Annotated in this window: 55 protein-coding genes (2 of these 55 only partly in view); 45 read left to right on the forward strand and 10 right to left on the reverse strand. The window is 64.1% G+C overall.

The features are described 5' to 3' along the window. Positions 1-35 carry the 3' portion of an acyl-CoA dehydrogenase family protein gene (locus AB7A72_RS11940; RefSeq protein ID WP_369460098.1) on the forward strand. 1,198 nt of this gene lie to the left of the window's left edge, so 35 of the gene's 1,233 nt are visible here — the last part of the coding sequence; its start codon lies off the left edge, out of view; the stop codon is at positions 33-35. 1 nt (position 36) lies between these two features. On the opposite strand, the gene AB7A72_RS11945 is transcribed toward AB7A72_RS11940, so the two are convergent. Continuing rightward, complete coding sequence (locus tag AB7A72_RS11945) at positions 37-1,581, reverse strand: MFS transporter (RefSeq protein ID WP_369460099.1); 1,545 nt, start codon at positions 1,579-1,581, stop codon at positions 37-39. 2 nt (positions 1,582-1,583) lie between these two features. After that, positions 1,584-2,120 (reverse strand): GNAT family N-acetyltransferase, encoded by a 537-nt coding sequence (locus AB7A72_RS11950; RefSeq protein WP_369460100.1) that lies wholly within the window; start codon positions 2,118-2,120, stop codon positions 1,584-1,586. 83 nt (positions 2,121-2,203) lie between these two features. Here AB7A72_RS11950 and AB7A72_RS11955 point away from each other — a divergent pair, with 83 nt between their 5' ends. Further along, positions 2,204-3,076 (forward strand): LysR family transcriptional regulator, encoded by an 873-nt coding sequence (locus AB7A72_RS11955; protein ID WP_369460101.1) that lies wholly within the window; start codon positions 2,204-2,206, stop codon positions 3,074-3,076. Here AB7A72_RS11955 and AB7A72_RS11960 read toward each other — a convergent pair. Beyond that, positions 3,073-4,494 carry a short-chain fatty acyl-CoA regulator family protein gene (locus tag AB7A72_RS11960; RefSeq protein WP_369460102.1) on the reverse strand — a complete coding sequence of 474 codons (1,422 nt, stop codon included), beginning with the start codon at positions 4,492-4,494 and terminating at the stop codon, positions 3,073-3,075. The two genes, AB7A72_RS11955 and AB7A72_RS11960, sit on opposite strands and share 4 nt — an antisense overlap. A 162-nt stretch (positions 4,495-4,656) precedes the next feature. On the opposite strand from AB7A72_RS11960, the gene AB7A72_RS11965 reads away from it, so the two are divergent. The 12 genes from AB7A72_RS11965 (at position 4,657) to AB7A72_RS12020 (ending at position 20,344) form a co-directional block, all read left to right on the forward strand. Beyond that, a complete protein-coding gene (locus AB7A72_RS11965) occupies positions 4,657-5,055 on the forward strand; it encodes an acyl-CoA thioesterase (protein ID WP_369460103.1) in 399 nt (132 codons plus the stop codon). Further along, a complete protein-coding gene (prpC, locus tag AB7A72_RS11970; RefSeq protein ID WP_369460104.1) occupies positions 5,052-6,230 on the forward strand; it encodes a bifunctional 2-methylcitrate synthase/citrate synthase in 1,179 nt (392 codons plus the stop codon). The genes AB7A72_RS11965 and prpC overlap by 4 nt, the downstream gene beginning before the upstream one ends. 87 nt (positions 6,231-6,317) lie before the next feature. Further along, the gene (gene acnD, locus AB7A72_RS11975; protein WP_369460105.1) at positions 6,318-8,957 is read left to right on the forward strand and encodes a Fe/S-dependent 2-methylisocitrate dehydratase AcnD; all 2,640 of its coding nucleotides are present in this window, start codon (positions 6,318-6,320) and stop codon (positions 8,955-8,957) included. 25 nt (positions 8,958-8,982) lie between these two features. Beyond that, complete coding sequence (prpF, locus tag AB7A72_RS11980; protein ID WP_369460106.1) at positions 8,983-10,182, forward strand: 2-methylaconitate cis-trans isomerase PrpF; 1,200 nt, start codon at positions 8,983-8,985, stop codon at positions 10,180-10,182. A gap of 15 nt (positions 10,183-10,197) precedes the next feature. Beyond that, positions 10,198-11,058, forward strand: a complete 861-nt coding sequence (locus AB7A72_RS11985; RefSeq protein ID WP_369460107.1) for an isocitrate lyase/PEP mutase family protein — start codon at positions 10,198-10,200, stop codon at positions 11,056-11,058. 130 nt (positions 11,059-11,188) lie between these two features. After that, positions 11,189-11,878, forward strand: a complete 690-nt coding sequence (locus AB7A72_RS11990; RefSeq protein ID WP_133856590.1) for a response regulator — start codon at positions 11,189-11,191, stop codon at positions 11,876-11,878. 70 nt (positions 11,879-11,948) lie between these two features. Continuing rightward, a complete protein-coding gene (locus tag AB7A72_RS11995) occupies positions 11,949-12,809 on the forward strand; it encodes a hypothetical protein (protein ID WP_369460108.1) in 861 nt (286 codons plus the stop codon). A 13-nt stretch (positions 12,810-12,822) separates the two neighbouring features. Next, positions 12,823-13,887, forward strand: coding sequence for a PAS domain-containing sensor histidine kinase (locus tag AB7A72_RS12000; protein ID WP_239812427.1), 1,065 nt, complete (start codon positions 12,823-12,825; stop codon positions 13,885-13,887). Between the two features lie 132 nt (positions 13,888-14,019). Continuing rightward, positions 14,020-14,616: a GbsR/MarR family transcriptional regulator gene (locus AB7A72_RS12005; protein ID WP_312835487.1), complete on the forward strand. Its 597-nt coding sequence runs from the start codon at positions 14,020-14,022 to the stop codon at positions 14,614-14,616. A gap of 10 nt (positions 14,617-14,626) precedes the next feature. After that, on the forward strand, positions 14,627-16,069 hold the full coding sequence (locus AB7A72_RS12010) for an efflux transporter outer membrane subunit (protein ID WP_369460109.1): 1,443 nt from the start codon (positions 14,627-14,629) through the stop codon (positions 16,067-16,069). 22 nt (positions 16,070-16,091) lie between these two features. Continuing rightward, positions 16,092-17,264: an efflux RND transporter periplasmic adaptor subunit gene (locus AB7A72_RS12015; protein ID WP_369460110.1), complete on the forward strand. Its 1,173-nt coding sequence runs from the start codon at positions 16,092-16,094 to the stop codon at positions 17,262-17,264. Further along, the gene (locus tag AB7A72_RS12020) at positions 17,261-20,344 is read left to right on the forward strand and encodes an efflux RND transporter permease subunit (protein ID WP_369460111.1); all 3,084 of its coding nucleotides are present in this window, start codon (positions 17,261-17,263) and stop codon (positions 20,342-20,344) included. The genes AB7A72_RS12015 and AB7A72_RS12020 overlap by 4 nt, the downstream gene beginning before the upstream one ends. Positions 20,345-20,510: 166 nt before the next feature. Here the strand turns inward: AB7A72_RS12020 and AB7A72_RS12025 are convergent, their stop codons facing one another. Together AB7A72_RS12025 and AB7A72_RS12030 are read right to left on the reverse strand one after the other, a co-directional pair. After that, the gene (locus AB7A72_RS12025) at positions 20,511-20,705 is read right to left on the reverse strand and encodes a hypothetical protein (protein WP_369460112.1); all 195 of its coding nucleotides are present in this window, start codon (positions 20,703-20,705) and stop codon (positions 20,511-20,513) included. Positions 20,706-20,886: 181 nt separating this feature from the next. Continuing rightward, entirely contained in the window at positions 20,887-21,141 is a 255-nt protein-coding gene (locus AB7A72_RS12030) for a hypothetical protein (protein ID WP_369460113.1), read from the reverse strand. 233 nt (positions 21,142-21,374) lie between these two features. On the opposite strand from AB7A72_RS12030, the gene AB7A72_RS12035 reads away from it, so the two are divergent. Further along, on the forward strand, positions 21,375-21,677 hold the full coding sequence (locus AB7A72_RS12035; RefSeq protein ID WP_239812420.1) for a DUF883 family protein: 303 nt from the start codon (positions 21,375-21,377) through the stop codon (positions 21,675-21,677). A 169-nt stretch (positions 21,678-21,846) separates the two neighbouring features. Here the strand turns inward: AB7A72_RS12035 and AB7A72_RS12040 are convergent, their stop codons facing one another. Next, positions 21,847-22,380 (reverse strand): hypothetical protein, encoded by a 534-nt coding sequence (locus tag AB7A72_RS12040; RefSeq protein ID WP_369460114.1) that lies wholly within the window; start codon positions 22,378-22,380, stop codon positions 21,847-21,849. A gap of 261 nt (positions 22,381-22,641) precedes the next feature. Here AB7A72_RS12040 and AB7A72_RS12045 point away from each other — a divergent pair, with 261 nt between their 5' ends. The 8 genes from AB7A72_RS12045 (at position 22,642) to AB7A72_RS12080 (ending at position 30,004) form a co-directional block, all read left to right on the forward strand. Further along, entirely contained in the window at positions 22,642-23,760 is a 1,119-nt protein-coding gene (locus AB7A72_RS12045; RefSeq protein ID WP_312461919.1) for a 4-oxalomesaconate tautomerase, read from the forward strand. A 69-nt stretch (positions 23,761-23,829) separates the two neighbouring features. After that, positions 23,830-24,858, forward strand: a complete 1,029-nt coding sequence (locus AB7A72_RS12050; protein ID WP_239812417.1) for an amidohydrolase family protein — start codon at positions 23,830-23,832, stop codon at positions 24,856-24,858. A gap of 29 nt (positions 24,859-24,887) precedes the next feature. Further along, the gene (ligK, locus tag AB7A72_RS12055) at positions 24,888-25,571 is read left to right on the forward strand and encodes a 4-carboxy-4-hydroxy-2-oxoadipate aldolase/oxaloacetate decarboxylase (protein WP_239812416.1); all 684 of its coding nucleotides are present in this window, start codon (positions 24,888-24,890) and stop codon (positions 25,569-25,571) included. Positions 25,572-25,581: 10 nt separating this feature from the next. Continuing rightward, a complete protein-coding gene (locus AB7A72_RS12060) occupies positions 25,582-26,502 on the forward strand; it encodes an amidohydrolase family protein (RefSeq protein WP_369460115.1) in 921 nt (306 codons plus the stop codon). 76 nt (positions 26,503-26,578) lie between these two features. Continuing rightward, positions 26,579-27,016, forward strand: a complete 438-nt coding sequence (gene ligA, locus AB7A72_RS12065; protein ID WP_369460116.1) for a protocatechuate 4,5-dioxygenase subunit alpha — start codon at positions 26,579-26,581, stop codon at positions 27,014-27,016. 1 nt (position 27,017) lies between these two features. Beyond that, on the forward strand, positions 27,018-27,884 hold the full coding sequence (locus tag AB7A72_RS12070; RefSeq protein WP_312835478.1) for a class III extradiol dioxygenase subunit beta: 867 nt from the start codon (positions 27,018-27,020) through the stop codon (positions 27,882-27,884). A 77-nt stretch (positions 27,885-27,961) separates the two neighbouring features. Further along, positions 27,962-28,918 (forward strand): Gfo/Idh/MocA family oxidoreductase, encoded by a 957-nt coding sequence (locus AB7A72_RS12075; RefSeq protein WP_312835477.1) that lies wholly within the window; start codon positions 27,962-27,964, stop codon positions 28,916-28,918. 69 nt (positions 28,919-28,987) lie between these two features. Beyond that, positions 28,988-30,004 (forward strand): aldo/keto reductase, encoded by a 1,017-nt coding sequence (locus tag AB7A72_RS12080; protein WP_369460117.1) that lies wholly within the window; start codon positions 28,988-28,990, stop codon positions 30,002-30,004. Between the two features lie 105 nt (positions 30,005-30,109). Here the strand turns inward: AB7A72_RS12080 and AB7A72_RS12085 are convergent, their stop codons facing one another. The 4 genes from AB7A72_RS12085 to AB7A72_RS12100 are packed head-to-tail and all read right to left on the reverse strand — an operon-like array spanning position 30,110 to position 33,717. After that, positions 30,110-30,826, reverse strand: a complete 717-nt coding sequence (locus AB7A72_RS12085) for an SDR family NAD(P)-dependent oxidoreductase (RefSeq protein ID WP_369460118.1) — start codon at positions 30,824-30,826, stop codon at positions 30,110-30,112. Between the two features lie 9 nt (positions 30,827-30,835). Next, positions 30,836-31,915 carry a 2,3-butanediol dehydrogenase gene (locus AB7A72_RS12090; protein WP_369460136.1) on the reverse strand — a complete coding sequence of 360 codons (1,080 nt, stop codon included), beginning with the start codon at positions 31,913-31,915 and terminating at the stop codon, positions 30,836-30,838. Continuing rightward, entirely contained in the window at positions 31,915-33,159 is a 1,245-nt protein-coding gene (locus AB7A72_RS12095) for an MFS transporter (RefSeq protein WP_369460119.1), read from the reverse strand. The genes AB7A72_RS12090 and AB7A72_RS12095 overlap by 1 nt, the downstream gene beginning before the upstream one ends. Before the next feature lie 24 nt (positions 33,160-33,183). After that, entirely contained in the window at positions 33,184-33,717 is a 534-nt protein-coding gene (locus AB7A72_RS12100; RefSeq protein WP_239812408.1) for a 2,4'-dihydroxyacetophenone dioxygenase family protein, read from the reverse strand. A 391-nt stretch (positions 33,718-34,108) separates the two neighbouring features. On the opposite strand from AB7A72_RS12100, the gene AB7A72_RS12105 reads away from it, so the two are divergent. The 22 genes from AB7A72_RS12105 to AB7A72_RS12210 form a co-directional block, all read left to right on the forward strand. Next, complete coding sequence (locus tag AB7A72_RS12105) at positions 34,109-35,044, forward strand: LysR family transcriptional regulator (protein WP_369460120.1); 936 nt, start codon at positions 34,109-34,111, stop codon at positions 35,042-35,044. Positions 35,045-35,247: 203 nt separating this feature from the next. After that, positions 35,248-36,027, forward strand: a complete 780-nt coding sequence (surE, locus tag AB7A72_RS12110; protein WP_312461927.1) for a 5'/3'-nucleotidase SurE — start codon at positions 35,248-35,250, stop codon at positions 36,025-36,027. After that, positions 36,024-36,824 carry a protein-L-isoaspartate(D-aspartate) O-methyltransferase gene (locus tag AB7A72_RS12115; protein WP_394681916.1) on the forward strand — a complete coding sequence of 267 codons (801 nt, stop codon included), beginning with the start codon at positions 36,024-36,026 and terminating at the stop codon, positions 36,822-36,824. The genes surE and AB7A72_RS12115 overlap by 4 nt, the downstream gene beginning before the upstream one ends. Positions 36,825-36,835: 11 nt before the next feature. After that, on the forward strand, positions 36,836-37,681 hold the full coding sequence (locus AB7A72_RS12120; protein WP_369460121.1) for a peptidoglycan DD-metalloendopeptidase family protein: 846 nt from the start codon (positions 36,836-36,838) through the stop codon (positions 37,679-37,681). Further along, positions 37,681-38,748, forward strand: coding sequence for an RluA family pseudouridine synthase (locus AB7A72_RS12125; RefSeq protein ID WP_407064975.1), 1,068 nt, complete (start codon positions 37,681-37,683; stop codon positions 38,746-38,748). The genes AB7A72_RS12120 and AB7A72_RS12125 overlap by 1 nt, the downstream gene beginning before the upstream one ends. A 198-nt stretch (positions 38,749-38,946) precedes the next feature. Further along, positions 38,947-39,825, forward strand: a complete 879-nt coding sequence (scpB, locus tag AB7A72_RS12130; protein WP_239812404.1) for an SMC-Scp complex subunit ScpB — start codon at positions 38,947-38,949, stop codon at positions 39,823-39,825. Beyond that, entirely contained in the window at positions 39,815-41,272 is a 1,458-nt protein-coding gene (locus AB7A72_RS12135; protein WP_369460122.1) for a pseudouridine synthase, read from the forward strand. Before scpB ends, AB7A72_RS12135 begins: the two co-directional genes overlap by 11 nt. Before the next feature lie 79 nt (positions 41,273-41,351). Continuing rightward, positions 41,352-41,777 (forward strand): nucleoside-diphosphate kinase, encoded by a 426-nt coding sequence (gene ndk / locus AB7A72_RS12140; protein ID WP_021027513.1) that lies wholly within the window; start codon positions 41,352-41,354, stop codon positions 41,775-41,777. 59 nt (positions 41,778-41,836) lie between these two features. Beyond that, positions 41,837-42,958, forward strand: coding sequence for a 23S rRNA (adenine(2503)-C(2))-methyltransferase RlmN (rlmN, locus tag AB7A72_RS12145; RefSeq protein WP_239812402.1), 1,122 nt, complete (start codon positions 41,837-41,839; stop codon positions 42,956-42,958). A 97-nt stretch (positions 42,959-43,055) separates the two neighbouring features. After that, a complete protein-coding gene (gene pilW, locus AB7A72_RS12150; protein ID WP_312416033.1) occupies positions 43,056-43,817 on the forward strand; it encodes a type IV pilus biogenesis/stability protein PilW in 762 nt (253 codons plus the stop codon). Beyond that, on the forward strand, positions 43,814-44,731 hold the full coding sequence (locus tag AB7A72_RS12155; protein ID WP_369460123.1) for a helix-turn-helix domain-containing protein: 918 nt from the start codon (positions 43,814-43,816) through the stop codon (positions 44,729-44,731). The genes pilW and AB7A72_RS12155 overlap by 4 nt, the downstream gene beginning before the upstream one ends. A gap of 33 nt (positions 44,732-44,764) precedes the next feature. Further along, entirely contained in the window at positions 44,765-46,009 is a 1,245-nt protein-coding gene (ispG, locus tag AB7A72_RS12160; protein WP_312416116.1) for a flavodoxin-dependent (E)-4-hydroxy-3-methylbut-2-enyl-diphosphate synthase, read from the forward strand. Between the two features lie 61 nt (positions 46,010-46,070). Continuing rightward, positions 46,071-47,375: a histidine--tRNA ligase gene (gene hisS / locus AB7A72_RS12165; RefSeq protein ID WP_312461931.1), complete on the forward strand. Its 1,305-nt coding sequence runs from the start codon at positions 46,071-46,073 to the stop codon at positions 47,373-47,375. A 50-nt stretch (positions 47,376-47,425) separates the two neighbouring features. Then, a complete protein-coding gene (locus AB7A72_RS12170) occupies positions 47,426-48,070 on the forward strand; it encodes a YfgM family protein (RefSeq protein ID WP_312416042.1) in 645 nt (214 codons plus the stop codon). Positions 48,071-48,092: 22 nt separating this feature from the next. After that, positions 48,093-49,244 carry an outer membrane protein assembly factor BamB gene (bamB, locus tag AB7A72_RS12175; protein WP_312416044.1) on the forward strand — a complete coding sequence of 384 codons (1,152 nt, stop codon included), beginning with the start codon at positions 48,093-48,095 and terminating at the stop codon, positions 49,242-49,244. Between the two features lie 21 nt (positions 49,245-49,265). Next, positions 49,266-50,606 carry a ribosome biogenesis GTPase Der gene (der, locus tag AB7A72_RS12180; RefSeq protein WP_239812396.1) on the forward strand — a complete coding sequence of 447 codons (1,341 nt, stop codon included), beginning with the start codon at positions 49,266-49,268 and terminating at the stop codon, positions 50,604-50,606. Between the two features lie 128 nt (positions 50,607-50,734). Next, positions 50,735-50,986: an RNA chaperone Hfq gene (hfq, locus tag AB7A72_RS12185; RefSeq protein ID WP_369460124.1), complete on the forward strand. Its 252-nt coding sequence runs from the start codon at positions 50,735-50,737 to the stop codon at positions 50,984-50,986. Positions 50,987-51,083: 97 nt separating this feature from the next. Then, positions 51,084-52,241: a GTPase HflX gene (hflX, locus tag AB7A72_RS12190; protein WP_239812718.1), complete on the forward strand. Its 1,158-nt coding sequence runs from the start codon at positions 51,084-51,086 to the stop codon at positions 52,239-52,241. Positions 52,242-52,298: 57 nt separating this feature from the next. Then, complete coding sequence (gene hflK / locus AB7A72_RS12195; RefSeq protein ID WP_239812395.1) at positions 52,299-53,663, forward strand: FtsH protease activity modulator HflK; 1,365 nt, start codon at positions 52,299-52,301, stop codon at positions 53,661-53,663. Positions 53,664-53,672: 9 nt separating this feature from the next. Then, complete coding sequence (gene hflC, locus AB7A72_RS12200) at positions 53,673-54,557, forward strand: protease modulator HflC (protein ID WP_230776001.1); 885 nt, start codon at positions 53,673-53,675, stop codon at positions 54,555-54,557. 189 nt (positions 54,558-54,746) lie between these two features. Then, on the forward strand, positions 54,747-55,895 hold the full coding sequence (locus AB7A72_RS12205; protein ID WP_369460125.1) for an ATP phosphoribosyltransferase regulatory subunit: 1,149 nt from the start codon (positions 54,747-54,749) through the stop codon (positions 55,893-55,895). A 29-nt stretch (positions 55,896-55,924) separates the two neighbouring features. Beyond that, positions 55,925-56,550: the beginning of an adenylosuccinate synthase gene (locus AB7A72_RS12210; protein WP_239812393.1), read on the forward strand. 748 nt of this gene lie beyond the right edge of the window; the window shows 626 of its 1,374 coding nt (coding positions 1-626); its start codon is at positions 55,925-55,927; the stop codon falls past the right edge of the window.

Below are 56,550 nucleotides of genomic sequence, written 5' to 3' on the forward strand. Positions count from 1 at the left end.
ATGGCGAGCCGCTGCCCGACAAGGACTTTTTCTAAGTCAGTGCCCTTCGCTGGCCACCGCGCCGCTGCGGTGCCCCACGGTGGCCTGTTGCTGACCACGGCTGCGCAGCAGCGCCACCGACAGCGCTGCGGCCAACACCAGCACCACGGCAGTGGCCATCACCGCCATAAAGCCCTGGTCAAACGCTGCGTGGGCCAGGCCCAGCAGCTGGGCCGCTGCCTCGGGCGGCAACTTTTCTGCAGCCAGCAACGCGGCGTCGATGCCATCGCTGGCGCCGGTGGCCTGCAGCTGGGCCGGCAGCACCAGGCTGCTGGTATAGCGCCAGGACAGCACGCTGCCCAACAGCGCCACGCCCAGCACGCCGCCAAACTCGTAGGATACCTCTTCGACCGAGGCGGCCATGCCCGCGTGCTCGGGCGGCGCACTGTTCATCACCGCATTGGAGGCGGCGGTGATGGTGGCGCCCACGCCCAGGCCCAGGACGGCCAGCACGGCGATTTTCTGCAGACTGTGGGCGCCCGTGTTGAGGCTCATCGTCAATGCACACAGTGCCACTGCGCTGACCAACAGCCCCGCCAGAATCAGCCGGTGCGTGCCCAGGCGCGACAGCGCCCAGCCGGCGATGGGGCCGGCCACAAAGGCCGCCACCGGGATCGGCAAGATCGCCAGCCCCGCTTGCAGCGGGCTCAGCCCCAGCACCAGCTGCAGGCGCTGGCTGAACACCAGCTCCACGCCCACCAAGGCGACGGCTGCCACCACGGCGGCAATCACACCGCCCGAGAACGTGGGAATGCGGAACAGGCGCAGCTCGATCAGCGGCTGGGCCCGGCGGAGCTGGCGGCGGATAAAGACGGCCAGCACCACGGCGCTGAGGATGCCCATCAGCGCGGCAAAGCCCAGTGACGGCGCAGGCTTGGCCAGCTCCTTGATGCTGAGCACCAGGCTGACCATGGCGACCATCGCCTGCAGCGAGCTGGTGTAGTCCCAGCCAGCCAGGCTGGCCTTGTGCTGGAGGCGGTCTGCGGGAATCAGCCACACGGTCAGCACCAGCGCCAGCGCCACGATGGGCACATTGACCAAAAACACCGAGCCCCACCAGAAGTACTCCAGCAGCACGCCGCCGACGACAGGGCCCAGCGCCGCGCCGCCCGAGGCGACCGAGGCCCAGATGCCAATGGCCACCGAGCGCTCGCGCTGGTCGGGAAAGCTCATGCGGATGATGGCCAGGGTCGCGGGCATCATGATGGCCGCGCCCACGCCCAGCAGCGCGCGGGCGGCTATCAACATGGCTGCATTGGGGGAATAGGCGGCTGCCAGCGAGGCGATGCCAAAGACCACCAGGCCGAGCATGAACATGCGCCGGTAGCCCAGGCGGTCGCCTAGGGCGCCGGTGCTCAGCAGCAGGCCGGCGACGACCAGCGCATAGGCGTTGACGATCCACAGCTTCATCGAGGTGGACGCGGCCAGGTCATGGGTGAGTGTGGGCAGCGCGGTGTAGAGCACCGTCATGTCGACGACGATCAGCAGCAGGGCCATGGATACGATGGCCAGCACCAGCCATCTTCTGGAATGCAGTGCCATGGTCAGACTCCCAGTTCTTTCATCATCGTGACGGACACGGGCTGGCAGCCCAGGCGCTCGAACAGCCGGTGCGCGCCCTGGTTGCCGATGCCGCTTTCCAGAAACAGGCGTTGCAGACCTTCAGCCTGCAGCTGCGCGCAGACCCAGCCAAACAGTGCCTGGCCCAGACCCTGGCCGCGTGCGGCGGGGCTGACCACCAGGTCATCCAGGGTGGCAAACGGGGTGGGCGCGCGCTGCTCCTCGTCGAGCGAGACAAAGGCGATGCCGACCAGCGCGCCGCCCTGGTGGGCGGTGGCGATGCGCTGCATCGCGTTGGCCTTAGGCGCGGCGAGGGTGGCCTCAATCTGCAGGGCCATGCTGTCGGCCAGCTGGGGGCTCCATTGGCCCGGTGCGATGGCGCGCGGAGACTGCAGCTCGCCATGGGAGATGTAATGGGGACTGAGCTGGCCCATGAACAGCGCCAGGATCGCTGGCGACTGTGCGGGGTCGTGGCACCAGGCCATCGTCAGGGCGGGTGCTTGTTGGTTGATCGATTGCATAGCCTGGATATTGCGCCATAAAAATAGATTGATAAAGTTGGAATCCATCAATAAAACAGATGGATGCGTTACAGTGCCAGGCTATGGAATGGACCATTGAACAATTGCGGCAGTTTGTGGCCACCGCCGACAGCGGCTCTTTCTCAGCCGCTGCACGCAGCCTGGGCAAGGCGCAATCTGCTGTCAGCACCGCGGTGGGCATGCTGGAGGTCGACCTGGGCGTGGTGCTGTTTGACCGCTCGCACCGCAATGCCCAACTGACCGATGCGGGCCGGGTGCTGCTGCTGGAGGCGCGCGAGCTGCTGCGCCAGGCCGAGCAGCTGGACCAGCGCGCGCAGGCGCTCAGCGGCGGGGCCGATGCCGAGCTGGCACTGGCGATTGACGAGGCGCTGCCCTATACCGCCGTGGCGACCATGCTGCGCGAGATGGCGCAGCGGTTTCCGAGCCTGGAGTTGCTGCTGCTCAACGGCACCGCCACCGAGGTGGCCGACTATGTGGCCCAGGGGCGCGCCGGCATCGCCATCCACATCGACCGGGGGCCCGTGCTGCACCATTTTGAGCAGCGCCACCTGGGCACCGTGGCCCAGGGCGTGTTTGTGGCCGCCGACCACCCACTGGCCGATGGCCAGGCCGTGAGCCTGCAGGCGCTGGCCCAGCACCGGCAGTTGCTGATGCACACCGAGGACGTGCATGAGCGCGCCTACAGCCCGCGCGTGTGGCGCTCGGACAGCTTCTACAACATCGCAGACATGGTGGCCGACAACCTGGGATGGGCGGTGCTGCCGGTCAATATTGCGCACTACGAGGGCAACCGCCAGGCGCTGCGTGAAGTGCCTTGCCCGGCGCTGGCGCTGCCCCGGCTGTCGGTGCGCATGCTCTGGCGCCAGGGCGCGCAGCGCAGCCCGACGGCGAAGTATGTGGAAGCGCGCTTTGGCCAGCTGTTGGCGGCCATTTAGTGCGAGCCGTAGGGCGTGGAGTAGCTGGTGTTTTCATCGACATCCAGCCCCTTGCCCACATACGGAAAAGCCCGCTGCGGGCACTGCGTGCGCTCGCAGACCTTGCAGCCCATGCCGATGGGGGTGGCGGCTTCCGGGTCTTCCAGCGCGATGCCCTTGGCATAGACCAGCTGCGGTGCATGGCGCAGGTCGCAGCCCAGGCCGATGGAAAAGGTTTTGCGGGGGGCGCCATAGCCGCGCTGCCCGCCGGAGACGCTGCGGGCGATCCACAGATAGCGCCGGCCATCGGGCATCGCGGCCAGCTGCGCGAGTACCTGGCCGGGCTGGCCAAAGGCCTCGTAGACATTCCACAGCGGGCAGGTGCCACCGGTGCGGCTGAAATGGAAATGCGTGGCCGACTGGCGCTTGGAGATATTGCCGGCCCGGTCCACGCGCACAAAGAAAAAGGGCACGCCGGGGTTGTCGGGCCGCTGCAAGGTGCTGAGCCGGTGGCAGACGGTTTCAAAGCCGACGGCAAAGCGCTGGCCCAGCAGGTCGATGTCGTAGCGCAGCGCCTGGGCGGCCTGCAAAAACGGGCCATAGGGCAGCAGCAGCGCACCGGCAAAGTAGTTGGCCAGGCCCAGGCGCGCCAGCCGCTGCGCGGAAGGGTCGTCGGCCAGCGCGGGCACGCGGATGAGGCTGTCGAGTTGGGGGCCGATCTCCAGCAGCGCCAGCTGCGTGGCCAACTGAAAGGCTTGCTGCGCCGGCGCCAGCGTGGGTGACAGCTGCAGCAGGCGCGAGGCCGGGTCAAACTGCCGCTTGCTGGCGCCTGCGCTTTGCACCTGCTGCACCTGAACCTGGTGCTCGCGCTCCAGGCGCTGCACCAGCCAGTCCACCAGGGGACCGCCCTGGGCCTGCGCCTGCATCGCCAGGTCTTCGGCTGCGCGGTCCACCGCATCGAAATAGTTCTGGTGCGAGAAGAAGAAATCGCGCACCACCTCGAATGGCATCGCGGCCGGCCCTTTGGCATGGGCACGTTCATCGCTGCGGTCGTCACCCAACTGCAGCGACAGCGCTTCGAGCCGCTCCATGGTGTCCAGATGGCGGCGGTACAGCGCCACCACCGCCGCGCCCAGCGCCGGCATTTGCGCGGCCACTTCTTGCAGCTCGGGCAGGGCGATGGCCTCGGGTGCATCGGCCAGGGCTTCGCGCAGCCCCGCAACCAGGCGTGCCTCCTCGTCTTCGGAAAACTGCTGGATGTCCACCCCCAGGCTGCGGTGCAGCTTGAGCAGCACCGACACCGTCAAGGGCCGCTGGTTTTGCTCCAGCTGGTTGAGGTAGCTGGGCGACAGGCCCAGCGCGTGGGCCAGCGCAATCTGCGACAGGTTGCGCTCGGCACGCAGCTTGCGCAGCTTCACGCCCATGAAGGTTTTTTTCATAGCCAGATCTCTTGTTTCATCCGGGGTAGTAGTCGCGGCGAGGGTTTGCCAATTTTGCGGATTCTATCAATTCGCAAAATTCGCAAAATGGCTATTTTCATTCGCAGAAATTCGCCATTTCAGTGCTATCCACGGCATGGCATTTTGCGTAAATTGCGAAGCATGACACAACCCATCGGCATTGTTGAACTGCAGGAACTGGTACTGCCGGCGCTGGCCAACCACCACGGCACGCTGTTTGCGGGCCAGGGTCTGCAGTTGATGGCCAAGGCCGCGTTTCTGGCGGCCCGCAGCCTCGCGCAACGTGAGGTGGTGATGGCGGCCGTCAGCCGGGTGGACTTTGTGGCACCGGCACAGGTAGGCCATGGCCTGACCTTGCGTGCCTGGGTCAGCCGGGTGGGGCGCAGCTCGATGACGGTCTGCGTCACCGGCCTGGCGGACCTGCCCGGTACACCACCAGAGGAAATTCTCAAAGGTTTGTTTGAAATGGTGGCCGTCGATGCCAAAGGCCGGCCCGTCTCTGTTGATTGCGCATATTTGAACCAGGAAACCCCGCTATGACCACCACGACCACCGAGGCCACTGCGCCCAGCACGCCTGCGACCTTCAAACCCAAGAAATCGGTAGCGCTCGCCGGCGTGACAGCGGGCAACACCGCCTTGTGCACCGTGGGCCGCAGCGGCAATGACCTTCACTACCGGGGCTATGACATTCTGGACATGGCCCAGGTCTGCGAGTTTGAGGAAATTGCCCACCTGCTGGTACACGGCAAGCTGCCCAACCGCGCAGAACTGCGGGCCTACAAGGACAAGCTCAAGGCGCTGCGCGGCCTGCCCGCCAGCGTCAAGCAGGCGCTGGAGCAGCTGCCGGCGGCCAGCCACCCGATGGATGTGATGCGCACGGGCGTATCGGTGCTGGGCTGCACTCTGCCCGAGAAGGACGACCACAACCTGCCCGGCGCCCGCGACATTGCCGACCGCCTGATGGCCTCGCTGGGCTCGATGCTGCTGTACTGGTACCACTTCAGCACTTCGGGCAAATGCATTGATGTGGAGACCGATGACGACTCCATCGGCGCGCATTTTCTGCACCTGTTGCATGGCAAGAAGCCCAGCGCGCTGTGGGAGCGGGCCATGCACACCTCGCTCAATCTGTATGCCGAGCATGAGTTCAACGCCTCGACTTTCACCGCCCGTGTGGTGGCCGGTACCGGCAGCGACATGTATTCGGCCATCACCGGCGCGATTGGCGCGCTGCGCGGCCCCAAGCACGGCGGCGCCAACGAGGTGGCCTTCGAGATCCAGAAGCGCTACGACAGCGCCGATGCTGCCGAGGCCGATATCCGCCGCCGGGTGGAGAACAAGGAGGTGGTGATCGGCTTTGGCCACCCCGTCTACACCGTCAGCGACCCGCGCAACGTCGTCATCAAGGGCGTCGCCAAGGAGCTGTCGCTGGAGGCCGGATCCACGAAGATGTATGACATTGCCGAGCGCCTGGAGACGGTGATGTGGGAGGTCAAGAAGATGTTCCCCAACCTCGACTGGTTCAGCGCTGTGAGCTACCACATGATGGGCGTGCCCACTGCGATGTTCACGCCGCTGTTTGTGATTGCGCGCACCAGCGGCTGGGCTGCGCATGTGATTGAGCAGCGCGTGGACAACAAGATCATCCGCCCCAGCGCGCATTACACGGGGCCGGAAGACCAGGTGTTCCAGCCCATCGACCAGCGCGGATGATCAACTGCCGGCTGATCCGACTTCTCCCGATCCCTATAGAAATAGCGACACCGTGCGGGTCGCCTGCCCGCCGGTTTGCACTGCCCCATGAACACCGATTACAGACAAGCACTGGCCGGCACCGGCCTGGATTATTTTGATGCGCAGGCGGCAGTCGATGCGCTGGCGCCCGGCGCCTGGGCCCGCCTGCCGTACACGGCGCGGGTGCATGCCGAAAACCTGGTGCGCCGCGCCGACCCGGCCCAGTTGCCGGACTACCTGCGCCAGCTGATCGAGCGCAGGCGCGATACCGACTTTCCCTGGTTCCCCGTGCGCGTGGTCTGCCATGACATCCTGGGCCAGACCGCCTTGGTGGACCTGGCGGGCCTGCGCGATGCGATTGCCCAGGCGGGCGGTGACCCGGCCGCCGTCAACCCGGTGGTGCCGGTGCAGCTGATCGTGGACCATTCGCTGGCCGTGGAATGCGGCGGGTTTGACCCCGAGGCCTTTGAGAAGAACCGCGCGATCGAGGACCGCCGCAACGAGGACCGCTTCCATTTCATCGAATGGAGCAAGAAGGCCTTTGCGAACGTGGACGTGATCCCGGCGGGCAACGGCATCATGCACCAGATCAATCTGGAGAAGATGTCGCCGGTGGTCTATGTGCAGGATGGCGTCGCCTTTCCCGACACCTGCGTGGGCACGGACAGCCATACCCCGCATGTGGATGCGCTGGGCGTGATTGCGGTGGGCGTGGGCGGCCTGGAGGCCGAGAACGTGATGCTGGGACGGGCCTCGTGGATGCGCTTGCCCGACATTGTCGGCGTGGCCTTGAGCGGCCGGCCCCAGCCGGGCATCACCGCGACCGACATCGTGCTGGCGCTGACGGAGTTTTTGCGCCAGCAAAAGGTGGTGGGCGCTTATGTGGAGTTTTATGGCGAGGGTGCGCGCAGCCTCTCGATTGGCGACCGCGCCACCATTGCCAATATGTGCCCGGAGTACGGCGCCACTGCCGCGCTGTTTGCGGTGGATGAGCAGACCTTGGCCTACCTGCGGCTGACGGGCCGCGATGAAAAGCAGGTGCAGCTGGTCGAGACCTATGCCAAGACCGCCGGCTTCTGGGCCGACAGCCTGGCCCAGGTGAGCTATGAACGGGTGCTGCAGTTTGACCTGTCGACCGTGGTGCGCAATATGGCCGGCCCCTCCAACCCGCACCGCCGCCTGCCGACCTCGCAGCTGGCCGAGCGCGGCATTGCCGGCGCCGAGCCCCTGGCGCTGGCGCGCGCGCAGGAGGCGCAGGGCCTGCTGCCCGATGGCGCCGTCATCATCGCCGCCATCACCAGCTGCACCAACACCAGCAATCCGCGCAATGTGATGGCCGCGGCGCTGCTGGCGCGCAATGCCCGGCGCCTGGGCCTGGTGCGCAAGCCCTGGGTGAAGACCTCGCTCGCGCCCGGCTCCAAGGCGGTGGAGCTGTATCTGCAAGAGGCTGGGCTGCTGGAGGACCTGGAGGCGCTGGGTTTTGGCATCGTCGCCTTTGCCTGCACCACCTGCAATGGCATGAGCGGCGCGCTCGATCCCCGGATTCAGCAGGAGATCATCGATCGCGACCTGTATGCCACAGCCGTGCTCTCGGGCAACCGCAATTTCGATGGCCGCATCCACCCCTATGCCAAGCAGGCGTTTCTGGCCTCGCCCCCGCTGGTGGTGGCCTATGCGATTGCGGGCACGGTGCGTTTTGATATCGAGAAGGATGTGCTGGGCATCGTCGATGGGCGGGAAATCCGTCTGCAAGACCTTTGGCCCAGCGATGCGGAGATCGATGCCGTCGTGGCCCAGGCTGTGAGGCCAGCGCAGTACCGCGCGGTCTACGAGCCGATGTTTGCGCTGCGCGTGGACGATGGCGAGCAGGCCGAGGCGCAGTATGCTTGGCGCCCCCAGTCCACCTATATCCGCCGGCCGCCGTATTGGGACACCGAAGGTGTGGGCGCGCTGGCCGCACACCCGCGCAGCCTGCAGGGCATGCGGCCGCTGGCGCTGCTGCCGGACAACATCACCACCGACCACCTCTCGCCATCCAACGCGATTCTGGCCAGCTCGGCCGCTGGGGAGTACCTGGCCAAGATGGGCCTGCCCGAGGAGGACTTCAACTCCTACGCCACCCACCGGGGCGACCACCTGACGGCGATGCGCGCCACCTTTGCCAACCCCCAGCTTGTCAACGAGATGGCCGTGGTTGATGGCCAGGTGCAAAAGGGTTCGCTGGCCCGCATCGAGCCCGAGGGCCGGGTGGTGCGCATGTGGGAGGCGATGGAGACCTATCTGGCGCGCCGCCAGCCGCTGATCATCATTGCCGGCGACGACTACGGCCAGGGCTCTAGCCGCGACTGGGCCGCCAAGGGCGTGCGCCTGGCCGGGGTGGAGACGGTGGTGGCCGAGGGCTTTGAGCGCATCCACCGCACCAACCTGATCGGTATGGGCGTGCTGCCTTTGGAGTTCAGGCCCGGCACCACGCGCAAGACGCTGCAACTGGATGGCACGGAGACCTATGATGTGGAAGGTGAACGCACACCGCTGGCCACGCTGAGCCTGGTGGTCCGGCGCCGCAATGGCCAGACTGACCGCGTGTCGGTGACCTGCCGCCTCGATACTGGCGAGGAGGTGTCTGTCTACGAGGCAGGCGGAGTGCTGCAGCGCTTTGCGCAGGATTTTCTGGCATCCCGCGCTGCGCAAGCCGCCCCGGTGTGAATGCCCAGTTTTTTTCTGAACGACCATGACAACCCTGACCGCCCATCCTCCCCAGATCAAGATCCCCGCCATCTATATGCGCGGTGGCACCAGCAAGGGGGTGTTCTTCCATGTGCCGGATTTGCCGCTGCCCGCGCAGCAGCCCGGCGCGGCGCGCGATGCCATCCTGCTGCGCACCCTGGGCAGCCCCGATCCCTATGGCAAGCAGATCGATGGCATGGGCAATGCGTCGTCCAGCACCAGCAAGGCGGTGCTGCTGGCCAGGAGCACGCAGCCCGACCATGATGTGGACTACCTCTTTGGCCAGGTCGCTATCGACAAGCCCTTTGTGGACTGGACTGGCAACTGCGGCAACCTGTCGGCCGCCGTCGGCCCTTGCGCCATCGCGATGGGCCTGGTCGACCCGGCCCGCATCCCGCAGGACGGCATTTGCACGGTGCGCATCTGGCAAGCCAATATTGGCAAGACCATCATTGCACAGGTGCCCATCCACAACGGACAGGTGCAGGAGACCGGCGACTTTGCGCTGGACGGCGTGGGCTTTCCGGCCGCCGAGGTGCAGCTGGCCTTTATCGACCCCGCCGACGAGGGCGAGGATGGTGGTGCGATGTTCCCCACTGGCCAGCTGGTGGACCAGCTCGATGTGCCCGGGGTAGGCAGTTTTGCCGCCACCTTGATCAATGCGGGCATTCCGACGATCTTTCTGAGCGCGCACGACCTGGGCTACAGCGGCCGGGAGCTGCAGGGCGATATCAACGGCGATGCCCAGGCCTTGGCGCGGCTGGAGACCATTCGTGCCTATGGTGCGCTGAAGATGGGCCTGATCCAGGACCTGAGCGAGGCCGCCAGCCGCCAGCACACACCGAAGCTTGCCTTTGTGGCGCCGCCGGCCAGCTACACGGCATCGAGCGGCAAGGCGGTGGAGGCCCAGGATGTGGACTTGCTGGTGCGTGCGCTGTCGATGGGCCAGCTGCACCACGCGATGATGGGCACGGCAGCGGTGGCGATTGGCACCGCAGCGGCGGTGCCGGGCACCCTGGTCAACCTGGCTGCTGGCGGGGGCGAGCGCAGCGCGGTGCGCTTTGGCCACCCCTCCGGCAGCTTGCGGGTGGGGGCGGAGGCACGCTTGCAGGATGGCCAGTGGGTGGTGGCCAAGGCGCTGATGAGCCGCAGCGCACGCATTCTGATGGAAGGCACCGTGCGGGTGCCAGGTGATTGTTTTTGAACGGGGGACTGTGGAATGGATACCAAGCAATGGCTGAAAGACATGGTGGCGGCCCGCCGGGGCGTGCTGGTGCCGGGGGCCTTCAATGCGCTGTCGGCCAAGGTGATCGAGGACCTGGGCTTTGAGGCCATCTATGTGACCGGGGCGGGCGTGACCAATATGTGGTTTGGCATGCCAGACCAGGGCTTTATGGGGCTGGCCGAGATCGCCGACCACACGGCGCGCATCCGCGACACGGTCAGCCTGCCCTTGCTGGTCGATGCCGATACCGGCTTTGGCAATGCGCTCAACGTCTACCACACGGTGCGCACCCTGGAGCGCGCCGGTGCGGATTGCATCCAGCTGGAGGACCAGGTGGCGCCCAAGCGCTGCGGACATTTCAACGGCAAGGAGGTGATCTCCACCGACGAGGCGGTGAGCAAGATCAAGGCCGCCGTCGATGCCCGGCGCGATCCGAACCTGCTGGTCATGGCGCGCACCGATGCGGCGGCCACCCATGGCTTTGAGGCGGCCGTGGAGCGTGCCCAGCGCTTTGCCGAAGCCGGTGCCGACATTCTGTTTGTGGAGGCCGTTACCACGGCCGAAGAAATCCGCGCGCTGCCAACCCGGCTGGCCACCCCGCAGCTGATGAACATGGTGATTGGCGGCAAGACCCCCATTTTTGATGCCGAGCAGCTGGGCGGGCTGGGCTACGGCATCGTGCTCTATGCCAATGCGGCGCTGCAGGGCGCTGTGGCCGGCATGCAGAAAACCTTGACCGTGCTGCGCGACGAGAAGGCGGTGCAGGAGTCCAGCGGTTTGGTGGCGACTTTTGCCGAGCGCCAGCGCCTAGTGGGCAAGCCCGCCTGGGATGCGCTGGAGAAGCGCTTTACCTGATAGCTCCATGCTGGCCGCTGCCATGCGGTGGTCGTGAGACTGTCATGGCGCTGAAATTCACCATTTTCAGTGAGGGGCAAGGGCCTGGGCTTGCGGAATAATTGCAGCACTTGGAATATGAACGGAACCCATGCCCACCCAGATGCTCACCGCCGATCTCGCACTGCCCGCACCCGTACTGGTGGTGGAGGACAACCCGCTGGTGCGCAACCGGCTGCAGGGTTTGCTGCAGCAGCTGGGCTATAGCAGCGATGCGCTGGTGATGGCCGGCTCGCTGGCCGAGGCGCGCGCTTACCTGGCGGGCGAGGCGCACACGGTATCGCTGGTGCTGGTCGACCTGGGCCTGCCCGATGGCAGCGGTGTGGAGCTGATCGAAGAGCTGCATGCCCAGGCGCCCAACCTGCCGATGCTGGTGGTATCGGCCTGGAGCACGCAGGAGATGATCTGGGCCGCGTTGCGCGCCGGCGCCGTGGGCTATGTGCTCAAGGAGCGCGACGACATGGAGATGGCCATGGCCTTGCGCAGCGTGCTGCGCGGCGGCGCGCCCATCGACCCCTTTATTGCGCGGCGCATCATTGAGGAGCTGCCGCTGCAAGCCCCGCCTGCCGTGCAGGCGGCGGATGACCCGGGCTTGAGCGCGCGTGAGCACACCATCCTGCACCTGGTGGTCGAAGGCCTGAGCAACCGCGAGATTGCCGAGCGGCTGTTCCTGTCGCGCTACACGGTGGAGTCGCACATCAAGAATGTCTACCGCAAGCTGTCGGTGTCCTCGCGCACCCAGGCGGCGCAGGAAGCGCGCCGGCGCCGCCTGGTGGATTGAGCCGCGCAGCGCGCAGCCCTGTCTCGCTGTCCCCGTAATCGCCCACCCATCCGATCTGGAGTGACTGACCGTGCCCCACACTTATTTTGATCCGCCTTTGCTGATTCGAGACGGCATGGGCACGTGGGTCGATACGCAGACGACGCCTTATGTCTGCAATATCGATGGCATGCCCCAATTCAACGAAGCACTTCCTGCAGGCGTCAAGGAGCTGCAGCCTGTGGCCGGCAGTCCGGTGGCCGGCACTCCGATGGCCGGCACCCCGGTGGCCGACACTCCGGTGGCCGGGACGCTTGAGCCTTCCTGGGGGCGCGGTTACCAGGTCAGTGGCACGCATAGCCAGCCGCCGACAAAATTTGGTGAGGAGACCAAGCTGGAGTTGCTCGCCACCGAGGTGGTGTACGAGCCGCTGTGGGCCACGCGGGACGCAGCAGCTGCCTTTGGCATCACGTTGATCGAGCCGGGGCAGGGGCTGCGCATGCAAAGCCCGATCCGCCATCTGGAGAACACCCCGTTCGAGTACGGCATGTTTGCCGGTCAGCAGTGCCCCTATCTGGACGAGGCGCACCGCAACCAGCTGCAGCCCACGGTGTGTACCGATCTGGAGCACCATGATTTTCCGCATGTGTTCTCTTCGGTGGATCCCCAGCTTCCGCTGGTGATTTCGGTCGGGCGCTATTGGCCGCAGCGGGCTAAAATCTTTCTCGCCGATCTTTGGGTGCCGCAAGGCATGGCCCTGTACATTCCGCCCAGGCCCAAAAATCCCCATGCGGCCTATATCGATCTGCACGGCAATCGCAATTCCGCGCTGGCCTGTTGGCGGGGTGGCACGCAAACCAGCGTGCAGACCCTGACCTTGCTGCCCAAGGACAGTGGCTACTTCTACTGGTTCTGGAATGCATTGCCGACGGTTCACCCTTTGTTGAAGTAACGCTGACACCTCTATGCTCGATACGCAGCCCCGTCTACGCACCCTGGAGCCAGACACCCACAACGGTCTCTACCAGACGCTGCTGGAGTCCACCTTGGCGATTCCGTTCCGCATCGATTGGGCGAGCAAAAAGTACACCTATGTGGGGCCGCAGATCGAGGCGCTGCTGGGCTGGACCCCGGACAGCTGGCAGACGGTGAACGACTGGGCCGAGCGCATCCACCCCGACGAGCGCGACACCACGGTCAACCGCTGCGTGGAGCTGTGTCTGGCAGGGGTTGACCATGAAGCCGAGTACCGGGCATTGACCAGCGATGGCAACTTTGTCTGGGTGCGCGAGGTGGTGCATGTGCTTTGCGATGCGCAGGGCGAGACCACGGGGCTGATCGGCTTCACCTTTGACATCAGCGAGCAGAAGAAGGCCGAGCAGCTGCGCGCCGAGCTGGATGCGCAGAAGCTGTCGAATGCGCGCCTGCAGGAGCGCCTGAACCTGACCCATGACCTGCATGACGGACTGGGCGGCTCCTTGGTACACATGATTGCCGCCGTGGAGCAGGGCGGCGATGGCGGCCTGACCCGGCCGCAGGTGCTGTCCATGCTCAAGCACATCCGCGATGACCTGCGCCAGACCATCGACAGCAATTCTTCGGCCCAGGTGCGCGTGCCTGGCTCTCCGCAGGAATGGCTGGCACCGCTGCGCCACCGCTTTGCCAACCTGTTCGATGCACTCGACATCCGCTGCGACTGGCAGTACGCGCCCGCCTGGCGCACGCCGCCCGATGCGCTGCAGTACCTGGCGATGACGCGCCTGGTCGAGGAAGCGCTCACCAATGTGATCAAGCACAGCCAGGCGCGCCATGTGCGCCTGTCCTTCCTGCAGCCCGAGGCTGACGACCTGGTGCTGGAGATCGAGGACGATGGCGTAGGCTTTGATGTGGCTGCGGTGGATGCCTCGGGTCTGGGCATTGGCATGCGCTCGATGGCCGTGCGTATGGGCCGCGTCGGCGGTGTGCTGGAGATCGATTCCGAGCCGGGACGCACCCTGCTGACCGCGCGGCTGGCGTTGCGCCAGTCCTGACGCTCCGAACGCAAGGGCCGTATACCTCGGCCTCTTTTTCCAATCCAGCGTTACTTTTGAAAACCAGGGTCAACCCGAATTCGTTTATATTGTTCAGCGGTGACTGAACAATATGAATGAAGGATGGTGGCTGTGACCCAGCAGGACAAGGCGAAAGCGGCGTTGGAGGCGCGCGAGCTGTTCATCGAGCGCAATGCGATCCAGGCGGAGACCAGCGGTCTGCCCCGGATCGCGGGGCGCCTGATCGGCATTTTTTTGCTCGATGGCGGGCCCATCAGCTTTGCCGAGCTGGCCGAGCGCATGCAGGCCAGCCGGGCCAGCGTGAGCACCAATACCCGTCTGCTGGAGCGCCTGGGCATTATTGAGCGGGTGGCGATGCGCGGTGAGCGGCAGGATTTTTTCAGCCTGCGGGCCAACCCTTTCTTGATTGTGCTGGAGCAGAGCATTGCCGATTGCCAGCGCTTTACAACCTATGTGGACGAGTTGCTGGCAGCCAGCCCGCTGCCCGCCGAGGCCACCGCGCGCCTGCAGCAGGCGCAGGATTTCCATGCGGTGACGGCCCAGACCTTGCAGGAGCTACTGGGCAAACTGGCCGATCGGCAAACGCAGACGGCCACCCGAGCGGTGCCGGCCAAGCGCAAGGCAGGTGCTCCTGCCTCTGCCCCTGGGGCAGCACCGAAAGCGCGCAAAGCGCGCAGCACTGCAGCCCGCCGCACCACCAAAGACTGAGGCCCCTGCAATGAAACACGTTCTATGGGCGGCAGCGCCGCTGTGCCTGGCGGCTTTGTCGGGTTGCTCCTCGGTGCCCGATGCGCGCGCGCCGGCGCCGGTGGTGGCCGCCCAGTTTTCGGTTGCGCCTTCTGCGGCCGGCCCCCAGGCTGTGCAGGCTGCGCCGCAACTCGATACCTGGTGGACCTTGTTCGAGCAGCCGCTGCTCAACCGCCTGGTGGACCAGGCCTTGGCCGCCAGCACCGAGGTGCGCATGGGCCTGGCGCGGGTGCGCGAGGCCCGTGCGCTGCGCGAGGCCGCACTGACGCAATACCAGCCCCAAGGGGGGCTGCGTGCCAGTGGCGACCACCGCAACGTGCAGCGCCTGGGCGGTGCCGCGGCGGGCGGCGCCGGCCTGGGCCGGCAAAGCAGCGCCGGGCTGGACTTTCAGGTGTCCTGGGAGCTCGATGTGCTGGGCCGGGGCGATGCGCTGGCGCGCCAGGCCGATGGCGACTACGGCGCGGCGCTCTATGGCGCCTATGGCGAGCGCGCCACCTTGGTCGCCGAAGTGGCGCGCAGCCTGTTTGAGGCGCAGCGCCTGACCGCCGCGCTGGCCGATGCGCAGGCGACGATCACCATCCAGACGCGGCTGCAGCAGGTGCTGGCGCGCAAGCTCGAGCGTGGCCTGGTGGCGCTGGCCGATGTGGCGCGGGTCGATGCCAGCTTGCTGGCGGCCCAGGCCAATGCGCTGGTGCTGCAGTCGCAGCTGGATGCCGCGCGCCGCGCGTTGCTGGTGCTGGTGGGGCAGGGCGACCAGCCCTTGTCCGCGCTGGTGCTCGATGACAGCCAGACCCGGGCGCCAGCGCTGCCGCAAGCCTTGCCGGCGGATTTGCTGGCACGGCGCCCCGATGTGCTGCAGGCCCAGGCCCAGATGGATGCGGCCGCTGGCGGGCTGGAGCTGTCGCGCCTGGCGCTGCTTCCCAGCATCACTTTGACCCCCGGGCTGGGGCTGAACTGGCAAAAGCAGGGCGCGTCGCTCAGCACCGGGCTGTGGTCGCTGGCAGGCAATGTGGCCATGCCGGTGCTGGACCGGCCGCGTTTGCTGGCCAATGCCCGCGCCCAGGGCGCCCGCGCCGAGCAGGCGGTGATCGCCTATGAGCAGGTGGTGCAGCGTGCGTTCTCCGAAACGGACCAGGCGCTGCTGCGCATGGCGCCGGACCGGCAAAGGCTGCAGGTGCTGGCGCAGGCCGAGGCACGCGCGCAGACCGCCTATGAAGCGGCACGCAAAGGCTATGAGGCCGGTTTTTTTGACCTGGTCGTGGTGCTCGATGCCGAGCAGGTCTACCGCGACTCACGCGGTGGCCTGACCCAGGCGCGCGCCGAGGCGCTGGCGCATGCGGTGCAGGTGTTCCAGGCGCTGGGCGGCGGTTGGCCCCGGGATGCGCTGGGCGCCGACACACAGAAGACGAATTGAGAGGGATGCAATGCGGCAATCAATGAAAAGCGGATGGCGTGTGGGTGTGGGGCTGGGCCTGGGGTCGGTCGCGCTGTTGGGGCTGGTGGCCTGCTCCGACGGCAGTGCAAACAAAGCCCCCAAGCCGGTGGCCGAGGTAGTGCGCACGGTGAGCGTGGCGCAGGTGGAGCTGCGGCCCATGGGCGGGGTGCAGCAGGCATCGGGCCTCTTGGTGGCGCGCGAGGAGATCGCCGTTGGCCCGGAGCTGGGTGGCTACCGCGTGGCGGCATTGCTGGCCGATGAGGGCGATACGGTGCGCGCCGGCCAAGCGCTGGCGCGGCTGGACGATGGCCTGCTGCAGGCCAAGATCGCCCAGGCGCAGGCCAGCATGGTGCAGGCCCGGGCGCAGGCCAAGCAGGCCCAGGCCGAATCGGCGCGGGTCGAAGGGCTGGACGGCCAGGGCGTGCTGTCGGACGAGCAGATCCAGCAGCGCCGCACGGCCGCAGCCAGTGCCACTGCGAATGCCGATGTGGCCGCTGCCAACCTGGCCGGGCTGCGCGTGGAGGCCGAGCGCATGGTGCTGCGCGCGCCGGTGGCCGGTGTGGTACTGCAGCGCAATGTGCGCCGTGGCGATGTGGCCAGCCCCGGCGGCGAAGCGATGTTCCGCCTGGCGCGGGACGGCATGGTGGAGCTGGCCGCCGAGGTGCCCGAGGACCAGGTGGACCGCATCCAGCCCGGCGACAAGGTGGACGTGGCGCTGGCATCAGGCGTGGAGCTGGAAGGGAAGGTGCGCCTGCTGTCGCGCCGCGTGGACGACAAGACCAAGCTGGCCCAGGTGCGCGTGGTGCTGCCGGTGCGGGCCGATCTGCGCCCGGGCGGCTTTGCGCAGGCGCGTTTTGCCCAAGCCGCGGCCCCGGTGGCGGCGGTGCCGGAAAAAGCCATCCACTTTGAAGCCGGTGGCCCGCAACTGGCCACCATTGATGCGGACAGCCGCATCCGCAAGCTGCCGGTGAGCCTGGGCGCCCGCGCCCAGGGCTGGGTGGCCTTGCGCGATGGCCCACCGGTGGGCACCCGCCTGGCCTTGGGCGGCGGCGCCTTTGTGCTGGATGGCGACCGGGTACAGGTCAGCACAGCAGCCGAGCCGGCGGCTAAGCCCGCTGCAGCGCCAGCCGCTCAGGCCGCAGGCAGTGCTGCAGGGGCCGGAGGCCAGCGATGAAGCTCCGTATCTCCGCCTGGTCCATCCAGAACCCGATCCCCGTGGTGGTGCTGTTCATCGCCATCATGGTGGCCGGCCTGATGGCCTACCGGGTCATGCCGATCAAGCTCTACCCGGATGTGTCCTTTCCGATCGTGCAGGTGGCAGTCGCCTTGCCCAGCGCGGCGGCGACCGAGGTGGAAACCCAGGTCACCCGGGTCGTGGAAGACGGCGTGGCCAATGTGGCCCGGGTCAAGCATGTGATCTCTACCGTCACCCAGGGCATGTCCCTGACCGTGGTGGAGTTCGAGATCGGGCTGGACCCGCAGCGGGCCGTGGACGAGGTGCGGGCCGCCATTGACCGGGTGCGTGCCAACCTGCCAGCCAGCATCGAGCCGCCGATTGTGGAGCGGCTGGATTTTGATGCGCTGCCGTTGCTGACCTATGCGGTCACAGCGCCTGGCATGGACGATGTGGAACTGAACTGGTTCATCGAGGATGTGGTGGCGCGCAAGCTGGTGGCCCAGCCAGGGGTGGGCCAGGTCACCCAGGTGGGCGGTGTGGCGCGTGATATCACGGTGACCCTGGACCCCGCCCGCTTGCAGGCGCTGGGCCTGACGGCCGTGGCCGTGAACGATGCGCTGCGCGCCCACAACCTGGATGCATCGGGTGGCCGCACGCAGATTGGCGCGCAGGAGCAGCAGGTGCGTATCCTCGCTGCTGCCCCCTCGGTGCAGGAGCTCGAGCAGCTGGTGATTGCCACGCGCGATGGCCGCCATCTGCGGCTGGGCGATGTGGCCACGGTGGCCAGCGGCGCCAGCGACCGGCGCGGCTTTGCGGCCTTGAATGGCGAGGCGGTGGTGGGTTTTCAGGTGATGAAGACCAAGGCCGCATCGGACGTGGATGTGGAGAGGGCGGTGGCCAAGGCGGTGGCGGCCCTGGCCAAGGAGCAGCCGGGTGTCTCCTCCCAGCTGGTGTCGTCGGGCGCCAAGAACACCCGCGATAGCTTTGATGCCACGGTGGCGACCTTGCTCGAAGGTATGCTGCTGGCGGCGGTGGTCGTCTTCATGTTCCTGCGCGACTGGCGCGCGACGGTGATTGCCGCTGTGGCCATGCCGATCTCGCTGATCCCGACGTTTGCGGTGATCCACTGGCTGGGCTATTCGCTCAATATGCTGTCCTTGCTGGCGCTGACCCTGGTGATCGGCGTGCTGGTCGATGACGCCATCGTCGAGGTGGAGAACATCCAGAAGCGGGTGCAGGCGGGGGCATCGCCCTGGCGTGCCGCCATGGAAGGGGCGGACGCCATTGGTCTGGCGGTGGTGGCCACCACGTTGGCGATCGCCGTGGTGTTTTTGCCGGTGGCATTCATGGGCGGCTATGCCGGGCCGTACTTTCGCGAGTTTGGGGTGACGGTGGCCGTGTCGGTGATGTTCTCGCTGCTGGTGGCGCGCCTCTTGTCGCCGCTGATGTGCGCCTATCTGCTCAAGCCCTCGGCGCAGCCCCATCCGCACAAGCCCTTTGTGGGCCGCTACCGCCGGCTGCTGGAATGGGCGCTGGCGCACCGCTGGCTGTCGCTGACGGCTGGTTTGCTGATCTTTGTCGGCTCGCTGATGCTGGCCTCGCTGTTGCCCACCGGCTTTGCGCCCAAAGGGGATGGCGGCACGGTGCAGATCAGCCTGCAAGGCCCGCCGGGCGCCACCACCGAGGACATGCGCTCCTCGGCCGCCAGCCTGACCCGCTTGCTGCGCCAGCAAGGTGATGTGCAGGACGTGTTTGTCAGCGTGGGCAGCAGCCAGCGCGATGGCGATCCGCGCAAGGGCTCGGTGATTGTGCAGCTGAAGTCGCCGCGCTCGATGACGACCAAGGCCTTCCAGGACCATATGCGGCCCTTGCTGCTGCAGGTGCCGGATGTGCGGCTGAGCTACAGCGAAAGCGAAGGCGGCGGCACGCAGAACCTGCAGGTGATCCTGGGCGGCCACGATGGCGAGCTGCTGCGGCGCACGGCCGCCGATGCTGAGCGGCAGCTGCGCAGCCTGCCGATGCTGGCCAATGTGCACCAGGTGGCGCCCAACCCCGGCCCCGAGCTGGTGATACGGCTCAAGCCCGATGCAGCCGCCCGCCTGGGCGTGACCCCCGATGTGGTGGCCGAGGTGGCACGCATGGCCAGCCTGGGCGATCTGGATGCGACGGCATCCAAATTCAACACCGGGCGCCAGCGTCTGTCGGTGCGGGTGCGCCTGCCGCAGGATGCGCTGCGCGATCTGGACAGCATTGGCGCGCTGCGCGTGCCCACGGGGCAGGGCGGCACGGTGCCCCTGTCGGCGGTGGCGGACATGCATTTCCAGGTGGGCGAATCGCACATCGACCGCTTTGACCGCGAGCGCCGCATCACCTTGGAGGCGGAGGTCAATGGCGTGTCGCTGGGCCAGGCCAATGCGGCCGTGGATGCGCTGCCGTTCCTGAAGAACCTGCCCGCAGGGGTATCGCGCCCGCTGTACGGCGATGCCGAGGGCATGCAGGAGCTGTTTGCCAGCTTTGGCCTGGCCATCATGGCGGGGGTGGGGCTGATCTTTGGCGTGCTGATCCTGCTGTTCCGCAGCTTCGTCAAGCCAGTGGTGATCCTGGCGGCGCTGCCGCTGTCACTGGCGGGCGCCTTTTTGGCCTTGCTGGCGACGGGTGGGGAGCTGAACCTGCCGGTGCTGATTGGCTTGCTGATGCTGATGGGCCTGGCGGCCAAGAACTCAATCCTGCTGGTGGAGCATGCGGTGGAGGCCGAGCGCATGGGTAAGAGCCAGACGGAGGCCTTGCTGGAAGCCGCGCATGAGCGGACCCGGCCGATCATCATGACGACGATTGCGATGGCCATGGGCATGCTGCCGACGGCGCTGGGCGTGAGCAGCGGTTCGGAGTTCCGCCAGCCGCTCGCCGTCGCTGTCATCGGCGGGCTGGTGTCGTCCACGGCGCTGTCACTGGTGCTGGTGCCGGTGGTCTACGCGGTGATGGATGATTTCGAGAACTGGCTGCGGCCCAAGCTGGCCCGCTGGGTAACTCTGCCGAGCGCCCAGGAACAGCAAGAGACGCTGCATACCGGCGCATGAACGGCCGGGCGCCTGCGCTGGATCTCTCATCGCCAGGCCGGGCGGCAGGGACGCCGACCGGGAGGGCGCCCCATCATGCCCGGTCTGCGGGCTGGCTGTGCAGCGCGGTGCCTGTGCGTTGCGATGGCTCGGGCCAATAAAAAGCCCGCTTGAAGCGGGCGGCGTCTCAGGAGCCTGTGTCCTTCCAGTGGGGGACCGTTATGGGGCTGGTGAGTTGGTCAATCTTGGCATCAATCAGCATCATCTTGGCGTGCTCGGGCGTACCTTCCTGTGGATTGCGCATCAAGAGACTGGCGCCCTCAGCTTTGAGCTGGTCTAGGTACTCGTCTCTGGCGGCATCCTCTTGCTTTCGTTGCAACACGGCATACCTTCCTGTCAGCGCCACCTACATGGGCACTAACATGGTCAGGGTAACCGTTATGCAGGAATTGTCCTATAGGGTTTGGCAATAAATCTATATTGTTACCGCTTGATGCCTGTTTTCGCATGCGCTTGATCGCAGGGCAGTGCCTCTTTGGAGCTTCATTCTCTCCTCTGAAGCTCTAGGCAGTGGGTTTTTTGCTGCCCTTGGGACGCCCGTCAGCAGCCCGCTCATCGGTGTCCACCAAACCGTCTTTCAGGTCCTGGTGCGCCTGTTCAATCGGCGGCGAGGGCTCTGGATTCACCTCTCCGACAGACTGGTCCCGTTCATGGGGCATCTTGGCGTGGACGCCCGGATCCTGGGGATGCTGCTTGCGGGTGGTGTTGATCTGGGTCTCTTCATTGGGCGGGGGGTTCTTCAGTTCTTTGTCTTTCATAGGTCCTCCAACAGCGGGGGCGCTGTGCCACCATCGTCGCCCATCAGCCTTCCTGCCCCTGTAGGAAAACCTATCTCAGTCCATGTACGGCAATGCGGCAACTGTATCTGGCGCTGCGTTGTGCTGCGGTCAGCACATGCAGGCGGGCCGCATTCCTACATGGCCGGTGCATGGCTTTGGATAAGGTAATAACTGAAGCACGTTGTGGACGTGCGCACAAGAAAGGAAAAAGCATGTTCTTCAAAAAGCACCAGGTCAGCCTGTCGGATGTAAAGGGCGATGTCGACAAGCTGGTGGACGATGTGCGGTCGCTGCTGTCGGTCAAGGAGCTCGACGCGATCCCTGAAATCAAGCGCATTCGTGAGCGCATGGACGAAGGGATGGGGATCGCCAAGGATTCGGCCGCCCGCGCGATTGCCCAGACCAAACACACCGCTGCCTGCACGGACAAATATGCGCATGATGAGCCCTGGCGGTTTGCAGGCGCGGCCCTGGCCATCGGGGTGGTGCTGGGCTATGCAGTCTGCCGGCGCTAGATCGGTAGGCAGTGATCGGACGGAGGCCATTGCGCTTCCCTGCGTGTAGAACAAAGGCCTCTGGCCGATGCCCTCTTCAAGGGGTGCATCAGCCAGGGGCTTTTGGTTTTCTTTCACATGGTCATCTGATCCATCGCGCCCATACCATCGCAGCCGCGCGGCCGCTGCGTCAGCGTGCGGGCGGCGGCAGCGGTGCTGCGCTGTCCAGCGGCGCCTGCGGAGGTGTCTGCAGGGGTGCCAACGTGGAGTCGGTCGAGACCGCGGGAGGCGCTTCCACCTGGCGAATGCGTGCATCCTGCTGCGCGCGCAGGTAGGCCTGTTCCGCGTCTCGCTTGCAAACCTTCACCGCCTCTCCGCGCATGTCGTTGCAGCGTTCATGGGCGACGCGGTAGTCCGCCTGGGCCCGGGCGAGCCTCACCTGGTATTCGTGCTCGGCGCCCCCTTGCAGCTTCAGATCGCGCTCGGCCTGCGCCACGCGCCGGCTGCCCTTGGCATCCTCTTCGCATATCTCACGCATATTGCCCTGCAGCGTGCTGCAGTGCGCCATCGTCTGCTCATACTGCAACGCGATGCGCTGGGTTTCTGCACGGGCCTCTTCGGCGCTCATCGCCGAGACGCTGGTGGCCGAGGTCAGTGCTGCGGCCGTGATCGCCAAGGTGCCAGCCCTCAGGAAAATGGCGGTGTTCAAACGGTGGATAAACATGGTTCCGATGCTATCGGCGCGGCCTGCACCGCATTGAAGGTGCCCGCTTGCAGCGCCCGTAGGACGGGACAGTATTCATGGCCGCGCCGCAGCCGGGACGCGCAAAGCACCTGCCGGCGCCGATGGCAGCGTGTTCTGGCGCGGCCCCGGGGCTTGGCTTAGATATGCTCAGAGGTTATAGCTGCTAGGCGGGCGCGTACGTGGCTCTTTGGCATGTCTCTCTCCAGAATGGATGGCACGAGACCACACCGGGAGAAATGCATGCCAACGGCCATTCCATGCCTGCTGATGCGAGGCGGCACCTCCAAGGGGCCGTTCTTCAACGCCGCCCATCTGCCCGACGATGTGGCCACCCGCGACCGGGTGCTGCTGGCCGCGCTGGGCTCGCCCGACCGCAGGCAGATCGATGGCCTGGGCGGGGCGCATCCGCTGAGCAGCAAGATCGGCATCGTCAGCCTGTCGACGCAGCCCGGGGTGGATCTGGAATTTCTGTTTGCCCAGGTGCAGCCCGACCAGGATGCCGTCGATACCCGCCCCAATTGCGGCAACATGCTGGCCGCAGCGGTGCCATTTGCGCTGGAGACCGGCATGCTGCAGCCCCGCGGCGATCGCGCCACCTACTGCGTGTTGAGCCGCAATACCGGCATGCGTACAGAGATCACGGTTCCGCTGGACAAGGGACAGCTCGCCGAGCTTGGTGATGCGCATATCGATGGCGTGCCCGGCAGCGCAGCACCGATCGAGGTCCGTTTTCTGGAGACGGCCGGCTCGGTCTGCAAGCGCTTGCTGCCGACCGGCAATCCGCGCGACCGCTTCAACGTCCGGGGTGCGGGGTTTGCGCCGTTCATTCTCGACGCGACCTGTATCGACAACGGCATGCCACTGGTCATCTTCGAGGCTGCCCATGTCGGCGCGACCGGCTATGAGACGGTCGCCGAGCTGGATGCCCACATGGATCTGCGCCGCCGGGTGGAAGCGCTGCGCCTGCAGGCCGCCGTCGCGATGGGCCTGGGCGATGTGAGCGCCAAGAGCTATCCCAAGATGACGATGATCGCGCCGCCCCGCCACGGTGGCGCGCTGACCACCCGCAGCTTCATTCCCCATGTCTGCCACGAGAGCATTGGCGTATTGGCCGCCGTTACCGTTGCCACGGCCATCACCTTGCCCGGTACGGTCTGCGACGGACTGGCAGTGCGCTGTCCAGGCCCAGGCACCGAGCGGCTGTCGATCGAGCATCCCTCCGGGGCGCTGGCGATGAACCTCAGCGATGCAGCGGCGCAGAACCCCGCGTTGCCGAAGGTGGCCCTGCTGCGCACGGCCCGCGTGCTGATGCGCGGCGAGGTGATGGTGCCCAGCACCGTCTGGAAAGGGCCCGCATGAGGCGGCTCGCACCGGGCGCCGCCGAATGGCCCGCGCCTACACCCCCCTACACGCAAGGAGACATTCCGCATGATCATTGATGTACATGGCCATTACACCACTGCACCGGCAGCCTTGGGCCAGTGGCGCGATCTGCAGATGGCCGGCCTGCGGGACCCGCGCAAGGCACCTGCGGCCACCGATCTGCGCATCAGCGACGACGAAATCCGCGAGACGATCGAGAACAACCAGCTCAGGCTGATGCGGGAGCGGGGGCTGGACCTGACCGTTTTCAGTCCACGTGCCAGCTTCATGGCCCACCACATCGGGGATTTCGACACTTCAAGTGCCTGGGCCGAGGTCTGCAATGAACTGTGCTTTCGCGTCAGCGAACTGTTCCCCGAGCACTTCGTGCCTGCCGCGATGCTGCCGCAGTCCCCCGGCGTCGATCCGCGCAGCTGCATCACCGAGCTGGTCCGCTGCGTCGAGCACTACGGCAATGTGGCGATCAACCTGAACCCTGATCCCTCCGGCGGGCACTGGACGGCCCCGCCGCTGTCCGACCGCTTCTGGTACCCGATCTACGAAAAGATGGTGGAGTACGACATTCCTGCGATGGTGCATGTCTCCACCAGTTGCAACGCCTGCTTTCACACCACTGGCGCCCATTACCTGAATGCCGACACCACGGCTTTCATGCAGTGCCTGAACAGCGCACTGTTCCAGGACTTTCCGACGCTGCGGTTTGTGATTCCCCATGGCGGCGGCGCCGTGCCCTACCACTGGGGGCGGTTTCGGGGTTTGGCGCAGGCGCTGAACACGCCACCGCTGGAGACCCATCTGCTGAACAACCTGTTTTTCGATACCTGCGTTTACCACCAGGCCGGCATTGACCTGCTGACCCGTGTCATTCCGACGAAGAACATCTTGTTTGCCAGCGAGATGGTCGGCGCGGTGCGCGGCATGGATCCGCTGACCGGCCACCACTTCGACGACACCAAACGCTATATCGAGGCCACGCCTTACCTCAGTGAGGAAGACCGTCGCCAGGTGTACGAGGGCAACGCGCGCCGCGTGTTTCCGCGTCTGGATGCCGTACTTCGCAACCAAGGGCGGTAAAGCGCCCGCCCACAGACAAGGAAATGCTTATGTATGAACTCGGCGTTGTGTACCGCCATATCCAGCGTGCGGATCGTGCGGCTGCCGACGGGCTGGCCTGTTTGGGATCGGCTACCGTGCACGAGGCCTTGGGGCGGGTGGGGCTGCTGCAGCCAGCGCTGCGCCCCATCGCAACAGGTCAGCAAGTTTCCGGGACGGCCGTCACCGTGTTGCTGCAGCCGGGCGACAACTGGATGCTGCATGTCGCCGCCGAGCAAATCCAGCCTGGCGACATCGTCGTAGCGGCGGTGACCTCCCCATGCAGCGATGGCTATTTTGGCGATCTGCTGGCCACCAGCTTCCAGGCGCGCGGCGCGCGGGGCCTGGTCATTGACGCGGGGGTGCGCGATACCAAGACCTTGCAGGACATGGGCTTTCCTGTTTGGAGCCGCACCGTGTCGTCCAAGGGCACGATCAAGGCGACGTTAGGCTCCGTCAATATCCCGATTGTGTGTGCCGGCATGTGGGTGACCCCTGGGGATGTGATTGTCGCCGATGACGATGGGGTGGTCTGCGTCCCTGCGGACAGGGCCGTTACCACGTTGGAGACCGGCTTGGAGCGTGAGCGGCTCGAGCGCAGCAAACGGGCCCAGCTCGCTGCCGGGGTACTGGGTCTGGACCTGTACCAGATGCGCGGCCCGCTGGCCGGCTCCGGCTTGCGCTACATCGACTGAGGAGCGCAGCATGCAGTCACTCCCCCCTAAAACCCCCGGCTGGCTGGACTGGCATCCCAAGCCCGCGAAGCCGCGCTTGGTATTGCCGCCAGGTGCGGTGGATGCGCATTGCCATGTGTTTGGCCCGGCGGCAGAGTTCCCCTTTGCCGCAGAGCGCAAGTACACCCCTTGCGACGCGAGCAAGCAGCAGCTTTTTGCGTTGCGCGACCATCTGGGCTTCTCGCGCAATGTGATCGTGCAAGCCACCTGCCATGGTGCGGACAACCGGGCGATGGTCGATGCCTGCAAGGCCTCGGAAGGCAGGGCCCGGGGCGTGGCCACGGTCAGGCGAAACGTCAGCGACCGGGAGCTGGAAGCGCTGCACCTGGCCGGCGTGCGGGGCGTGCGCTTCAATTTTGTCAAAAGGCTGGTGGACGTGACGCCGCAAGATGAGTTGCAGGAGATTGCCGAGCGCGTCGCTGACCTGGGCTGGCATGTGGTGGTCTATTTTGAAGCGGAAGACCTGCCAGATCTGTGGCACTTCTTCAGCCGCCTGCCCACCCCTGTAGTGGTCGACCACATGGGGCGGCCCGATGTCAGCAAGCCCGCGCATGGGCCCGAGTTCGGTCTGTTTCTGCAACTGATGCAGGCGCATGACAACGTCTGGTGCAAGGTCAGCTGCCCGGAGCGGCTGTCGCTGACGGGCCCGCAGGCGCTGCAGGGTGAACAGCGCGCCTACCAGGATGTCGTGCCTTTTGCGCGCCGCGTGGTCGAGGCCTTTCCCACCCGCGTGCTTTGGGGCACCGACTGGCCCCATCCCAACCTGAAGGACCACATGCCCGATGACGGTCTGCTGGTGGATTTCATCAGCCAGATCGCCCCCACGCCCGCCCTGCGGCAGCAGTTGCTGGTGGACAACCCGTTGCGCTTGTATTGGCCCGAGGACGCGTAAATCCACAGATGCAATTGTCTTGGGTTGGCTGCCTCCGTGCAGGCCAGGAATCAATAACAAACTTGGAAAGATAAATATGGCATTGGAAAAACCCTATCTCGATGTGCCCGGCACCGTTATTTTTGATGCCGACCAGTCACGCAAAGGGTACTGGCTCAACCAGTTTTGCATGTCCTTGATGAAGGCTGAAAACCGCGCGCGTTTCAAAGCGGACGAGCGCGCCTATCTGGAAGAATGGGAGATGAGCGAGGAGCAAAGGCAGGCGGTGATGGCCCGGGACCTGAACTGGTGCATACGCACCGGGGGCAATATCTATTTCCTCGCCAAGATTGGCGCCACCGACAGCAAGAGCTTTCAGCAGATGGCCGGATCCATGACGGGGATGAGCGAGGAGGCCTACCGCGCGATGATGGTGGCCGGTGGCCGGTCGGTGGAGGGGAACCGGTTCATGCATGAGGCAGCGGGCACACCCGCCCAGCCCACAGGCGCCGTCGCCGGCAAGGAGGGGGTCTGACATGGCACGCATCAGCGCATCGGTATTCACGTCGCACGTGCCCGCCATTGGCGTGGCCATCGACCAGGGCAAGACCCAGGAGGCTTATTGGCAACCGCTTTTCCAAGGCTATGAATACTCGCGCCAGTGGATGCGCGATAACCGGCCCGATGTCATTTTTCTGATTTACAACGACCACGCCACGGCTTTCAGCCTGGATCTCATTCCCACCTTTGCGATAGGGACCGGGGCCGAGTACTTCCCCGCCGATGAAGGCTGGGGGCCGCGCCGCGTGCCCAAGGTGGTGGGGCATCCCCAGTTGGCATCCCATATTGCGCAGTCGGTGATCCAGCAGGACTTTGACCTGACCATCGTCAACCAACTGGACGTGGACCATGGACTGACGGTTCCGCTGTCCTTGATGTGCGGAGAGCAGCCGGTGGACGGAGCCTGGCCTTGTCCGGTGATTCCCTTTGCGGTGAATGTGGTGCAGTACCCGGTGCCGTCGGGCCAACGCTGCTTCAACCTGGGCCGTTCGATCCGCAAAGCCGTGGAGAGCTTTGACGAGGACCTCAATGTTCAGATCTGGGGGACGGGGGGCATGAGCCACCAACTGCAAGGTGCACGCGCGGGGCTGATCAACCAGGAATGGGACAACTGCTTTCTGGACCAGCTCGTCCATCACCCTGCGACCTTGGCCAAGGTACCCCATATCGACTATGTACGTGAAGCTGGCTCGGAAGGCATCGAGCTGGTCATGTGGCTGATTGCGCGGGGTGCCATGGCGGATGTCGATGACCCGGCGAGAACGCCCACGGTCAAACACCGCTTCTACCACGTGCCGGCCTCCAACACCGCTGTGGGTCACCTGATTCTAGAGAACGGTTGAAAAACACTTATGTCGCTGATTTTCGGTATGTATCGCCCCGGCGCTCTCTGGGGCACCCCGACTTCCTGGAGGATGTCATGACACTTCGCAAGCTCAAAGTGGCGCTCGCAGGAGCGGGCGCCTTCGGCCTCAAACACCTTGAGGGCATCCGCCAGATCCCCGGGGCGGAAGTCGTCTCCCTTGTCGACCCGGATCTGTCCAAGGCGCGCGAGCTGGCCGAGCAGTATGGGATTGGGCATGTGGCCACCAATCTGCAGGACAGCCTGGCGCGACCGGAGGTGGATGCGGTCATTCTGTGCACGCCCACGCAGATGCACGCCAGCCAGGCCCGCCAGTGTCTGCTGGCCGGCAAGCATGTGCAGGTCGAAATTCCGCTGGCCGACCGGCTCGAGGATGCGCTGGCCGTGGTGGCCCTGCAAAAATCCAGTGGATTGGTGGCCATGTGCGGGCACACCCGCCGCTTCAACCCCAGCCACCAGTGGGTTCAGCAACGGGTGCAGGCGGGCAGATTCAAACTCCAGCAATTGGATGTGCAGACCTACTTCTTCCGGCGCAGCAATATGAATGCGCTGGGCCAGCCGCGCAGCTGGACGGACCATCTGCTTTGGCACCATGCGGCCCACACCGTGGATCTGTTCGCCCACCAGGCAGCCAGCCCCATTGTGCAGGCCCATGCGGTGCAGGGGCCGCTGCACCCGGAGCTGGGCATTGCGATGGACATGGGCATCGTGCTCAAAGCCGCCAACGGCGCCATCTGCACGTTGAGCCTGTCGTTCAACAACGATGGTCCTTTGGGAACCTTCTTTCGCTATATCGGCGATACAGGGACCTATGTGGCCCGCTACGATGGGCTGGTCAATGGCAAGGATGAGGCCATCGATGTATCCGGGGTGGATGTATCGATGAATGGCATTGAACTGCAGGACCGTGAGTTTTTTGCGGCGATCCGGGAGGGCCGCCAACCGCGCTCGAGCATCTCCCAGGTACTGCCTTGCTACCAGGTTCTGCATGCGTTGGAGCAGCAGCTGCAGTAATATCCACCCAAGCCGCCGCTGACCGCCCGCACACGTTTCAGCGGGCGGTTTGGTTTTTGAGGAGAGATGATGAGTGAGCGTTCTATAGGCCCCTTCCAGGTTGGTCCCGTCGCGCTGGGATGCATGAACCTGAGCCATGCCTATGGCCACCCGGCCACGGCCGAGCAATCCCAGGCGCTGCTGCATGCAGCGCTGGATGCTGGCGTCGACCTGTTCGATACCGCAGCGCTGTATGGCTTTGGCGCCAACGAGTCGTTGGTGGGGCCGATCCTCAGGCCCCACCGCAGCCGGATCACGCTGGCCAGCAAGGGCGGCATGGCAGGCGTGCGGGGGGACGATGGCATCATGCGCCGTGTGATCGATGGCCATCCCAGAACATTGCGCCGCAACTGCGAAGACAGCCTGAAGCGCCTGGGGACCGATGTCATCGACCTGTATTACCTGCACCGCTGGGATCCCCGGGTGCCGATCGAGGAGTCGGTCGGTGAAATGTCACGCCTGGTGGAGGAGGGGAAGGTGCGGGCGCTGGGTTTGTCAGAGGTCGGCGTCGACACCTTGCGCCGTGCCCATGCCACTTACCCGATTGCAGCCTTGCAGAGCGAGTATTCGCTGTGGTCACGCAATGCCGAGCTGGGCACCTTGCAGGCCAGCCGCGAACTGGGCATTGCCTATGTGGCCTTCAGTCCGATGGGCCGGGCTTTTCTGTCGGGCAAATTGCCCGCCGGCACCACCTGGGTGCAAGGAGACATCCGTGCCGGCATGCCACGCTTTCAGCCCGAGGCCTATGCAGCGAATCTGCGGCTGCTGGCCCCCATGCAGGCCATTGCGGAGCGCGCGGACTGCAGCCTGGCCGAACTGGCCATTGCCTGGGTGCTGCACCAGGGCGAGCATGTGGTGGCATTGCCAGGCACCACCCGTATCGATCACCTGCATGAAAACTTGCGCGGTAGCCGGGTGGCCTTGGATGCTGCGTTGCTGGCCGAGCTTGACGCGCTGTTTGCACCCGAGGCGATCCGTGGTGACCGCTATGCGCTGGCCTCGCAGGGCGAGGTGGATACCGAGAAATACGCGTTTGAGCAGCGCTGATGCCAGGCTGATAGACGGCTGGTAGCGTACGCAGAGCCTGAGGCAGATCACGCTGCCTGCAGGCTCTGCCATCTTTGGCTGCCTGTAGCCCATCCTGGACTGCTGTTACACGGTCAGATAACCACCATCGACGGGGATGACGGCACCGTTGACAAAAGATGCCGCTGGCGAGCACAGAAACCCGATGACTGCCGCCACTTCGGCGGCCTGGCCCCAGCGCTGCAGCGGTGTGCGGGACAGAATCGTTGCCGAGGCGGCTGGGTCGGCCATCAGCCCCTCGCTCAGCGGCGTAGCGATCCAGCCGGGCGCTACCGCATTGACGCGCACGCCTTCATGCGCCCAGGTTTGTGCAAGGGAACGCGTCAGTTGCAGGATGCCACCCTTGCTGGCGCTGTAAGCGGGGCGGTCCTTGCTGCCGAAATAGCTGTACATCGAGGCCACGTTGACAATGCAGCCGCTGCGTTGCAACAGCTGCGGGGCTGCGGCCATCGATGCCCGCATGACCGCAGTGAGGTTGGTGTGCAGCACTTGCAGGAAGGCCTCCGGTCCGTACTCCTGCGCATGCCGGCTGATGCCTGCTGCGTTGATCAGCGCATCAAGTCGGGGTAGCGCGGCGATGGTCTGCTGCAGTTGGCCGCTGTCGCAGACATCCAGCTCGATGCACCGGATACGGGGATGGCGCGGGGCATGCCGCCCCTGCGCATCCAGCCCCAGCGCAAGCACGGACGCGCCGGCCTCGGCAAAATGCAGCGCCGTGCTTGCGCCGATGCCGGAGGTGCCTCCAGTTACGAGGATGGTTCTTTGTTCCTGGGAGTTGTTCATTGCGGTGTCCTAACGCTTGTGGTTGCGGCCCATCGGCGGGCTGACCAGAATCTTGATCTGCGAACGGTCCTGCACCAGTGCTGCAAAGCCTTCGCTGACTGCGTGCTCCAGCGGAACTGTCTTCGTGATGATCGAGGTGGGGTCGAAGCGGCCCGCTTCGATGAGGCCCATCAGCTCTTGGTAGACATCGCGGTAACCGACGCTGGCGACCAGGCTCAACTCGCGGTTGACAGCGTCGAATGCGTCAAGGCGGGCCTCGGACATCAGGCCGACCATGACCATGTTTCCGCCTTTGCGCAGTGCGCGCAACGCCCCTTCAAAGGTGGCTTGCAGACCTGCGGCCTCAAAGCTGGTGTCCACGCCCAAGCCGTCGGTGGCCGAGGCAATGGTGTGCCGCAACGCGCGAGGAGTGAGGCCCTTGCCGTCGATGACCAGGCTGGCACCTGCCTGTCGTGCCATTTCAAGGCGCTGCGGCGATACATCCACCGCAATGATGGTGCCTGCTCCCTGCAGTTTGGCGAGCTGGACCAGCAGCAATCCGATGGGGCCCAGCCCAAAGATGGCGCAGCTGCCGCCAGCCGGCAGCTGGCTGCGGCGCAGCGCATGCAGTGCGACGGCGGCGGGCTCCATCACGGCAGCCTGCTCCAGGCTTACCCCTTCGGGCAGGCGGTGCAGCATATAACTGGGCACCACGGCAAAGTCGGCCATGCCGCCATCGCCCATCAGCCCGGCGAAGCCCATATCGGCACAGAGGTTGTAGGCGCCGCTGCGGCAGTAGGCGCAGTGGCTGCAGCGGTACTCGGGCTCCACCGCGACGCGGTTGCCCACCTGCAGGCTGCTGACCGCGCTCCCCAGCTCGACCACCGTGCCACAGAACTCGTGGCCCAAGGTCAGTGGCGCGGTACGGCCTGAGACCGCGTGGGGGGTGCCAACGGGGATGGCATGCGGCCCCGATTCGTATTCGTGCAGATCGCTGCCGCAGATGCCGCAGTATTGCACGGCGATGCGTACTTCCTGAGGTCCGGGCTTCGGGGTCGGGATCTGCTCCACGCGCAGGTCCTGGGCGCTGTGCCAGCGCAGTGCGCGCATCATGGCGTTGCTCCTGCCGCCGCACGGCGTTGCAGCACCAGCGGTGCGGTTTCCTTCAAACCCAGCGCAAGCGCACCGGCGATCAATGCGCCGCCTGCCGACATCCACATTGCGACGGGCAGGCCGTAATGGTCTGCCGCAAAGCCCGCAATCGTGGGGGCGAGGAAGCCGCCTACCAATTCGCCCGCGCCCATGATGAGACCGAGCGCGCCCGTCAGCACTTGGGGCGGAACGGTTTCTGCGGGGACGGTGGCCATGAAGAGCGTGAAACAGCCCAGGCCGGTATAGGTGAAGAACACCACCATACCCAGTGTGAGGACGGAGTCACCGTAGATCAAGGCGATGGGGCACAGTGCCGCAATCGGCGCAAAGATGACCAGGGTGGGTTTGCGTCCGATGCGGTCGGAGATGGCTGGCACCGCAAAGCCCCAGAATACCCAGGCGGCGCCCAGGCAGCTCATCACAAAGCCCATGTCGGCGGCCGAGAACTCGCGGTACTTGACGAGGAAGGTGGGTGCAAACGAGATGATGATGATGAACCAGGTGAGGAAGAAGCAGCTGATCAGCATGCACAGCAGTACATTGCGTTCGCGCAGCAGGGCCCAGCGGTTGATGGGTGCTGGCTTGGCCTGCGCAACTGCTGGGGCCTGACCGGGGTGCTCATGCACCCAGCGCCAGATGGCCAGGGCAATCAGAATGCCGGGGATGACGGTGACATAGAAGGCAACGCGCCAGCCGAAATTCGTTGCCAGACCAATGACGACGGGCGGGCCAATCATTGCGCCAATCAGGCCCGCAGACGAGCCCTGCAGCAGGCCCATGTTCAGGCCGCGCCGCGCTGGGGTGGAGCTTTGGATCATCAAAGACTGGGCAATGGGCAGCACCGGCCCTTCAGCCAGGCCCATCAGCGCGCGGAACACCAGCAGGCTGACGAAGCCGCCCACCAGCCCGGACATGGCCGAGCAGATGGAAAACCCCAGCACGGACACCACCAGCAGCGCCTTGCGCTTGGAGCGCGAATCGGACCAGGCACCTGCGATGGCCCCGGAGATGGCCCAAGTCAGCGCCAGGGCCGATGAGATCATGCCCAGCTGGGTTTGGCTCAGGTCGAGCTCATCCTGCATGAACGGGAACAGAAACGACAGGGCCAGGCGGTCAAAGAAGACAAAGCCAAAGGTCAGGAAGAGGATCAGCAACAGCCGATTCTCGTAGGTCCACAAGGAGCGAGAGGGGGTTGGGTGCATGGTGTTCTCCAGAGTCGGTGGCCGTTAGCGGAAGAGCTTTTCCACGGCTTCGGCGCCCAGACCCACTTTTTCGTAATGGGCCTTGCACATGGCGATGTAGGAATGGACATCAAAGTAGCCGTCCGGTTTGCCCTGCTCGTCTAGCCAGATCAGCGGACCCTTGACGATGAAGAAGGCCCGCATGGGTTCGGGATGGTCGAACGCCACCAAGGTATGGCCTTCTCCAGGCGTCTCGTAGACGAAGTCGCCCTTGGTCGCTGTCCAGTCATGCTCCAGATAGCCCCATTTGCCGGAGATCGTGTAGGCAAAGACTTCATGGGGGTGGTAGTGGCGGTTGACCAGGCCGGCTTGCTTGGCCATCAGGATGTCGCACCACTTGTTCTGGGATGGCGAGATCCAGAGAGGCCGCGAGAACACGGTGTCGGTGAACGGCACATACAGGCGTTCGTCTTCGGGCACGGCGTTGGGGGTGTACACCTCTGGCAGTGCATCGGGCATGAAGGGGTTGGCGATGGGGCTGAGGCTTTGCCAAAACTCGCTGCTGGCTTTTTCGACCATGGTTGTGCTCCTTGAATAGCGGAATAGGAAATGGAAAGAGGGCAAGGCTGGCGATGGCGCCAAGCGGATGCAGCCCGGACTGATGAAGGTCACCGGAGAGCGGGGGGCAGGGCAGCCGAAGACGCTGCCGTCACTGTCGGGGGGAGGGGTGTCTGTCAGGTTTGCGCGTCCAACTCCGACTGAGACAGCGCGGAGACGCAATGCCTGGCCAGGCGGTGGTGGGGGGGAACGGCATGCAGGGTCTCCTTGGCTCTATGTGTGGGGGATGTGAAACTTCATTCTGTGGAAGATGTCCCCAACGACCTAGGTGCCCGTATAGCTAGCAGCTATAGCAAAATGGCATAATAATAGCTAAAAATTATTAATATTCAATGCACTAAAGAGGGTGGCTATGAATTTGCAGCAAATCGAAACTTTTGTCGCCGTTGCCGAGACCGGCAGTTTCAGCAAAGCGGCGATGTTGTCCGATTCAGCGCAGCCGGCACTGAGCCGGCAGGTGCGGGCGCTCGAGATGGAACTGCGCGAGACGCTGCTGATCCGTACCGGGCGGGGTGTGACCTTGACGGAGGCAGGGCGCCGGTTGCTCGAACATAGCCATGCGATCTTGCAGCATGTGGCCCAAGCCAAGGAGGATCTGGGTTGCGAGCGCAATGAACCGGTAGGCCGCATCGTCGTGGGCCTGCCCCCGAGCCTGGCCCGGCGTTTGACCTTGCCACTGATCGATGCCTTCAGCTGCACGATGCCCAAGGCGCGCATCGCCATCGTCGAAGGGTTCTCGGTGCAGATGGCCGAATGGCTGGCCTCCGGGCGCATGGATCTGGGTCTGGTCTATGCACCCGAACCCCACCCCCATATTGAAACTACGCCAGTGCTCCAAGAGCGGCTGTGTTTGGTGGGCCCCGCCTCTGCGCTGGGAGGGCTGGGGACGCTGGGCTTTGAGGGACTGTCTGCGTTTCCGCTGATCATGCCCCAGTACGGCCAAATCTTCCGCAAGCTGATGGAAGCACAGGCCAGGCTTTCCCAGGTCAAACTCAATGTTGTCTGGGAGGTGTCCAGTGTTCCTGCCATTTTGGACCTGGTGCGCGGCGGCTATGGGTATGCTGCGTTGACGCGCAGCGCCCTTGACGGGCATGTAGTGGGTGACCAACTCGTCGTGGCACCGATCGAGACGCCTGCGGTGATGATCCCTCTGTTCATGGCCCAATCGGCCAAGCGCAAGGCCACACCGTTGCTGCGCTGCACGGCTGCTGTGCTGCATGAGCTGGCCACCCAGGTGTGCAAAAAGGCCGAACTGGCTGCGAATGCTGCAGGTGAGCCGCTGGCCTAGGCGCTTCATCGTAAATTTGTGTAGCAAATGCACTGCTGCACGGAGTCAGTGCCGCCGCGCTCACTACAATGCGGAGGCTTGACAAGGCGCCCTTGCGCGCCATGGGCTGTGGGCGCCGAAGGGCCTGCAGGTCGCTTTGCTGCCACACTCCGCTCGGGTTCTGTGTTGGCACCCCTACAATGCAGTGCAACTGGTTCAATGACATGAAGATACTGCTTTGTAACGACGATGGTTATCAAGCGCCCGGCATCGTGGCGTTGCATGATGCATTGCAGGCAGTGGCCGATGTCGAGGTGGTCGCACCAGAACACAACAACAGTGCCAAATCCAATGCGCTGACCTTGCATTCGCCGTTGTACGTGCAGCGTGCCGCCAATGGCTTCCGCTACGTCAATGGCACGCCGGCGGACTGCGTGCATATCGCGCTGACGGGGCTATTGGGTTATAGGCCTGATCTGGTCATCTCCGGCATCAATAACGGTGCCAATATGGGTGATGACACCATCTACTCGGGCACCGTGGGCGCTGCGATGGAAGGCTATCTGTTCGGCATCCCGGCGATGGCCTTCTCCCAGATCGACAAGGGTTGGGGCGAGCTGGAGTCAGCCGCCAAAAAGGCCTGCGAGCTGGTGCAGCAGTTCGAGGCCTCCAAGCTCGTCACGCTCAAGCCCTGGCTGCTCAATATCAATATTCCCAATCTGCCGTTTGCGCAGATCAAGCCCCTCAAGCTGTGCCGCCTGGGGCGCAGGCATGCGGCAGAGAAAGTCATCACCCAGACCAGCCCCCGGGGCGAGACCATGTACTGGATCGGCAATGCCGGCCTGGCCATGGATGATGCAGAGGGCACCGACTTCCATGCGACGGCGGCAGGCCATATGGCGGTGACACCGCTGAAGGTGGATTTGACCGACCACGAGAGCCTGGCCTATTGGGCGCAGACGGCGACCACCTTGCGCAGCAACGACCTGGAGGTGCCAGGGTGACCTTGCGCAAGCCCGGCTTTCCTGCCCGTGGTGCCCTGCCTGTGAGCACCAAGCCCCAGGCGAGCAGCGTGCACCGGCAATGGGCCAGGCTGCCGGCGGAGCTGTCACCGGTGCCGATGGCCGTGCGTGAATCGCTCGGCCCCGAAAGCGTGGATTTCACATCGGCGCGCTTGCGCATGGTGCAGCGCCTGGCCGCATCGGGGGTGGAGCACACCCGGGTGCTGAAGGTGATGAATTCGGTGCTGCGCCACCAGTTTGTTGACAGTGCACTGGCCGTTCAAGCCTATGAAGACACCAGTTTGCCTATAGGATTGGGGCAGACCATCTCCAAGCCCAGCGTGGTGGCGCGGATGTGCGAGCTGCTGCTGCAATCTCCGGCAGGCAAAATGGGGCTGGGGCGCATTTTGGAGATTGGCACCGGCTGCGGCTACCAGGCGGCGGTTTTGAGCCTGATGGCCAAGGAGGTGTATACCATTGAGCGGCTGCGTGCGTTGCATGAAAAGGCGCGGGTCAACCTGCGGCCTTTGCGGCTGGCCAATGTGCACCTGATCCTGGGCGATGGCATGCTGGGTTTTGAGAAGGGTGCGCCTTACGCCGGGATCATCGCAGCGGCTGGTGGGGATTCCGTCCCGCAGGCATGGTGCGACCAGCTGGCGGAAGGCGGCCGGCTCGTGGCCCCGGTGATGGGACCGGGCCAGCAACAGGTTTTGCTCGTCGTGGACCGCAGTGCTGATGGGTTTCAGCGCACGGTTCTGGAGCATGTTCATTTCGTGCCCCTAAAATCGGGGCTTGGTTAAGAAGGATAGGTATGTTGGATTCACGTGGTGTTTTGACGTGGGGTGCCAGTGTGGTGGCAGCCATGGTGCTGGCAGGATGCGGTAGTACATCGCTGAACCAGGCGCCCGTGGAGGATCGGGGCTTGTCGGCAGGTCGCGCACCGACGTCGACCACGGCCACCCCGAACCGCATTGATCCAGCAACCCTGCCGGGTGCCGAAAACGCGGGCAAGCCTGGTTACTACACCGTCAAGCCGGGCGAGACCTTGATGCGCATTGCCGCCGACAACGGCCTGAACTGGCGTGACATCGCGCGCTGGAGCAATCTGGAAAATCCGAATGTCATCGAAGTGGGTCAGGTGCTGCGCGTGGTGCCACCGGTCACGGCCACCGCCGCCGCTGCCCCGGCAGCTACTGCACCTGCGGTAACCGGCGCCAACACGCCAGCGGCGACGCCTGCACCGGCCCCGGCGCCTGCTGCTGCAGCGTCTGCACCCGCTGCAGCCGATGGCAACCTGGGCTTTATCTGGCCCTCGTCGGGCGCCGTGATTGCGGGCTTTGACGACGCGCGCAACAAGGGTCTGGACATCGGTGGCAAGGCGGGTGACCCCGTCGTGGCGGCCGCCGATGGACGCGTGATCTACTCGGGGGCCGGCCTGCGCGGCTACGGCAACCTGATTCTGATCAAGCACAACAACACCTACCTGACCGCCTACGCCCACAACCAGACCTTGCTGGTCAAGGACGACCAGGTCGTCAAGAAGGGCCAGAAGATTGCCGAGATGGGCAGCTCCGACGCCGACCGCGTGAAGCTGCACTTTGAGGTGCGCCGCCAGGGCAAGCCGGTCGATCCATCGCGCTACCTGCCTTCCCGCTGATGCCAGGTCCTTCATTGAAGCCGACATCGCCGCCCGCCGACGATGTCGGCTTTTCCCATTTGGAGGACACCGCCCTGGTGTCGCCGGAAGGGGATGAAGAGCCGGCGGAGGTCGAGTCGCAGAGCTGGGAAAGCCGGACGGTCACCGCTGGCGTGGATGCGCACGGCATGCGCCTGGACAAGGCGCTGGCGCTGTGGGTGCCGGAGTTCTCGCGCAGCTATCTGCAGGCCTTGCTGCTGCAGGGCGCGGTGCTGGTCAATGGCAAATCCGGTCTCAAGCCCAGTGCCAAGGTCAAGGCCGGTGACCAGGCGGTGGTCGAGCTGCGCCCCACACAGCAAAGCCAGGCGTTCTTGCCGCAGGATATTCCACTGGACGTGGTCTACCAGGATGAGCACCTGCTCATCATCAACAAGCCTGCCGGCATGGTGGTGCACCCGGCGCCGGGTAACTGGAGTGGTACCTTGCTCAATGCGCTGCTGGCCTACGACGCGAAGGCGGCCCAGCTGCCGCGCGCAGGTATCGTGCACCGGCTGGACAAGGACACCAGCGGCCTGATGGTGGTGGCGCGCGAGCGCCAGACGATGGACGCGCTGGTCAAGCTGATCGCTGCGCGCGATGTGCGCCGCAACTACCTGGCACTGGGCCACAAGCTCTGGCAGGGCGCGGCGCAGACCTCGGTCAGCCTGCCCATTGGCCGAGATCCGCGCAACCGCCTGCGCATGGCGGCGGTCGATCTGGCCCAGCACCCAGGCAAACCGGCGCGTACCGATATCCGCCTGCTGGTCAACGGCCAGCAAGGTTGCGCGGTGTTCTGCAGCCTGCATACCGGGCGCACCCACCAGATCCGCGTGCATATGGCTTCGCTCCAGCACCCACTGCTGGCCGACACGCTCTATGGCGGCACGCCGGCGGCTGGCATGGAGCGCCAGGCCCTGCATGCGCTGCGGCTGGCCTTTGTCCATCCGGTCACCGGCCAGAGCATGTCCTGGTTCGCGATGCCGCCCGCCGATATCACCTCGGCGATGGAAAATTGGGATCTTCGGTATAATTTGGCGGAATTGGCCTAAGCGCTGCCCCTGCAGGTCTGGTTTTTCAGCCAGCGCAAACACCCGGTTTGCACACTGCATCGGTGGCGCCCAGTGCCGGCGGCTATGGGCGCTTATGCCTGCGCCGTGATCTTGGCCATGCAAACGCGGCCCTCTTGATACGCATTCCTTTGTCTCAACACGCAGCTGCGCGCTGGCGTGAAAACAGGGATTTATCGCATGCATACTTTGGAAGCAAAACGGGTGCTGGAGACTGCGCTGATCTGCGCGCCCCAGCCCATCACCGTGCGTGAGCTGCGGGGATTGTTTGCGGATGATCTGGGAACGGACACGCTCAAGGTGCTGTTGCAGGAGCTGCAACTGGACTGGGCGCACCGGGGGGTGGAACTGGTGCAGGTGGCATCGGGCTGGCGCTTTCAGAGCCGGCCGGAGATGCGCGAATACCTCGATCGCCTGCACCCGGAAAAACCGCCCAAGTACTCGCGTGCGACTCTGGAGACCTTGGCCATCATTGCCTATCGGCAGCCGGTGACCCGTGGCGATATCGAAGATATCCGGGGTGTGACGGTCAACAGCTTGATCATCAAGCAGTTGGAAGACCGGGGTTGGGTGGAAGTGATTGGCTACCGGGAGACCATCGGGCGGCCTGCGCTGCTGGCAACCACCCGGCAGTTTTTGGATGATCTGGGCCTGCAGTCGCTGGACCAGTTGCCCGAGCTGGACAGCAGCAACCAGACGCAGGCGATGTTTGACAGCCTGCCGCTGGAGGCGCCGCAAGGCGAGGCCGAGCAGCAGGATGCCGGGCCAGCGGATGCCGAGGCATTCGAGCTGGTGGGCGAGTCGATGGCCATGGCGGCGCCGGTTGCCGATGGCGAGGCGTTGGAAGACGCAGAGGATGCGCAGACTTTGCCCGAGGCTGGGTCTGCTGATGATGAAGATGCGGCCGCCGTGACGGCGGCAGAGTCCCCGCAGGCAGGTGGTGATGCGGATGCCGCCACTGCCGGGGTTGAAGACAAAGATGCGGATCCTTTGGTCCGTGATGACGATGCACATAATTCCGCAGCAGGCGGGGTAGAAAAGCAAAAAGATGATGAGTGATACCAGCGATATGAATGCGCCCCAGGACGGAGATAAGGTCTTGCAAGAAGGTGCTGCGCCGTCTGAAAAGCGCCGTGCACCGCGCAAGCGTGCCGCGCCGGCGCAAGCCGTGCCGGCAGATACGGCCGACGCGGCAGCGGCCCACGACGGCGAGGGTGAAGGGTCGGCGCAGCCGGCTGCCGAGCCTCGTACACGCCGTGATGGCGAGCAGCGCGTGAGCCGTTACCCGGCCCGGGCTCGCCGTTTCCGTGAGCGTGATGGACAGCCGCGTGATGCGCAGGGCGCAGAAGGCGATGCGCCTGCCGCCCGTGGCCGTGGTCCGGCGGGCCGTCCGCAACGCCATGCCGAGCCGGAAGGCTATGCATTCGAGGACGTGGTGGCTGGCGCGCTGGAGGCGGCGGAAGACTCGGATGCACCGGCTCCGGTCAAGCGCGTGCTCCAGCCCCATGTGGAAGCGCCCAAGCTGCACAAGCTGCTGGCGCAGGCCGGCATGGGCTCGCGCCTGGAGATGGAGCGCCTGATTCTGGAAGGCCGCATCTCCGTCAACAATGAGCCGGCCCACGTGGGTCAGCGCATTTTGCACAGTGACAAGATCCGTGTGAACGGCAAGCTGATCACGTTCCGCATCGAGCAGCCGCCAGCGCGCGTGCTGGCCTACCACAAGCCAGTGGGCGAGGTGGTAACGCATGACGATCCGCAGAACCGCCCAACGGTGTTCCGCAAGCTGCCGCGCGTCTCGCACGGCAAGTGGCAGTCCATTGGCCGTCTTGATCTGAATACCGAAGGTCTGCTGCTGTTCACCAACTCCGGTGAGCTGGCCAACAACCTGATGCACCCGCGCTTCGGTCTGGAGCGTGAGTACGCGGTGCGCGTGCTGGGCGCGCTGACCAATGAAGAAAAGGCCTTGCTGCTGGCTGGTGTGAACCTGGAAGACGGCGTGGCCAGCTTCGGCTCCATCGACGATGGCGGTGGCGAGGGCGCCAACTGCTGGTACCGGGTCACCATCTCCGAAGGCCGCAACCGCGAAGTGCGCCGCATGTTCGAGTCGGTCGGTCACGCGGTCAGCCGCCTGATCCGTATCCGCTACGGTGCCATGGTGCTGCCGCGCGGCTTGCGCCGGGGCTCCTGGGTGGAGCTCGATCAGCGCGACATCCAGGCGCTGACGGTGGCTGCCGGCGGTGTGGTCGAGCGCAAGCCCCGTGAGCAAAATGCGGCTGGCCGGGGAGGGCGCAGTGACAACCGTCCCCAGCACAACGGCCCGCGCCCATCGGTCGGCCCGGCCAAGAACACCCGCGGTGGCGGCTTGCGCAAGGCACCCGAGAAGCGCAATACCCAGCCCGATCCGATGAAGACCTCGCTGGGCTACATCGGTCATGACAGCCTGACGCGTCAGCGCCAGGGCCAACGCAAGAGCGGTGGCGGATTCAAGCGCGGTGGAAGGTCGTAGTCACGCCGCTGACTTCCAGGACACCGTACAATCAAAGGTTTGCTTTCAGAGCAAAAAAACCATCAACAGGAAATTTATTATGGCAATCGAACGTACCCTCTCGATCATCAAGCCCGATGCAGTGGCTAAGAATGTTATCGGTCAAATCTACGCCCGCTTTGAAGCTGCTGGCCTGAAGATCGTGGCCGCCAAGCTGGTGCAACTGTCGCGTCAAGACGCTGAGCAGTTCTATGCTGTGCACGCTGCCCGTCCTTTCTTCAAGGATCTGGTGGACTTCATGATCTCCGGTCCTGTGATGATCCAGGCTCTGGAAGGCGAAAACGCCATCCTGAAGAACCGTGAGCTGATGGGCGCTACCGACCCCAAGAAGGCCGACAAGGGCACGATCCGCGCTGACTTCGCTGACAGCATCGACGCCAACGCCGTGCACGGCTCCGACGCCGCTGAGACCGCTGCTGTGGAAGTGGCGTTCTTCTTCCCCGGCATGAACGTTTACTCCCGTTAATCGACTTGTGCGCGGCCTTCGGGCCGCGTGGCATAGGTAAGTGGCCCGAGCGTATATCCATGACCACCAATTTGCTTGATTTTGATTTGGCTGGTTTGACCGCCTTTTGCGAAGGGCTGGGAGAGAAGCGCTTCCGGGCCACGCAGCTTTTTCGCTGGATCCACCAGCGCGGTGCAGCCGATTTCGACCAGATGACCGATCTGGCCAAGTCCCTGCGCGAAAAACTCAAAGGCACGGCCCATGTCACGGCCTTGCCCGTGATTACCGAGCATGTGTCCTCCGACGGAACGGTCAAGTGGCTGTTCGACGTGGGCGACGGCAATGCCGTCGAATCCGTATTCATTCCCGAAGATGACCGTGGCACCTTGTGCGTCTCTTCGCAGGCAGGTTGCGCGGTGGGATGCCGCTTTTGCTCGACAGGGCACCAGGGCTTCAGCCGCAACCTGACCACCGGCGAAATCATGGCGCAGCTGTGGTTTGCCGAACACGCGCTGCGCAAGCGCCTGGGGCGTGATGAGCGCATCATCTCCAATGTGGTGATGATGGGCATGGGCGAGCCCCTGCAAAATTACACGGCCCTGGTGCCCGCGCTGCGCACCATGCTCGATGACCATGGCTATGGCCTGTCGCGCCGCCGCGTCACCGTTTCCACCTCCGGTGTGGTGCCGATGATGGATCGCCTGTCGCAGGACTGTGCGGTGGCTCTGGCGGTCTCGCTGCATGCACCCAACGATCCCCTGCGCGATGCCCTGGTGCCGCTGAACAAGAAATACCCGCTCGACGAGCTGATGCAGTCCTGCCGCCGCTACCTGGAGTTTGCGCCGCGTGACTTCATCACCTTTGAGTACTGCATGCTCGATGGCGTCAACGACCAACCCGAGCATGCCCAGCAATTGATAGCACTGGTGCGAGAGTATGCGGGCAACGGCGGGGCATGGTGCAAGTTCAATTTGATTCCATTCAACCCTTTTCCGGCATCGGGTCTGTTACGATCACCTGCCAACCGGGTGACCGAATTCGCCAAGATGCTCTCGGATGCCGGTGTCGTGACCACCGTGCGCAAGACCCGGGGCGATGACATCGATGCGGCCTGTGGCCAGCTCGCTGGCGATGTGAAAGACCGCACCAAAGCGGCGGAGCGCATGGCCAAGAACCGGGTCATACCGCTGGCACAAGTCTAGAAATAGTCCAATCAGTTTGAGGAGGGTGTGCATGCAAGAGGCTGTGACAACAGGGCAACCGAGGGTGCATCGCCTCACGGCTGCCACCTTTTTAGGCTTGGCCCTGATAGGTGGTTTGTCGGGCTGCGGTACCGCCAGTAACACGGCCCGCGAGGATGCCGCCTATGTCACGCAATCCGATGAGACCGAGATCCACCGGCGCGCACGCATCCGGCTGGAACTGGCAGCGAGCTATTTCCAGACCGGCCGCGCCACGATCGCGCTCGACGAGATCAAGCAGGTGCTGGCGCTGGATCCTTCCAATGGCGATGCCTACAACATGCGCGGGCTCATCTACATGCAGCTGGGCGAGCCGGACATTGCCGACGAGAGCTTCAGCAAGGCACAGTCGCTCAAGCCCACTGATGCGAACATCATGCACAACCATGGCTGGTTGCTCTGCCAAGAGAAAAAATACGACGCGGCAGACCGCTACTTCAACCAGGCTCTGGTGCAGCGCCAGTATTTTCAACAAGCCAAGACCTTGATGGCGCAGGGCCTGTGCCACGAGGCCGCCGGCAAGCCTGCCGAGGCCGAGGCGAGCTTGCTCAAGGCCTATGAGTACGATGCGGGCAACCCGGTAGTCAGCTTCAATTTGGCCAAGCTGATGAACCAGCGTGGCGACCCGCGCCGCGCCCAGTTCTATATCCGCCGCCTCAACAATGGCGAGCTGGCCAACTCCGAGTCCTTGTTCCTCGGTATCCAAATTGAAAAAGCCCTGGGTGATGGAGCGAGCGCGCGTTCGCTGGCAGCCCAATTGCAAAAGCGTTTCCCCGACTCCAAAGAGGCGGCACGTATTGCTGGTGGAGGCGTGCTGTGATCGAGTCTGATATCCAAGAAGCAACCAACGCAAACCATGCAGCCACGGGTGCACCCCTCAGCGCGGGCGAGATGCTGCGCCAGGCGCGCGAGGGACTGGGCTACCACCTGCCTGCCGTGGCGGCGCACCTGAAGGTGTCCGTCCACAAGCTCGAAGCGCTGGAAGCGGGCGACTGGAGCGCCTTCCCGGATGTGGTCTTTGTGCGCGCGCTGGCCTCTGCCGTGTGCCGTGTGCTCAAGATCGACCCCGCGCCCGTGCTGGCCCAGTTGCCCAAGCCACCTGGCAAGGACCTGAGCCCAGGCGTGGAAAGCGTCAAGACCCGCGTGGCCGTGGGCCCGGCGCAGAGCAAGAAAAATGACTTCCCCAGCAGCAAGCCCTTCCCCTGGATGGGGGTGGTCGTGCTTCTGATGGTGGCGACCGTTGGCGTGCTGTTCTATCCGCAACTGGCGGAGTACTGGAAGAGCCGGGCCGCAGCTTCCGCTCCGGCGCCAGCGCGTTCTAACAACGTCGCCGGTGTGGCTGACCAGTCCGAGCCCGTTGCGCTGGGGGGCAACTCGACCGATCCGGTGCCCGAGGCGCCGGCCAATGGCGCAGCCGAAGCCGGCGCCACCGCTGCGCTGGCAGGCCCGCCCAGCCCGGCAGCAGCGGCACCGGTGGCTGCAGCGCCTGCAGAAGGCGCGCCATTGCTGCATTTCAAGGCCAGCCAGGACAGCTGGGTGCAGGTCAAGGAGGCCAGTGGCAAGGTGGTGTTTGAGAAGACCATCCGTGCCGGCGCGACCGAAGATATCGCGGCCACGCCGCCCCTCAAGCTCATCGTGGGCAATGCGGCGGGTGTGGAGATGCAGCTGCGCGGGTCGGTTTTTGATCTGAAAAAAGTGACCAAGGGCAGCACCGCCCGTTTTGAGGTGAATTAAGTGCAAGAAGAGAACATCCTGTTGCCCGTGCCCATGGTGGCGCCGGCCGCCCGCAAAAGTCGCCAGGCCCGTGTGGTCTGGGGTGACCGTGTGGTGACGGTGGGGGGCGATGCGCCTGTGCGCATACAGTCGATGACGAATACCGACACCGTGGATGTGATCGAGACGGCCATCCAGGTCAAGGAGCTGGCGCAGGCGGGCTCGGAGATGGTGCGCATCACCGTCAACACGCCAGAGGCCGCAGCTGCGGTGCCCTATGTGCGCGAGCAGCTCGACCGCATGGGTGAGAACGTGCCGCTGGTGGGCGACTTCCACTACAACGGCCACCGCCTGCTGACCGAGTTTCCTGACTGCGCCAAGGCGCTGTCCAAGTACCGGATCAACCCCGGCAATGTAGGCAAGGGCGACAAGAAGGACAAGCAGTTCGGCCAGATGATCGAGGCGGCCATGCAGTACGACAAGGCCGTGCGCATTGGCGTGAACTGGGGCAGCCTGGACCAGGAGCTGCTGGCCGAGCTGATGGACGAGAACAACCGCCGCGCCGTACCCTGGGATGGGCGCCAGGTGATGTACGAGGCGCTGATCACCTCGGCCATTTCCTCAGCGCAGCGTGCCGAGGAAATGGGGCTGAACGGCGACCAGATCATTCTGTCCTGCAAGGTCAGTGGCGTGCAGGATCTAGTGGCGGTCTACCGCGGCCTGTCCGCACGCTGCGACTATGCACTGCACCTGGGTTTGACCGAGGCGGGCATGGGTACCAAGGGCACGGTGGCCTCGGCCGCTGCGCTGTCGATCCTGCTGCAAGATGGCATTGGCGACACCATCCGCGTGTCGCTGACCCCGCAGCCGGGTGAGGCCCGCACGCAGGAGGTGGTGGTCGCCAGCGAGATTCTGCAAGCGATGGGCATGCGCAGCTTTGTGCCCAGCGTCACCGCCTGTCCGGGCTGTGGCCGCACCACCAGCACCACGTTCCAGGAGCTGGCACGCGACATCGACCAGCACCTGCGCTCGCAGATGCCGGTATGGCGTGTGAAGTACCCCGGCGTCGAGAAGATGAAGGTGGCCGTGATGGGCTGCATCGTCAATGGCCCTGGTGAAAGCAAGCATGCCGATATCGGCATCAGCCTGCCGGGCAATGGCGAATCGCCCGCAGCGCCCGTCTTCATTGACGGCGAAAAGGCCATGACCTTGCGCGGTGACCGCATTGCGCAGGAGTTCCACGATATCGTGCAGGCCTATGTGGAGCGCCGCTACGGTGCTGCCAAGGTAGATAATTGATAGCTGCACTTGCTGGCCTGGCAAGTGTTTGCAAGCATACTGAACAGAGAGATTGAAGCCCATGGGCATGAATGAAAAGCTGGCCGCCATCAAAGGCATGAACGATATCCTGCCGCCCGATTCCGCCATGTGGGAATGGTTTGAAGGCAAGGTGCGCGACTTGATGGGGCGCTTCGCGTACCGCAACATCCGCACGCCGCTGGCAGAACACACGGCGCTGTTTGTGCGCGGTCTGGGCGAGGTCACCGACATTGTCGAGAAGGAAATGTATTCCTTCGAAGACCGGGCCGACAAGCATGGCCAGGCCGAGCACCTGACCCTGCGCCCCGAAGGCACTGCCGGTGTGGTGCGCGCCGTGGTCGAGAACAACATGCTCTATGACGGCGGCAAGCGCCTGTTCTACATTGGCGCCATGTTCCGCCGGGAGAAGCCGCAGCGCGGCCGCTACCGCCAGTTCCACCAGGTCGGCGTTGAAGCCATGGGCTTTGGCGGCGCGGAGCTCGATGCCGAAGTCATCCTGCTGGCGGCGCAGCTGTGGAAGGACCTGGGCATTGAAGGCGTGCGCCTGGAGCTGAACAGCCTGGGCCAGCCCGAGGAGCGCCGCGCCCACCGCGAGGCATTGGTGGCCTATTTTGAGCAGCACACCGATGTGATGGACGAAGAAGGCAAGCGCCGCATGTACAGCAACCCGCTGCGCGTGCTCGATACCAAGAACCCGGCGATGCAGGCGATGGTCAATGCTGCGCCCCAACTGCTGGACTTTCTGGGTGAGGATTCCAAGGCCCACTTGAAGGCCGTGCAGGACATTCTGGACGCCAATGGTGTGGCCTGGTCGGTGAACCCGCGCCTGGTGCGCGGCATGGACTACTACAACCTGACGGTGTTCGAGTTCATCACCGACAAACTCGGCTCGCAAGGCACGATCTGTGGCGGCGGCCGTTATGACTACCTGATCGAGCAGATCGGCGGCAAGCCCGCACCCGCCGTGGGCTGGGGCATGGGCATCGAGCGCGTTCTGGAGCTGATCAAGGAGCTGAATATCCAGTGGGATCGCCCGTCTATTGACGCCTACGCTATCCTGCCGGACGCAGCATTGCTGCCGCAGGCCATGCGTGTGATCCAGACCTTGCGACAAGCAGGTGTGCGGGTGCAGATGCATGGCTCGGCCGTGGCAGGAAGCCTGGGCAGCATGAAGTCGCAGTTCAAGAAGGCCGATGCCAGCGGCGCCGCGTGCGCGCTGATCTTTGGCAGCGACGAGATGCAGCGCGGCATGGTGACCGTCAAGCAACTGCGCGATGGCGAGGGGGCCCAGGCCGAACATGCGATCGACGCCGTGGCCCACTGGGCAGCGCAACTGCGCGCATAAGTGCAGCCTCGGCTGCAAGCAATTTTTTGAACCAACTCCATTAGAACAATATGGCAACGCATTTAGATCTGGAAGAACAGGAACAGATAGACCAGCTCAAGCACTTCTGGAACAAGTGGGGCACCTTGATCACCACGGTGCTGGTGATTGTGCTGGGTGGCTTTGCCGCCTGGAACGGCTACCAGTACTGGCAGAACCGCCAGGCCTCGCAAGCCAGCGCGCTGTCGTCTGCGGTCGAGGCTGCGGTCAACTCCGGTGACAAGACCCGCATCGACCAGGCCTTTGGCGACCTGCGCAGCAACTATGGCAGCACCATGCAAGCGGCACACGCCGGCCTGCTGGTGGCCAAGGCTGCGGGTGACAAGGGCCAGATGGACGATGCCAAGGCCGCGCTCACCTGGGTGGCAGAAAATGCTTCGGATGAGGGCCTCAAGGCCACTGCCCGCGTGCGTTTGGCTGCGGTGCTGCTCAACAGCCAGGCCTACGATGAGGCGCTCAAGGTGCTGGGCACCAAGATGCCGACCGAGTTCGATGCCGTGGTGGCAGACCACAAGGGTGATGTTTATCTGGCCAAGGGCGACAAGGCGCAAGCCATCGAGTCGTACAAGGCGGCTTTGCAAAAGACCGAACCGGGCGTGGAATACCGCAACGTGATCTCCGTCAAGCTCAATGCGCTGGGCGAAGATCTGAAGTGATGGATGGCAGAAGGCAGTGCGCATGAAACAACAACAGGCATATGCTGCAGCGGCTGCTGCAGCCAAGGTTTTGACGGTATCGGCGGTGGCCCTGGCCATTGCGGGCTGCTCTTTGTTCTCGTCGGACAAGCGCAAGCCTGCCGAGCTTGAGCCCAATGTCGCACTGCTGTCGGTGCAGCAGGTGTGGACGCAGCGCATTGGCAAGAGCAATCCCACCCTGGTGATGAATGTCAGCGGCAATGTGGTGACCTTGGCCTCTGCCGATGGCCAGGTGGCTGCCGTCAATGCGGACACGGGTGCCGATCTGTGGCGCGTCAATGTGGGCCAGAAGCTCTCGGCCGGCGTAGGCAGTGATGGCAAATGGGCTGCGGTGGTGACCGAAGACGGTAACCTCGTCGCGCTGAGCCAGGGCAAGGAAATGTGGCGCAAGCGTCTGACAGCGCGTGTCTATACCGCGCCGCTGGTGGCGGGCGAGCGCATTTTTGTGCAAAGCGCGGACCGCTCGGTGCAGGCCTTTGATGCGGCCTCCGGCCAGGCGCTGTGGAGCCAGGCCAAGACCACGGAAGCGCTGGTGCTGCGCCAAAGCGGGGTGCTGACCGCCTACCAGGACACGCTGGTCGCTGGCGTGTCGGGCCGTTTTGTCGGTATCGACCCCAACAGTGGTGCATTGCGCTGGGAAGTGCCGATCGCCAGCCCCCGTGGCACCAATGACGTCGAACGTCTGGTGGAGTTGGTGGGCGGCGTTGCGCGCCAGGGCTCGGTGCTGTGCACCCGTGCCTACCAGATGGCGGTGGGCTGTATTGACGCATCCACGGCGCAGCTGCGCTGGACCGTGCGTGCCGACGGTATCAATGGCATCTCCGGTGATGCCGATGTGGTGGCTGGTGCCGATGGCAACGGCGTGATCACGGCCTGGGCGCACGATGGCGGCAGCGTGGTGTGGACGAGCAATCGCCTGCGCTACCGCAAGCTGAGCCAGCCGCTGGTGCTGGGCCGCTCTGTGATTTTTGGTGATAGTTCGGGTACGGTGCATATGCTGTCCAAGAAAGACGGCTCGCCACTGAACCGCTTCTCGACCAACAGCTCTGGTATTTCCGTGGCGCCGGTCGTGGCGGGCAACACCATGGTGGTGCAGACGAATGATGGCGCGGTGTATGGCTTTCGGCCCGAGTAAGAAAAGAAAAAGTAGTCAGGAATGAAGCCAGTTATTGCTTTGGTGGGGCGCCCCAATGTGGGCAAATCCACCTTGTTCAACCGGATGACAAAGTCGCGCGACGCCATCGTTGCCGACTTTGCCGGTTTGACGCGTGACCGCCACTACGGCCAAGGCCGTCAGGGCAAGCACGAATACATCGTGATCGATACCGGTGGTTTCGAGCCCGATGCGACCAGTGGCATTTTCAAGGAAATGGCCAAGCAGACCCGCCAGGCCGTGGCCGAGGCGGATGTGGTGCTGTTCGTCGTCGATGTACGTCTGGGCCTCTCGGCCCAGGACCATGAAATTGCCGGCTACCTGCGCCGCCTGGGCAAGCCCGCCATGCTGGTGGGCAACAAGGCTGAAGGCATGAAGGATGGCGGCCAGCTGGCCGAGTTCTACGAGCTGGGTCTGGGCGAGGTGTTCCCGGTCTCGGCTGCGCATGGCCAAGGCATCCGGACGATGATCGACATGGCGCTAGAGCAGTTGCCCTGGCTCAACCAGGACGAGGATGCCGAAGCCGAAGAAGACGAACAGGTCATCAAGCTGGCCGTGGCAGGGCGCCCCAATGTGGGCAAGTCCACATTGATCAACACCTGGCTGGGCGAAGAGCGTCTGGTGGCCTTCGACATGGCTGGAACCACGCGGGATGCGATCGCGGTGCCGTTTGAGAAGAATGGGCAGAAGTTCCAGCTGATCGACACCGCTGGCTTGCGCCGCAAGGGCCGCGTGTTCGAGGCGATCGAGAAGTTCTCGGTGGTCAAGACCTTGCAGGCCATTGAAGGCGCCAACGTCGTGTTGCTGCTGCTCGATGCCACCCAAGGCGTGACCGACCAGGATGCCCACATCGCCGGCTACATTCTGGAAAGCGGCCGCGCCGTGGTGCTGGCCGTCAACAAATGGGATGCGCTCGACGACTATGGCCGCCAGATGCTGGAGCGCTCGATCGAGCTGCGCCTGTCCTTCCTCAAGTTTGCCCCGCTGCATTTCATCTCGGCCAAGAAGCGCCAGGGTCTGGGCCCGTTGTGGACCTCGATGACCCAGGCGCACAAGTCGGCCCTCTGCAAGATGCCCACGCCGGTGCTCACGCGTGTGCTGCTGGAGTCGGTGCAGTACCAGACGCCCAAGAAGATCGGGCCTTACCGCCCCAAGCTGCGCTACGCACACCAGGGGGGCATGAACCCACCGGTGATCGTGATCCACGGCAACTCGCTCGAACACATCACCGATGCCTACAAGCGCTTTCTGGAAGGGCGTTTCCGCAAGGAATTTAATTTGATCGGTACCCCCTTGCGGATTGAATTCAAGACCTCACATAACCCTTACGCTGACAAAGATTGATAGCGTACAAGTGAGATGAGGTCTGATCCACAGACCCATCACATGAAACAACCATTTATCGTTCAGTTAGGTTGCCACTGTGGTAAGGTGGCGTTTTACAACAACACTGTCCGAACACGGAGAATATCGTGAGCAACAAAGGCCAACTTCTGCAAGACCCCTTCCTCAACGCTCTGCGCCGCGAGCATGTGCCTGTGTCCATCTACTTGGTCAACGGCATCAAGCTCCAAGGCCAGATCGAATCCTTTGACCAGTACGTTGTGCTGCTGCGCAACACCGTTACCCAGATGGTGTACAAGCATGCGATCTCGACCATTGTCCCCGGTCGTGCTGTGAATTTCGCGGCACCTGACTCGCAAGACAACGAAGCTGCAGCCTAACGCTTTTGATAGCAACACACTCGCGCCAATCGCGGGTGAAAGCTCTACATCATTGAGTAATCAACAAAATTCCAACGACAATAAATCCACCCCGGTCATGCTGGTCGGGGTGGATTTTGGTTTTCCGCACTTCGATTCCGAACTCGAAGAGCTGGGTCTGCTGGCGCAAACGGCCGGCTTGAACCCGGTGGCGCGCCTGGTGTGCAAGCGCAAGGTGCCCGATGCCGCACTGTTTGTGGGCAGTGGCAAAGCCGATGAGATCCGCATGGTGGCGCAGACCTATGGCGCGACCGAGATTCTGTTCGACCAGGCGCTCAGCCCGGCCCAGCAGCGCAATCTGGAGCGCCATTTGCAGATGCCGGTCAATGACCGTACCTTGCTGATCCTGGAGATCTTTGCCCAGCGCGCGCGCAGCCATGAGGGCAAGCTCCAGGTCGAGCTGGCCAAGCTGCAGTACCTCAGCACCCGCCTGGTGCGCCGCTGGTCGCACTTGGAGCGGCAGCGCGGTGGCATTGGCACGCGCGGCGGCCCGGGTGAGACGCAGATCGAGCTGGACCGCCGCATGATCAACGATGCGATCAAGCGGACCAAGGACCGGCTCGTCAAGGTCAAGAAGCAGCGCAGTACCCAGCGCCGCCAGCGGCAGCGCAATGACACCTTCAATGTGTCGCTGGTCGGCTATACCAATGCGGGTAAATCGACCTTCTTCAATGCCGTGGTCAAGGCACGCGCCTATGCCGCTGACCAGTTGTTTGCGACCTTGGATACGACGACGCGGCAGATGTACCTGGAGTCGGCACAGCGCTCCATCTCCATCTCCGACACGGTCGGTTTCATTCGGGACCTGCCCCACGGGCTGGTCAATGCTTTCGAGGCAACGCTGCAAGAGGCAGTTGATGCAGATCTGCTGCTGCATGTGGTCGATGCCTCCAACCCTGCCCACCCGGAACAAATACAACAAGTCCAAAAGGTTCTTCGGGAAATTGGGGCAGAAAACGTGCCGCAGGTTCTGGTATTCAATAAACTGGATGCCATTGAGCCAGACCGGCGGCCACCAGCGCTTGCAGACAGCTATGAGCTCGATGGGGTGCAGGTTCCACGATTCTTTGTCAGTGCCGCCAAGGGGCAGGGGCTGGAGGCCGTGCGTGAGCACCTGGCCCAGGCTTTGCTGGCGCGGCAGGCATCGCTTGATGCAGCCGGCAACTGGGAGATAGCCCCAGATGCCGATGACGAATTGCTGGGAAATGCTCCTTAGGGTGCCACAATGGTTGCTTGCATGCGCTTGTAACGCTGATTCATAGAGACATCGCTAATGAAACTTCATTCACGTTTTCCGCGCCTGGCCTTGCTGCCGCAAGGCCTGCGCGGAATGTTCAACCTGAACGATCCTCGCTGGGGGCGGGGTGATGATGGCAAGGACGACAGCAGCAATGCAGGTCAAGAGCCTTCCCGTCCGCCCTACAACCCACCCGAGCAAAACAACCGGCCCAACGCCCAGCGACCCAGCACCAATGGTGCGCCGGATCTGGACGAGCTGTGGCAGGACCTGAACAAGAAGCTCGGTGGTCTGTTCGGCGGTGGCAAAGGCGGTGGCTCGGGACGAGGCAATGCCAGCCAGCCGCCAGAGTTCAAGGGCGCCGGTGTCGGCCTGGGCCTGATCGTGGGTGTCGCTGCGCTGATCTGGCTGGGCACCGGCTTTTTCATCGTGCAGGAAGGCCAGCAGGCGGTCATCACGCAGTTCGGCAAGTACCACAAGACCGTCAATGCCGGTATCAACTGGCGCCTGCCGTACCCGGTTCAGCGCCATGAGCTGGTCTATGTCTCGCAGATCCGCTCTGCCGATGTGGGCCGCGACAGCATCATCAAGACCACCGGCCTGCGCGAATCGGCGATGCTGACCGAAGACGAGAACATCGTCGAGATCAAGTTTGCCGTGCAATACCGCCTGAGCGATGCCCGAGCCTGGCTGTTCGAGAGCAAGGCGCCTGCAGACACCGTCATCCAGGTGGCTGAAACCGCTGTGCGTGAGGTGGTCGGCAAGATGAAAATGGACGCCGCACTGGCGGAAGAGCGCGACCAGATTGCGCCCCGTGTGCGCGAGCTGATGCAGGTGATTCTCGATCGCTACAAGATTGGTGTCGAAGTCGTCGGCGTCAATCTGCAGCAAGGTGGCGTGCGTCCGCCGGAGCAGGTGCAGGCGGCATTCGACGATGTGCTCAAGGCCGGTCAGGAGCGTGAGCGCACCAAGAACCAGGCCGAAGCCTATGCCAACGATGTGGTGCCCCGTGCCACCGGTACGGCTTCGCGTCTGATGGAAGAGGCTGCGGCGTACAAGGCGCGGATCGTGGCACAGGCGCAGGGTGATGCCCAGCGTTTCTCGTCGATCTATGCCGAGTACCAGAAGGCGCCGGTGGTCACGCGTGACCGTCTGTACCTGGAGACCATGCAACAGGTCTACAGCAATGTGACCAAGGTGGTGGTCGATTCCAAGCAAGGCTCCAACCTGCTGTACCTGCCGCTGGACAAGATCATGCAACAGACCCAGGGCGGGGCTGCTGCAGGTGATGCTGCTGCCAGCTCGAACGCGTCCACGACCAGCGCACCTGCGCCCGCACCATCGGTGCCCGATGCCCGTGCCCGTGATACCAGCCGTACCCGTGACCGCGAGTCGCGCTAGGAGTGATTTGTGAATCGAATGGGATTTTTAGCTTCAACCGTCCTGGTGGTGCTGGCGCTGCTCAGCTCCACCGTGTTTGTGGTCGATCAGCGGCAGTTCGGCATCAAGTATGCACTCGGCCAGATCAAGGAAGTCATCACGGAGCCGGGCTTGAACTTCAAGCTGCCGCCGCCGCTGCAGAATGTGACCTACCTGGACAAGCGCCTGCTGACCTTGGACAGTACGGACACCGAATCGATGCTGACCGCTGAAAAGCAGCGTGTGGTGATCGACTGGTATGTGCGCTGGCGCATCACCGACCCATCGGCCTATATCCGCAATGTGGGTACGACCGAAGGCCAGGGCGCGATCCAGCTCAACCGTGTGGTGCGCAATGCCTTCCAGGAGGAAGTCAACCGCCGAACCGTGCAGGACATGATCTCCGGCAAGCGCGAGCAGACGATGGCTGACGTCAAGCGTGAAGTGCTCGAAGCCGTCAAGGGCAGCAAGCCCTGGGGTATCGACATTGTCGACGTGCGTATCACGCGTGTCGACTATGTGGAGGCCATCACCGAATCGGTCTACAGCCGTATGGAAGCCGAGCGCAAGCGCGTGGCCAATGAGCTGCGCTCGACCGGTGGCGCCGTGGGCGAAAAGATCCGCGCCGATGCCGATCGCCAGCGCGAAGTGACCGTGGCCAATGCCTACCGGGATGCCCAGGCCCTGAAGGGCGAGGGCGATGCCGAAGCGGCCAAGGTCTATGCCGACGCGTTTGGCAAAGACCCGCAGTTCGCGCAGTTCTACCGCAGCCTGGAGGCCTACAAGTCCAGCTTCAACAAGAAGTCGGACGTGATCGTGGTCGATCCATCGTCTTCGGACTTCTTCAAGGGCTATCGCTCGTCGGGCTCCAAGTAAGCACGGCATAGCGCCATCATCAAGCCACTTTGCATTCGCAAAGTGGCTTTTTTCATTGGGGTTTCTTATAGCACCCCGAGGAGCTCAGCCGGGTAATGGCCGCAAAGGCGCAGTGCCGAGAGCAGGAAATGCGGATCGCCTGCTGTCATCCCTGTAGAATCACGTTTTTAACAGCCCTCCCAATTCCCCATGTCTGCTTGGATCCTTCCGGATCACATTGCCGATGTGCTGCCTTCTGAAGCGCGACACATCGAAGAGCTTCGGCGTGGCCTGCTCGACACGGCTTGTGCTTACGGCTACGAACTGGTGATGCCTCCGCTGCTGGAGCATCTGGACTCTCTGTTATCCGGATCCGGCGAAGCGCTGGATCTGCTGACGTTCAAGCTCGTGGACCAGCTATCGGGCCGCACCCTGGGCATTCGCCCTGACACCACCCAACAAGTCGCGCGCATCGACGCCCATTTGCTCAACCGCAAGGGTGTTACGCGTCTGTGCTACTGCGGGCCGGTGCTGCATGCCAAGCCCGACCGTCCCCATGCCACCCGCGAGCCTTTGCAGTTCGGTGCCGAAATCTACGGCCATGCAGGGGTGGAGGCGGATGTCGAGGTGATTGCGCTGGCGACCCAGTCGCTGCGCGTCGCCCAGCTGCATGACTTCTCCGTGGATCTGGCCGATGTGCGCATCGTTCAGCGTCTGCTCGCCGGCCTGTTGGTGGATCTGCCGACCCTGCGCCGCGTGCATGCGGCGCTCGCGGTCAAGGATGCGTCCGAGCTTGCCTCGCTGACCCGCGATTTCCCGCAGGCACAGCGTGATGGTTTGCGCGCCTTGCTCCACCTGTACGGCGATGTGGAGGTGCTGGCCGAGGCTGAAAAGGCGCTGGCGGCCATCCCGGGTGTAGCACCCATTCTGGCCGACCTGCGCCAGTTGGCCAGCCGCATCGACAGCCCGGCCGTCACGTTTGACCTGGCTGATCTGCGTGGCTACTCGTACTACAGCGGCATGCGCTTTGCGATCTATGCGCGAGGGGTGACCGACGCGCTGGTGCGTGGTGGCCGCTATGACGAAGTGGGCGCTGCTTTTGGCCGCAGCCGTCCCGCTGTCGGTTTCAGTCTCGATATCAAGCAGCTGGTGCCGGTGGTCGAGCCGCGTCCGCTGAAGGCCGCAATCCGTGCGCCCTGGGTGGACCGCCACGACATGCGTGAGGTCATCGCCCGCCTGCGCCAGACCGGCGAAACCGTGGTCTGCGCGTTGCCGGGGCATGACGATGAAGTCGACGAATTCAATTGCGACCGCGAACTGGCCGAAGTGGATGGCCAGTGGATCGTGCGCAGCATTTAACCGTATTTTGTTCTTGGATGGGAAAAGACATGGCTATCTCCAAAGGTCGCAACGTTGTTGTGGTTGGCACTCAATGGGGTGACGAAGGCAAGGGTAAGTTGGTCGATTGGCTGACGGAGAGCGCACAAGGTGTGGTGCGCTTCCAGGGCGGCCACAATGCGGGCCACACCCTCGTCATCAATGGCGTGAAGACGGCACTGCATCTGATCCCCAGCGGCATCATGCGCCCCGGCGTCAAGTGCTTCATTGGCAACGGTGTGGTGTTGTCGGTGGGCAAGCTATTTGAAGAAATCGAAGGCCTGGAGAAGGCCGGCGTTCAGGTCCGTGATCGTCTGCGTGTGTCCGAAGCCTGCCCGCTGATCCTGCCTTTCCACCAAGCGCTGGATGTGGCCCGTGAGGCAGCCCGTGAACAAGGCGGTGTGCAAAAGATTGGCACTACCGGCAAGGGCATTGGCCCCGCCTACGAAGACAAGATTGCCCGCCGTGCACTGCGTGTGCAGGACCTCAAGCACCCAGAGCGTTTTGCCACCAAGCTGCGCGAACTGCTGAATCTGCACAACCATATTCTGGTGAGCGTGCTGGGTTCGCAGAAGTTTGACTTCGGTCCGCAACTGGCTCCGTACATGAAGAATGGCGAGATCCAGTTCGATGCCGT

Origin of the sequence: Comamonas sediminis, assembly GCF_041107495.1 — a bacterium.
GTDB classification, from domain to species: domain Bacteria; phylum Pseudomonadota; class Gammaproteobacteria; order Burkholderiales; family Burkholderiaceae_C; genus Comamonas; species Comamonas sediminis.

Coding starts and splice junctions, on each gene's coding strand:
- AB7A72_RS11945 (WP_369460099.1), bottom strand. CDS start 1,581: ATGGCACTGCATTCCAGAAGATGGCTGGTGCTGGCCATCGTATCCATG.
- AB7A72_RS11950 (WP_369460100.1), bottom strand. CDS start 2,120: ATGCAATCGATCAACCAACAAGCACCCGCCCTGACGATGGCCTGGTGC.
- AB7A72_RS11955 (WP_369460101.1), top strand. CDS start 2,204: ATGGAATGGACCATTGAACAATTGCGGCAGTTTGTGGCCACCGCCGAC.
- AB7A72_RS11960 (WP_369460102.1), bottom strand. CDS start 4,494: ATGAAAAAAACCTTCATGGGCGTGAAGCTGCGCAAGCTGCGTGCCGAG.
- AB7A72_RS11965 (WP_369460103.1), top strand. CDS start 4,657: ATGACACAACCCATCGGCATTGTTGAACTGCAGGAACTGGTACTGCCG.
- prpC (WP_369460104.1), top strand. CDS start 5,052: ATGACCACCACGACCACCGAGGCCACTGCGCCCAGCACGCCTGCGACC.
- acnD (WP_369460105.1), top strand. CDS start 6,318: ATGAACACCGATTACAGACAAGCACTGGCCGGCACCGGCCTGGATTAT.
- prpF (WP_369460106.1), top strand. CDS start 8,983: ATGACAACCCTGACCGCCCATCCTCCCCAGATCAAGATCCCCGCCATC.
- AB7A72_RS11985 (WP_369460107.1), top strand. CDS start 10,198: ATGGATACCAAGCAATGGCTGAAAGACATGGTGGCGGCCCGCCGGGGC.
- AB7A72_RS11990 (WP_133856590.1), top strand. CDS start 11,189: ATGCCCACCCAGATGCTCACCGCCGATCTCGCACTGCCCGCACCCGTA.
- AB7A72_RS12000 (WP_239812427.1), top strand. CDS start 12,823: ATGCTCGATACGCAGCCCCGTCTACGCACCCTGGAGCCAGACACCCAC.
- AB7A72_RS12010 (WP_369460109.1), top strand. CDS start 14,627: ATGAAACACGTTCTATGGGCGGCAGCGCCGCTGTGCCTGGCGGCTTTG.
- AB7A72_RS12015 (WP_369460110.1), top strand. CDS start 16,092: ATGAAAAGCGGATGGCGTGTGGGTGTGGGGCTGGGCCTGGGGTCGGTC.
- AB7A72_RS12020 (WP_369460111.1), top strand. CDS start 17,261: ATGAAGCTCCGTATCTCCGCCTGGTCCATCCAGAACCCGATCCCCGTG.
- AB7A72_RS12030 (WP_369460113.1), bottom strand. CDS start 21,141: ATGAAAGACAAAGAACTGAAGAACCCCCCGCCCAATGAAGAGACCCAG.
- AB7A72_RS12035 (WP_239812420.1), top strand. CDS start 21,375: ATGTTCTTCAAAAAGCACCAGGTCAGCCTGTCGGATGTAAAGGGCGAT.
- AB7A72_RS12040 (WP_369460114.1), bottom strand. CDS start 22,380: ATGTTTATCCACCGTTTGAACACCGCCATTTTCCTGAGGGCTGGCACC.
- AB7A72_RS12045 (WP_312461919.1), top strand. CDS start 22,642: ATGCCAACGGCCATTCCATGCCTGCTGATGCGAGGCGGCACCTCCAAG.
- AB7A72_RS12050 (WP_239812417.1), top strand. CDS start 23,830: ATGATCATTGATGTACATGGCCATTACACCACTGCACCGGCAGCCTTG.
- ligK (WP_239812416.1), top strand. CDS start 24,888: ATGTATGAACTCGGCGTTGTGTACCGCCATATCCAGCGTGCGGATCGT.
- AB7A72_RS12060 (WP_369460115.1), top strand. CDS start 25,582: ATGCAGTCACTCCCCCCTAAAACCCCCGGCTGGCTGGACTGGCATCCC.
- ligA (WP_369460116.1), top strand. CDS start 26,579: ATGGCATTGGAAAAACCCTATCTCGATGTGCCCGGCACCGTTATTTTT.
- AB7A72_RS12070 (WP_312835478.1), top strand. CDS start 27,018: ATGGCACGCATCAGCGCATCGGTATTCACGTCGCACGTGCCCGCCATT.
- AB7A72_RS12075 (WP_312835477.1), top strand. CDS start 27,962: ATGACACTTCGCAAGCTCAAAGTGGCGCTCGCAGGAGCGGGCGCCTTC.
- AB7A72_RS12080 (WP_369460117.1), top strand. CDS start 28,988: ATGAGTGAGCGTTCTATAGGCCCCTTCCAGGTTGGTCCCGTCGCGCTG.
- AB7A72_RS12085 (WP_369460118.1), bottom strand. CDS start 30,826: ATGAACAACTCCCAGGAACAAAGAACCATCCTCGTAACTGGAGGCACC.
- AB7A72_RS12090 (WP_369460136.1), bottom strand. CDS start 31,915: ATGCGCGCACTGCGCTGGCACAGCGCCCAGGACCTGCGCGTGGAGCAG.
- AB7A72_RS12095 (WP_369460119.1), bottom strand. CDS start 33,159: ATGCACCCAACCCCCTCTCGCTCCTTGTGGACCTACGAGAATCGGCTG.
- AB7A72_RS12100 (WP_239812408.1), bottom strand. CDS start 33,717: ATGGTCGAAAAAGCCAGCAGCGAGTTTTGGCAAAGCCTCAGCCCCATC.
- AB7A72_RS12105 (WP_369460120.1), top strand. CDS start 34,109: ATGAATTTGCAGCAAATCGAAACTTTTGTCGCCGTTGCCGAGACCGGC.
- surE (WP_312461927.1), top strand. CDS start 35,248: ATGAAGATACTGCTTTGTAACGACGATGGTTATCAAGCGCCCGGCATC.
- AB7A72_RS12120 (WP_369460121.1), top strand. CDS start 36,836: ATGTTGGATTCACGTGGTGTTTTGACGTGGGGTGCCAGTGTGGTGGCA.
- AB7A72_RS12125 (WP_407064975.1), top strand. CDS start 37,681: ATGCCAGGTCCTTCATTGAAGCCGACATCGCCGCCCGCCGACGATGTC.
- scpB (WP_239812404.1), top strand. CDS start 38,947: ATGCATACTTTGGAAGCAAAACGGGTGCTGGAGACTGCGCTGATCTGC.
- AB7A72_RS12135 (WP_369460122.1), top strand. CDS start 39,815: ATGATGAGTGATACCAGCGATATGAATGCGCCCCAGGACGGAGATAAG.
- ndk (WP_021027513.1), top strand. CDS start 41,352: ATGGCAATCGAACGTACCCTCTCGATCATCAAGCCCGATGCAGTGGCT.
- rlmN (WP_239812402.1), top strand. CDS start 41,837: ATGACCACCAATTTGCTTGATTTTGATTTGGCTGGTTTGACCGCCTTT.
- ispG (WP_312416116.1), top strand. CDS start 44,765: ATGGTGGCGCCGGCCGCCCGCAAAAGTCGCCAGGCCCGTGTGGTCTGG.
- hisS (WP_312461931.1), top strand. CDS start 46,071: ATGGGCATGAATGAAAAGCTGGCCGCCATCAAAGGCATGAACGATATC.
- AB7A72_RS12170 (WP_312416042.1), top strand. CDS start 47,426: ATGGCAACGCATTTAGATCTGGAAGAACAGGAACAGATAGACCAGCTC.
- bamB (WP_312416044.1), top strand. CDS start 48,093: ATGAAACAACAACAGGCATATGCTGCAGCGGCTGCTGCAGCCAAGGTT.
- der (WP_239812396.1), top strand. CDS start 49,266: ATGAAGCCAGTTATTGCTTTGGTGGGGCGCCCCAATGTGGGCAAATCC.
- hflX (WP_239812718.1), top strand. CDS start 51,084: ATGCTGGTCGGGGTGGATTTTGGTTTTCCGCACTTCGATTCCGAACTC.
- hflK (WP_239812395.1), top strand. CDS start 52,299: ATGAAACTTCATTCACGTTTTCCGCGCCTGGCCTTGCTGCCGCAAGGC.
- AB7A72_RS12205 (WP_369460125.1), top strand. CDS start 54,747: ATGTCTGCTTGGATCCTTCCGGATCACATTGCCGATGTGCTGCCTTCT.